This window comes from Raineyella antarctica, from assembly GCF_900092135.1.
GTDB classification, from domain to species: Bacteria; Actinomycetota; Actinomycetes; order Propionibacteriales; family Propionibacteriaceae; genus Raineyella; species Raineyella antarctica.
Window position 1 is genome coordinate 114,452 of the sequence record NZ_FMYF01000005.1, and the last position, 57,671, is coordinate 172,122.

The 57,671-nt window shown below is 71.6% G+C and carries 42 protein-coding genes, 2 tRNA genes and 1 pseudogene (2 of these 45 running past the window's edge); 20 read left to right on the plus strand and 25 right to left on the minus strand.

Annotated features, from left to right (window positions below):
* From GA0111570_RS09025 to GA0111570_RS09035, 3 genes are all read right to left on the minus strand, one after another.
* Positions 1 to 361, minus strand: partial view of an anti-sigma factor family protein gene (locus GA0111570_RS09025; RefSeq protein WP_425438621.1) — the 5' portion only. 35 nt of this gene lie to the left of the window's left edge; the window shows 361 of its 396 coding nt (coding positions 1–361); the start codon lies at positions 359 to 361; its stop codon lies beyond the left edge, outside the window.
* 5 nt (positions 362 to 366) lie between these two features.
* Positions 367 to 1,059 (minus strand): sigma-70 family RNA polymerase sigma factor, encoded by a 693-nt coding sequence (locus GA0111570_RS09030; protein ID WP_092609586.1) that lies wholly within the window; start codon positions 1,057 to 1,059, stop codon positions 367 to 369.
* Between the two features lie 109 nt (positions 1,060 to 1,168).
* Positions 1,169 to 1,888, minus strand: coding sequence for an SOS response-associated peptidase (locus tag GA0111570_RS09035; RefSeq protein WP_092609589.1), 720 nt, complete (start codon positions 1,886 to 1,888; stop codon positions 1,169 to 1,171).
* Positions 1,889 to 1,948: 60 nt separating this feature from the next.
* On the opposite strand from GA0111570_RS09035, the gene GA0111570_RS09040 reads away from it, so the two are divergent.
* From GA0111570_RS09040 to GA0111570_RS09055, 4 genes are read left to right on the plus strand one after another with little or no spacing between them, the layout of a single operon-like run.
* Positions 1,949 to 2,539 (plus strand): DoxX family membrane protein, encoded by a 591-nt coding sequence (locus GA0111570_RS09040; protein WP_139283193.1) that lies wholly within the window; start codon positions 1,949 to 1,951, stop codon positions 2,537 to 2,539.
* 4 nt (positions 2,540 to 2,543) lie between these two features.
* Positions 2,544 to 3,926 (plus strand): 3-phosphoshikimate 1-carboxyvinyltransferase, encoded by a 1,383-nt coding sequence (gene aroA, locus GA0111570_RS09045; RefSeq protein WP_092609595.1) that lies wholly within the window; start codon positions 2,544 to 2,546, stop codon positions 3,924 to 3,926.
* The gene (gene rsgA, locus GA0111570_RS09050) at positions 3,923 to 4,924 is read left to right on the plus strand and encodes a ribosome small subunit-dependent GTPase A (protein ID WP_092609597.1); all 1,002 of its coding nucleotides are present in this window, start codon (positions 3,923 to 3,925) and stop codon (positions 4,922 to 4,924) included. Before aroA ends, rsgA begins: the two co-directional genes overlap by 4 nt.
* Positions 4,925 to 4,944: 20 nt before the next feature.
* Positions 4,945 to 5,745, plus strand: a complete 801-nt coding sequence (locus GA0111570_RS09055; RefSeq protein WP_092609600.1) for an inositol monophosphatase family protein — start codon at positions 4,945 to 4,947, stop codon at positions 5,743 to 5,745.
* A 38-nt stretch (positions 5,746 to 5,783) separates the two neighbouring features.
* Here GA0111570_RS09055 and serA read toward each other — a convergent pair whose 3' ends face one another.
* The 7 genes and pseudogenes from serA to GA0111570_RS09090 all read right to left on the minus strand — a co-directional run bounded on the left by serA (position 5,784) and on the right by GA0111570_RS09090 (position 13,350).
* On the minus strand, positions 5,784 to 6,980 hold the full coding sequence (gene serA / locus GA0111570_RS09060; RefSeq protein ID WP_092609604.1) for a phosphoglycerate dehydrogenase: 1,197 nt from the start codon (positions 6,978 to 6,980) through the stop codon (positions 5,784 to 5,786).
* Positions 6,981 to 7,112: 132 nt separating this feature from the next.
* Positions 7,113 to 7,898 (minus strand): ABC transporter ATP-binding protein, encoded by a 786-nt coding sequence (locus GA0111570_RS09065; RefSeq protein ID WP_092609606.1) that lies wholly within the window; start codon positions 7,896 to 7,898, stop codon positions 7,113 to 7,115.
* Between the two features lie 119 nt (positions 7,899 to 8,017).
* Positions 8,018 to 8,836, minus strand: a pseudogene (locus tag GA0111570_RS09070) (ABC transporter ATP-binding protein); the annotation flags it as partial.
* The gene (locus GA0111570_RS09075) at positions 8,833 to 9,666 is read right to left on the minus strand and encodes an ABC transporter permease (RefSeq protein WP_092609612.1); all 834 of its coding nucleotides are present in this window, start codon (positions 9,664 to 9,666) and stop codon (positions 8,833 to 8,835) included. The pseudogene GA0111570_RS09070 and the gene GA0111570_RS09075, both read right to left, overlap by 4 nt.
* Positions 9,663 to 10,646, minus strand: coding sequence for an ABC transporter permease (locus GA0111570_RS09080; RefSeq protein WP_245703101.1), 984 nt, complete (start codon positions 10,644 to 10,646; stop codon positions 9,663 to 9,665). Before GA0111570_RS09080 ends, GA0111570_RS09075 begins: the two co-directional genes overlap by 4 nt.
* 4 nt (positions 10,647 to 10,650) lie before the next feature.
* Positions 10,651 to 12,165: an ABC transporter substrate-binding protein gene (locus tag GA0111570_RS09085; RefSeq protein WP_092610202.1), complete on the minus strand. Its 1,515-nt coding sequence runs from the start codon at positions 12,163 to 12,165 to the stop codon at positions 10,651 to 10,653.
* Positions 12,166 to 12,351: 186 nt separating this feature from the next.
* The gene (locus tag GA0111570_RS09090; protein WP_092609618.1) at positions 12,352 to 13,350 is read right to left on the minus strand and encodes a P1 family peptidase; all 999 of its coding nucleotides are present in this window, start codon (positions 13,348 to 13,350) and stop codon (positions 12,352 to 12,354) included.
* Positions 13,351 to 13,446: 96 nt separating this feature from the next.
* Here GA0111570_RS09090 and GA0111570_RS09095 point away from each other — a divergent pair.
* From GA0111570_RS09095 to GA0111570_RS09110, 4 genes are all read left to right on the plus strand, one after another.
* Positions 13,447 to 13,523 (plus strand) — tRNA-Met (locus GA0111570_RS09095).
* A gap of 158 nt (positions 13,524 to 13,681) precedes the next feature.
* Positions 13,682 to 13,758 (plus strand) — tRNA-Met (locus GA0111570_RS09100).
* Positions 13,759 to 13,910: 152 nt separating this feature from the next.
* A complete protein-coding gene (locus GA0111570_RS09105; protein ID WP_175557414.1) occupies positions 13,911 to 15,194 on the plus strand; it encodes a M16 family metallopeptidase in 1,284 nt (427 codons plus the stop codon).
* Between the two features lie 14 nt (positions 15,195 to 15,208).
* Positions 15,209 to 16,588 carry a M16 family metallopeptidase gene (locus GA0111570_RS09110; RefSeq protein WP_175557415.1) on the plus strand — a complete coding sequence of 460 codons (1,380 nt, stop codon included), beginning with the start codon at positions 15,209 to 15,211 and terminating at the stop codon, positions 16,586 to 16,588.
* A gap of 86 nt (positions 16,589 to 16,674) precedes the next feature.
* On the opposite strand, the gene GA0111570_RS09115 is transcribed toward GA0111570_RS09110, so the two are convergent.
* From GA0111570_RS09115 to GA0111570_RS09130, 4 genes are all read right to left on the minus strand, one after another.
* The gene (locus tag GA0111570_RS09115) at positions 16,675 to 19,551 is read right to left on the minus strand and encodes a UPF0182 family membrane protein (RefSeq protein WP_092609627.1); all 2,877 of its coding nucleotides are present in this window, start codon (positions 19,549 to 19,551) and stop codon (positions 16,675 to 16,677) included.
* 68 nt (positions 19,552 to 19,619) lie between these two features.
* Positions 19,620 to 20,156 (minus strand): PPA1309 family protein, encoded by a 537-nt coding sequence (locus GA0111570_RS09120; protein ID WP_092609630.1) that lies wholly within the window; start codon positions 20,154 to 20,156, stop codon positions 19,620 to 19,622.
* Positions 20,157 to 20,175: 19 nt separating this feature from the next.
* Positions 20,176 to 21,270 carry a YlbL family protein gene (locus GA0111570_RS09125; protein WP_092609633.1) on the minus strand — a complete coding sequence of 365 codons (1,095 nt, stop codon included), beginning with the start codon at positions 21,268 to 21,270 and terminating at the stop codon, positions 20,176 to 20,178.
* Positions 21,267 to 21,692, minus strand: coding sequence for a molybdenum cofactor biosynthesis protein MoaE (locus GA0111570_RS09130; protein WP_092609636.1), 426 nt, complete (start codon positions 21,690 to 21,692; stop codon positions 21,267 to 21,269). Before GA0111570_RS09130 ends, GA0111570_RS09125 begins: the two co-directional genes overlap by 4 nt.
* A 99-nt stretch (positions 21,693 to 21,791) precedes the next feature.
* Between GA0111570_RS09130 and GA0111570_RS09135 the strand changes: the two genes are divergently transcribed.
* Positions 21,792 to 23,261, plus strand: coding sequence for a zinc-dependent metalloprotease (locus GA0111570_RS09135; protein ID WP_092609638.1), 1,470 nt, complete (start codon positions 21,792 to 21,794; stop codon positions 23,259 to 23,261).
* 569 nt (positions 23,262 to 23,830) lie between these two features.
* A complete protein-coding gene (locus GA0111570_RS18270) occupies positions 23,831 to 24,826 on the plus strand; it encodes a TOMM precursor leader peptide-binding protein (protein WP_175557416.1) in 996 nt (331 codons plus the stop codon).
* Here the strand turns inward: GA0111570_RS18270 and GA0111570_RS09145 are convergent.
* Complete coding sequence (locus tag GA0111570_RS09145; protein ID WP_092609644.1) at positions 24,739 to 26,862, minus strand: ATP-dependent DNA helicase UvrD2; 2,124 nt, start codon at positions 26,860 to 26,862, stop codon at positions 24,739 to 24,741. The two genes, GA0111570_RS18270 and GA0111570_RS09145, sit on opposite strands and share 88 nt — an antisense overlap.
* Positions 26,863 to 26,918: 56 nt before the next feature.
* On the opposite strand from GA0111570_RS09145, the gene GA0111570_RS09150 reads away from it, so the two are divergent.
* Genes GA0111570_RS09150 through recD form a run of 3 tightly spaced genes read left to right on the plus strand, consistent with a single transcriptional unit; the run spans position 26,919 to position 35,340 of the window.
* Positions 26,919 to 30,188, plus strand: coding sequence for an exodeoxyribonuclease V subunit gamma (locus tag GA0111570_RS09150; RefSeq protein ID WP_139283195.1), 3,270 nt, complete (start codon positions 26,919 to 26,921; stop codon positions 30,186 to 30,188).
* On the plus strand, positions 30,185 to 33,466 hold the full coding sequence (locus GA0111570_RS09155; protein ID WP_092609650.1) for a UvrD-helicase domain-containing protein: 3,282 nt from the start codon (positions 30,185 to 30,187) through the stop codon (positions 33,464 to 33,466). Before GA0111570_RS09150 ends, GA0111570_RS09155 begins: the two co-directional genes overlap by 4 nt.
* Positions 33,463 to 35,340, plus strand: coding sequence for an exodeoxyribonuclease V subunit alpha (gene recD, locus GA0111570_RS09160; protein WP_092609651.1), 1,878 nt, complete (start codon positions 33,463 to 33,465; stop codon positions 35,338 to 35,340). The genes GA0111570_RS09155 and recD overlap by 4 nt, the downstream gene beginning before the upstream one ends.
* A gap of 45 nt (positions 35,341 to 35,385) precedes the next feature.
* Here recD and nudC read toward each other — a convergent pair whose 3' ends face one another.
* From nudC to GA0111570_RS09175, 3 genes are read right to left on the minus strand one after another with little or no spacing between them, the layout of a single operon-like run.
* Positions 35,386 to 36,258 (minus strand): NAD(+) diphosphatase, encoded by an 873-nt coding sequence (gene nudC / locus GA0111570_RS09165; protein WP_092609653.1) that lies wholly within the window; start codon positions 36,256 to 36,258, stop codon positions 35,386 to 35,388.
* Between the two features lie 12 nt (positions 36,259 to 36,270).
* Positions 36,271 to 39,408: an ATP-dependent helicase gene (locus tag GA0111570_RS09170; protein WP_175557417.1), complete on the minus strand. Its 3,138-nt coding sequence runs from the start codon at positions 39,406 to 39,408 to the stop codon at positions 36,271 to 36,273.
* Positions 39,405 to 42,497, minus strand: coding sequence for an ATP-dependent helicase (locus tag GA0111570_RS09175; RefSeq protein ID WP_175557418.1), 3,093 nt, complete (start codon positions 42,495 to 42,497; stop codon positions 39,405 to 39,407). Before GA0111570_RS09175 ends, GA0111570_RS09170 begins: the two co-directional genes overlap by 4 nt.
* Positions 42,498 to 42,642: 145 nt before the next feature.
* Here GA0111570_RS09175 and GA0111570_RS09180 point away from each other — a divergent pair, with 145 nt between their 5' ends.
* From GA0111570_RS09180 to GA0111570_RS09190, 3 genes are all read left to right on the plus strand, one after another.
* Entirely contained in the window at positions 42,643 to 42,867 is a 225-nt protein-coding gene (locus tag GA0111570_RS09180; protein WP_092609662.1) for a DUF3107 domain-containing protein, read from the plus strand.
* Positions 42,868 to 43,143: 276 nt separating this feature from the next.
* Positions 43,144 to 44,580 (plus strand): DEAD/DEAH box helicase, encoded by a 1,437-nt coding sequence (locus GA0111570_RS09185; RefSeq protein WP_425438620.1) that lies wholly within the window; start codon positions 43,144 to 43,146, stop codon positions 44,578 to 44,580.
* A 7-nt stretch (positions 44,581 to 44,587) separates the two neighbouring features.
* Positions 44,588 to 45,406 (plus strand): alpha/beta fold hydrolase, encoded by an 819-nt coding sequence (locus GA0111570_RS09190; protein WP_175557419.1) that lies wholly within the window; start codon positions 44,588 to 44,590, stop codon positions 45,404 to 45,406.
* A 12-nt stretch (positions 45,407 to 45,418) separates the two neighbouring features.
* On the opposite strand, the gene GA0111570_RS09195 is transcribed toward GA0111570_RS09190, so the two are convergent.
* Positions 45,419 to 46,261: a PHP domain-containing protein gene (locus tag GA0111570_RS09195; protein WP_092610205.1), complete on the minus strand. Its 843-nt coding sequence runs from the start codon at positions 46,259 to 46,261 to the stop codon at positions 45,419 to 45,421.
* Positions 46,262 to 46,295: 34 nt separating this feature from the next.
* Here GA0111570_RS09195 and GA0111570_RS09200 point away from each other — a divergent pair, with 34 nt between their 5' ends.
* Positions 46,296 to 46,763 carry a DUF2505 domain-containing protein gene (locus GA0111570_RS09200; RefSeq protein ID WP_175557420.1) on the plus strand — a complete coding sequence of 156 codons (468 nt, stop codon included), beginning with the start codon at positions 46,296 to 46,298 and terminating at the stop codon, positions 46,761 to 46,763.
* A 4-nt stretch (positions 46,764 to 46,767) separates the two neighbouring features.
* Here the strand turns inward: GA0111570_RS09200 and GA0111570_RS09205 are convergent, their stop codons facing one another.
* On the minus strand, positions 46,768 to 47,262 hold the full coding sequence (locus GA0111570_RS09205) for a DUF6912 family protein (protein WP_139283199.1): 495 nt from the start codon (positions 47,260 to 47,262) through the stop codon (positions 46,768 to 46,770).
* A gap of 133 nt (positions 47,263 to 47,395) precedes the next feature.
* On the opposite strand from GA0111570_RS09205, the gene GA0111570_RS09210 reads away from it, so the two are divergent.
* Positions 47,396 to 47,902 carry an Rv3235 family protein gene (locus tag GA0111570_RS09210; RefSeq protein ID WP_092609676.1) on the plus strand — a complete coding sequence of 169 codons (507 nt, stop codon included), beginning with the start codon at positions 47,396 to 47,398 and terminating at the stop codon, positions 47,900 to 47,902.
* Positions 47,903 to 47,908: 6 nt separating this feature from the next.
* On the opposite strand, the gene secA is transcribed toward GA0111570_RS09210, so the two are convergent.
* The 4 genes from secA to uxaC all read right to left on the minus strand — a co-directional run bounded on the left by secA (position 47,909) and on the right by uxaC (position 54,361).
* Positions 47,909 to 50,800, minus strand: coding sequence for a preprotein translocase subunit SecA (gene secA, locus GA0111570_RS09215; RefSeq protein WP_483880030.1), 2,892 nt, complete (start codon positions 50,798 to 50,800; stop codon positions 47,909 to 47,911).
* A 120-nt stretch (positions 50,801 to 50,920) separates the two neighbouring features.
* Positions 50,921 to 51,319 carry a pyridoxamine 5'-phosphate oxidase family protein gene (locus tag GA0111570_RS09220; protein WP_092609679.1) on the minus strand — a complete coding sequence of 133 codons (399 nt, stop codon included), beginning with the start codon at positions 51,317 to 51,319 and terminating at the stop codon, positions 50,921 to 50,923.
* Positions 51,320 to 51,563: 244 nt separating this feature from the next.
* On the minus strand, positions 51,564 to 52,949 hold the full coding sequence (locus GA0111570_RS09225; RefSeq protein WP_217634094.1) for a mannitol dehydrogenase family protein: 1,386 nt from the start codon (positions 52,947 to 52,949) through the stop codon (positions 51,564 to 51,566).
* The gene (gene uxaC / locus GA0111570_RS09230) at positions 52,946 to 54,361 is read right to left on the minus strand and encodes a glucuronate isomerase (RefSeq protein WP_092610214.1); all 1,416 of its coding nucleotides are present in this window, start codon (positions 54,359 to 54,361) and stop codon (positions 52,946 to 52,948) included. The genes GA0111570_RS09225 and uxaC overlap by 4 nt, the downstream gene beginning before the upstream one ends.
* A gap of 119 nt (positions 54,362 to 54,480) precedes the next feature.
* On the opposite strand from uxaC, the gene GA0111570_RS09235 reads away from it, so the two are divergent.
* Positions 54,481 to 55,815 (plus strand): lactate racemase domain-containing protein, encoded by a 1,335-nt coding sequence (locus tag GA0111570_RS09235; protein ID WP_092609703.1) that lies wholly within the window; start codon positions 54,481 to 54,483, stop codon positions 55,813 to 55,815.
* Positions 55,816 to 55,830: 15 nt separating this feature from the next.
* Here GA0111570_RS09235 and GA0111570_RS09240 read toward each other — a convergent pair whose 3' ends face one another.
* Positions 55,831 to 56,889: a LacI family DNA-binding transcriptional regulator gene (locus GA0111570_RS09240; protein WP_092609705.1), complete on the minus strand. Its 1,059-nt coding sequence runs from the start codon at positions 56,887 to 56,889 to the stop codon at positions 55,831 to 55,833.
* 277 nt (positions 56,890 to 57,166) lie between these two features.
* On the opposite strand from GA0111570_RS09240, the gene gndA reads away from it, so the two are divergent.
* Positions 57,167 to 57,671, plus strand: partial view of an NADP-dependent phosphogluconate dehydrogenase gene (gene gndA, locus GA0111570_RS09245; protein WP_092609708.1) — the 5' portion only. Its footprint extends 929 nt past the window's final position; the window shows 505 of its 1,434 coding nt (coding positions 1–505); the start codon lies at positions 57,167 to 57,169; its stop codon lies off the right edge, out of view.

A 57,671-nucleotide genomic window follows, 5' to 3' on the forward strand; every position in this document is an offset into this window, starting at 1 on the left:
CGGGCCCGCGGTAGGTGGCGCGGACCACCGTGCCGGTGAACAGGGTCCGGCGCACCAGCACGCCCGAGGCCGTGGTGGTCGAGATCGTCGTCTGCGTGGTGTTGACCGTCACGGAGGTCTCGCCGGGCCGGTGGCACTGCGCCAGCACCGAGGCCCAGACACGCTCGCGCAGCCCCGCCGGGGCGACGGTGTCCTCGCTGCAGCTGCGGTGCAGCAGCGCCTTGACGGTGCGCTGGACGCGGTACAGGTCGGCACAGCTCGGGCATTGCGCCAGATGGGTCCGGACCTCCTCGGACAGCTGCGGGTCGAGTTCCTCGTCCACGCAGGCGCAGACCAGCTCGCGCGTACGTCCACAGTCCATCTCGCTCACGCCTCCCCCTCCCGTTGGCGTCCGAGCCCACGCTCCTGGGCGACGTCGGCCAGCAGGTCCCGCAACTGCTTGCGGCCCCGGTTGAGCCTGCTCATCACGGTCCCGATCGGGGTGCCCATGATCTCGGCGATCTCCTTGTAGGAGAAGCCCTCCACGTCGGCCAGGTAGACCGCCATCCGGCGCTCGGGGCTCAGCTGGGCCAGTGCATCACTGACCTCCCCGTCGGGGATCTGCTCCAGCGCCTCGGTCTCGGCGGACTTCAGCCCGACCGGGTCGTGCCCGGCGGCCTGGGCGATCTGCCAGTCCTCGATATCCTCGCCGTCGCTGATCTGCGGGCGCCGCTGCTGCTTGCGGTAGCTGTTGATGTAGGTGTTGGTGAGGATCCGGTACAGCCACGCCTTGAGGTTCGTCCCCGGGGTGAACTGCCGGAACGACGCGAAGGCCTTGGCGTACGCCTCCTGGACCACGTCCTCGGCGTCGGCGCGGTTGCGGGTCATCCGCAGCGCAGCACCGTACAGCTGGTCCAGGTAGGGCATCGCGTCCTGCTCGAACCGGGCCGCACGCTCGTCGTCGGTCTCCGACTCCAGGTCCACCGCCACCGCATCGGAGGGGCGCACGTCGAGGGCGCCCTCGGCGGCATCCCCCCAGGACGCCGTGTCGGCGTTGTCGTCGCTGTGAGTCTCGGTCATCAGCAACGAGACTAGCCGCAATCCGTTCCCGGCGGTCGACGACGGAGGTGCTGTCGGGCGATCGAGGATGGCAGTACTCACGTCCGGTGGAACGGTTCGCATCCCCGGTCTATTCCCCGGGCAGGGCGACGGGGTCGACCAGTCCCGGGAAATTGTTGGAGACCTTGCCCACCGCGGCCGCCACCGGGTGGCTGGTGATGTCCTGGCCCGGGTCGGGGACCAGCAGGCCGGCGATCTCCTCCGGATCCTGCAGGTCCCGGTCCAGCCACGCCGCCCAGGCATCGGAGCGTACGGTCATCGGCATCCGGTCGTGGACGTGGCCCAGGGCATCGGTCGCCGCGGTGGTCAGGATGGTGCAGGTGACCACGAACCGGTCGGGGTGGTCCTCCGGCAGTTCGCGGTCCACCCAGGTCTCCCAGAGCCCGGCCATCGCCAGCTGCCGGTTGTCCTGGCGGTGGATGAACCAGGGTTGCTTGCGCTGTCCGAGCTTCTGCCACTCGTAGTAGCCATCAGCCGGCAGCAGGCAGCGGCGGCGCCGGTACGCGGCCCGGAAGGAGGGCTTGTCCGCGGCGGTCTCCCCGCGGGCGTTGATCAGCCGGGCGGCCCCGGCGGTCCCCTCCGCCCAGAAGGGGACCAGGCCCCAGCGCATCGGGACCAGCGACCGTACGCCGGAGGCGCCCTGGGCGGCCCGCCGCTCGACGACGGCGCGGACCACATCGGTCGGTGCCACGTTCCAGGACGGCCCCGGCACCCCGGGCAGCACCTGCTCGACGTCGAACTCCTCCACCAGCTCGTCGACGCTCGAGCCCGACGCATACCGACCGCACATGTCTCCAAGGTAATAGCCCCCGCTGTTGGCCGGTGGGCCGCGAGGCGGTAAGAATGGGGCATGGCACTTTCGCGCGCAGTGGCCCGTACGATGCTGGCGAGTGTTTTCGTCTCGCAGGGCATCAAGGCCGTCACCGATCCCTCCTCCACCCGGGCCCAGGCAGAGATGATGCGCGACCGCATCACTCCCCTGCTCTCGCGCGTGGCCCCCGCCTCCATGGTCGGCATGCTCCCCGAGGACACCCTCGCGTGGTCCCGGCTGCGTGGCATCGCCCAGGTCGTGGCCGCGGCCGGCCTGTCAACCGGTCTGGGTCGGCGCGGGTCGGCGCTGGTGCTGGCCGCCTGCAACGTCCAGGACCTGCTGGCGACCGGACGTCCGGTGCTGCGAAGCCTCACCAGTGCCGACGGCCTGGCGAAGGTCGCCCTGACCGGGGGGCTGCTGCTGGCAGCGCAGGACACCGAGGGCCGACCGGGCCTCGGCTACCGCGCCCACACCGCCTCCGCCCGGGTCCAGAAGAAGGGCAAGAAGGCCCTGAAGTCGCTCGAGCACGCCCAGACCGACGCCCAGAAGGCCTCGGCCAAGGTGCTCCGCACCACCCGCCGGCGCGCTCGCTCTGCCAGCCAGAAGGCGCAGAGTGCTCTTGCATCCTGACCCGATGGACCAGTCACTCACCACCGACGGGTTCTGGGCGGCGCCGAAGCTGAAGTATGCCCTCGACCGCGAGGTCGTCATCCCCGGCTCCAAGTCGGCGACGGCGCGGGCCCTCGTCGTGGCCGCCCTGGCCGACGGGCCCTCGTCCATCACCGGTGGGCTCGACGCCCGCGACACGCTGCTGATGCGCGATGCCCTGCGGGCCCTCGGCGTTCAGATCCACACCAGCTTCCACGCCGACCCCAAGGTGGACGCCACCTTCGGGGCCGGCGCGGACGACGCGCCGCTGACCTCGGCGGTCTGGCGGGTGCGGCCGCCGCTGGAGTTCACCAGCGCCGGTGACATCGACTGCGGACTGGCCGGCACGGTGCTGCGGTTCGTGACACCGATCGCCGCAATGGCCCACGGCCGGACGCGCATCCACGGCGACGAGGCGATGGCGGCCCGCCCGATCCGCCCGCTGCTGGACGCCCTGGTCGACATCGGCGCCGGGATCCCCGACGACGCGTACGGGGTCCCCTTCACCATCACCGGACGCCCCGACCTGCCGGGCGGCCCGGTGATCATCGACTCGAGTTCGTCCAGCCAGTTCGTCTCCGGGCTGCTGCTGAGCGCCGCCCGGTTCCATGACGGCCTGGACCTGCGCCATGTCGGACCGACACTGCCCTCCCTGCCACACATCCAGATGACCGTCGACATCCTGCGCGACCACGGGGTGGTCGTCGAGCAGCCCGACGAGTACCGCTGGGTGGTCGCTCCCGGCCCGATCCGGGCCGGCGACATCGCCATCGAGCCCGACCTCTCGACCGCCGCACCCTTCCTGTGCGCGGCCGTGATCAGCGACGGGACGATCCGGGTACCGCACTGGCCGCTGGAGACCAACCAGCCCGGAGCACTGCTGCTGCCGCTGCTGGAGCAACTGGGGTCCACGGTCGACCTGCGCCCCGACGGTGCCGGCCGCACGGGCACCCTGTCGGTCACCGGCCCGGGCCACTGGGACCTGCCCGGCTTCGACGTCGACCTGTCCGATGCCAGCGAGCTGACCCCGGTGGTCTCGGTGCTGGGCGCACTGGCGAGCGGCCCCAGCAGGATCCGGGGCGTCGGCCACATCCGCGGGCACGAGACCGACCGGCTCCAGGCCCTGGAGGACAACTTCCGCGGCCTCGGTGCCAAGGTCGACCAGACCGAGGACGGCCTGGTCTTCCGGCCCTCGATCATGCACGGCGGCCCCTGGGGCGCGTACGCCGACCATCGCCTGGCCCAGGCCGGGGCCCTGCTGGGGCTCGTGGTCTCGGGCGTGATGGTCGACGACATCGTCTGCACCTCCAAGACGATGCCCAGCTTCCCGGCCGCCTGGCAGTCCCTCGCGACCGGGACCGGCCGGTGACGCCACGCTACGGCGTCCGCGCCGACGAGCACGCCGGGTTCGAGCGGCCCGGACGCCGTAGCCGGCCACGGACCAAGGACCGGCCGAACTACGCCGACAAGCCCATCGGCCTGGTGATCGGGATGGATCGGGGCCGCTTCACCTGCCTGGTGGAGGACGCGGACTCCACCGCCGTGGTCGCGACCAAGGCACGAGTGCTGGGCCGCAAGGGCGTGATCATCGGTGACCGCGTCCACCTGGACGGCGACGTCTCCGGCGACGAGGGAACCCTGGCCCGGATCGTCGACGTGCAGGAGCGCACCAGCGTGCTGCGGCGCACCGCCGACGACGACGACCCGTACGAGCGGCCGATCGTGGCGAACGCCGACCAGTTGGTGATCGTCACCGCCCTGGCCGATCCGCCGCCCCGACCGGGCATGATCGACCGGATCCTGGTGGCCGGCTACGACGCCGGCCTGGAGCCCCTGCTCTGCCTCACCAAGGCCGACCTCGCCTCCCCCGACGAGCTCCGGGAGGCGTACGAGCCGCTCGGCGTCCGGGTGGTGGTGATCGACCCGGAGGCCGACCTGGCCCCGATCCGCGAGCTGCTGACGGGCCGGATGAGCGTTCTGGTCGGGCACTCCGGTGTGGGCAAGTCCACGCTGGTCAACCGGCTGATCCCCGAGGCGCTCCGCTCCACCGGGGTGGTCAACGCGGTCACCGGCCGTGGTCGGCACACCTCCACCTCCGCGGTGGCCCTGGAGCTGCCCGAGCACGCCGGCTGGGTGATCGACACCCCGGGCGTACGATCCTTCGGGTTGTCGCACGTCAAGCCGGCCGAGATCATCCACGCCTTCCCCGACCTCGCTGCGCAGACCGATTCCTGCCCCCGGGGCTGCACGCACGAGACCGGAGCGGTCGGCTGCGGGCTGGACGCCGCCGTGGCCGCGGGCGAGGTGTCCGCGGACCGGGTCACCTCCTACCGACGCATGGTGGCCAACCGGCACGACTGGGAGTGAGGGCCCACTAGGCTGCTGACATGAGCGAGTCGGCCGAGCAGACCTTCCCCGTCGATGACGACCTCGGAGTCGCGTTGCTCCTGGCGGATGCCGCCGACAAGATCTCGCTGGCGCGGTTCCGCGCCCTCGACCTGGAGATCTCCACCAAGCCCGACCTGACCCCGGTCAGTGATGCCGACCTGGCCGTCGAGGACGAGTTGCGCGCGCTGCTGTCCGGACTGCGTCCCGACGATGCCGTGCACGGTGAGGAGCGCGCCGACTCGGGCGACTCCTCCCGGCGCTGGGTCATCGACCCGATCGACGGCACCAAGAACTACGTCCGGGGTGTCCCGGTCTGGGCCACGCTGATCGCCCTGATGGACGGCCCCGACGTCGTGGCTGCGGTGGTGAGCGCCCCCGCGCTGGGCCGTCGCTGGTGGGCGGGGCTCGGCCGGGGTGCCTGGCTGCGCGTGGTCGGTGGCCACGCCGCCCCGCTGCACGTCTCCGCGGTGGCGGACCTGGCCGACGCCTCGCTGTCCTGCTCGTCGTTGGGCGGCTGGTACGACCTCGGCCTGGGCGAGCGGTTCGTCGCCCTGAGCCGGCAGATCTGGCGGACCCGCGGGTTCGGCGACTTCTGGTCGTACATGCTGGTCGCCGAGGGTGCGGTGGACCTGGCCGCGGAGCCGGACCTGGAGTTGCACGACATGGCGGCGTGCAGCCTGGTGGTCACCGAGGCGGGCGGCCGGTTCAGCAACCTGAACGGCGAGGACGGCCCCGTGGGCCGCAGCGCCGTCGCCTCCAACGGGCTGCTCCACGAGGCCGTCCTCGCCCACTTCAGCTGACCACTCCCTGGTGCCTCAGCCGCGAGTTCCCTGACGCCTCATCCGATCGTGGCGAGCCGGAGCGTCTCCGGCATGGCGAGCAGCTCGTCGATCAGCGGACGGTCCAGCGGGGCGAGGGTGTCGGTCACCACGTAGCCCAGCTCGCCGCGGGTGGACAGCTGCTGGCGCTCGATGTTGACGTTGTGGCGGCCCAGCACGCCGTTCACGGTGGCCAGCACGCCCGGGACGTTGCGGTGCAGGTGCAGCAGGCGGGCCTGGCCGACGTGGCTGTCGACGTGCAGTTCGGGCATGTTGACCGACATGTTGGTCGAGCCCGAGCGGACGTAGTCCAGGATCTTGCCCGAGACGAAGTGCCCGATGTCCTCCTGGGCCTCCTGGGTCGAACCCCCCACGTGCGGGGTCAGGATGACGTTCGGCAGCCCCTGCAGCACGGAGTGGAACGGCTCGGCGTTGGTCTTCGGCTCCTCGGGGAACACGTCGACCGCAGCACCGGCAATGTGGCCCGAGACCAGGTTGTCGCGCAGGGCGTCCAGGTCGACGACGAACCCCCGGCACAGGTTCAGGAACAGCGCACGGTCGCGCATCATCGCGAACTCGTCGGCACCGAACAGGTTCGCGTTGTCCTCACGGCCGTCGACGTGCAGGCTGATCACCTCGGCGGTCTCCAGCAGCTGCTGCAGCGAGGTGCACTTGTGCGCATTGCCCAGGGCCAGACGGTCCACGATGTCGTAGAAGTAGACCTGCATGCCCATCGCCTCGGCGATCACCGACAGCTGCGAGCCGATGTTGCCGTACCCGACGATGCCGAGCTTGCGGCCACGGATCTCGTGGGAGCCCTTGGCCGACTTCAACCATTCACCGCGGTGCAGCTCGCTGCTGCGATCGGTCAGGTGCCTGGCCATCGCGATGATCTCGGCGATCGCCAGCTCGACCACCGAGCGGGTGTTCGAGTAGGGCGCGTTGAAGACGGCGGTGGCCGTCTCGGCTGCGGCCTTCAGGTCGATCTGGTTCGTGCCGATGCAGAACGCGCCGATGACCATCAGGTCGGGGCGGGCCTCCAGCACCCGGCGGGTGACCTGGGTCTTGGACCGGATCCCGAGGACGTCGACGCCGTCGAGGGCCTCGATCAGCTCGTCCTCGTCCATGGCGCCCTTTTCGAGGCGTACGTCCATGCCGAAGGCCTCGAGGGCCTGGAGTGCTGACGGGTGGATGTTCTCAAGGAGTAGTGCCTTCACCCCAAGGAGTCTAGGCAGCGGCCGCCGAATCCTCGACCGATTGGCCATATCAGGATCGCATGGCCTCCTGTGCCCGGCCCCGGCTCCGCACAGGCCCATCGACTCCTCAGGCGACGGCCGCACGGAAGACGCTCACGGCAGCGGGAGCCGCGGTACCGCCGCGAGCAGGGTCCGGGTGTACGCGTCCCGGGGGGCGGACCAGACCTGCTCGACGGTCCCCGTCTCGACCACCCGGCCCGAACTCATCACGGCCACCCGATCGCACAGGTGCCGGACGACGGCGAGGTCGTGGCTGACCAGGACCAGCGTCAGGCCCTCGGAGGCCACCAGGTCGGCGAGCAGGTTGAGCACCTGTGCCCGGACCGAGACGTCGAGCGCCGAGACCGGTTCGTCGGCGACCAGGACCTGGGGGCGCGGGGCCAGGGCCCGGGCGATCGCGATCCGCTGCCGCTGGCCACCGGAGAACTCGTGGGGGAACCTGCGCGCATCGGCCGGGTCCAGCCCGACCTGCGCCATCACCTCCTCCAGCCGCGCCCGGGTGTCGGCGGGTACGCCCGCACGGCGGCGGAGCAAAGGGGAGCGCAGCGGTTCGGTGATGCTGGCGCCGACGGTCATTCGCGGATCGAGGGAGGAGCGGGGGTCCTGGAAGACCATCTGGACGGAGGCGCGCAGGAAGCCGAGGCGGCGCTCGGGCAGCCCGGAGATCTCGGTGTCCCGGAAGCGGATGCTGCCGGCGGTGGGGCGATCGAGCGCTGCCATCATCCGGACCAGCGTGGACTTGCCGGAGCCGGACTCCCCCACGATCCCGAGGCGTTCGCCGGCGGCCAGGTCGAGCGAGACGTGGTCGACGGCCGGCCGGGCCGCGTGCCCGTACCGTCGCACGACGTCCCGGACCTGGTACAGCGGCTGCTCGCTCATGCCCCTCCTCCCGGACGTCCCGGCACCCGGGCACGGTGCTCCCAGCTGACGGGGACCTCGCGGAGTCCCTGCACCGGGATGCTGCGGTCGAAGTGGTCGGCGACCGTGGGCAGGCGCTCCCCCGGCCGGGCCAGCTCCAGCCGGGACGTGGCGACCAGTCCCTTGGTGTACGGGTGCCACGGATCCGCGAGGACCTCCCGGATCGGGCCCGCCTCCACGACGTGGCCCTCGAGCATCACCATTGCCACGTCCACCACGCCGGCCAGAACGGCCAGGTCGTGGGTGATGAACAGGGTGGCCGCGGACCGCTGGGTGAAGTGGCGGTCCAGCACCTGAAGGACCTTGGCCTGGGCGGTGACGTCCAGCGCGGTGGTCGGTTCGTCACAGATCGTCAGGACCGGGTCGTTCACCAGGGCCATCGCGATCAGGACGCGTTGGCGCTGTCCACCGGAGAGCTGGTGGGGGTAGCTGTCGGCGATCCGTCCGACCTCCGGCAGGTCCACCTCGCGCAGCATCTCCAGCACACGGGACCGGGAGCCGCCGGGGATCCGGTGGCCGTGCAGCCCGAGCAGCTCGCCTACCTGGCGACCCACCTTCATGGTCGGGTCCAGGGCGGTCATCGGCTCCTGGAAAATCATCGAGTACGCATCCCCGCGCAGGGCGGCCAACTGCTTCTCGGTGGCGGTGGTGACCTCCAGTTGCCGCCCGGTAGGGCCGTCACCGTCCGGTACGGCCAGCCGGATGCTCCCCGTCACGGCGGCCGTCTCGGACAGCAGACCGAGGACGGCCAGGGCCGTCACCGACTTCCCGGAGCCGGACTCGCCGATCAGGCCGACGCGCTGGCCGGGGGCGATGCTGAACGAGATCCCGTGCAACACCTCCCGGCGCGGTCGGCCGAAGGAGACCCGCAGGTCGCTGACCTGCAGCAGCGGGGTCATTGGACGCTCTCCCGCAGCCGCGGATCGAGCAGGTCCCGCAGTCCGTCACCCAGCAGGTTGAAGCCCAGGACGGCCAGCCCGATGGCCAGGCCGGGCCAGACCGCCAGCAGCGGGTCGGACCAGGCGTACGGCTGGGCCTCGTTCAGCATCCGGCCCCAGGTCGGGGTAGGCAGCGGGGTGGACAGTCCCAGGTAGCTGAGCGCCGCCTCGGACAGGATCGACATGCCGAACGCCAGTGACGCCTGAACGGCGACCACGGGTGCGATGTTGGGCAGGACGTGCCGCACGGCGATGCCGAATCGGCCGATGCCCGCCCCCCGGGCCGCGGTGACGAAGTCGGAGACGCTGACCTGCAGGGTGGCCGCCCGGGCCACGCGCAGGAACGGGGGGATGTTGGCCACCCCGATCGCGATCATGGCGGTCGCCGTCGAGCCACCCAGGACCGCTGCCAGCAGGATGGCCAGCAGCATCGCCGGGAAGGCGTACAGGATGTCGTTGCCGCGCATCACGACGTCTGCGACCAGCCGGGGCCACCGCTCCGCCTTCGCCGCCGTGCCGGCGAGGATCCCGAGCGGTACGCCGACCAGGGCGGCGATCGCCACCGCGACCACCCCGACGAGCACCGCGATCCGGGCGCCCACCATGATCCGGGAGAGCAGGTCGATGCCATAGCCGTCGGTGCCCAGCCAGTGGCCCGGTCCCGGTCCCATCAGCCGGTTGGCCGGTACCACGGCGAGCGGGTCGTACGGGGTCCAGGCCAGGGAGAGCAGGGCGGTCAGCACGGTGCCGGCGACCAGGACCAGGCCGATGACCAGGGCGGCACGCTTCACCGGACCTGCCCCCGCTCGATCCGCAGCCGGGGATCCAGCAGCGCGTACGACATGTCCACCAGGGCGTTGATCGCCAGGACCGCGACGACCAGCAGGAGCACGACACCCTGGACCACCATCAGGTCCCGCTGGGCCACGGCGTCCAGCAGGAGCCGGCCCAGGCCCGGTAGGGCGAAGACGGACTCGATGATGATCGCCCCGGCCAGCAGGGTGGCCAGCTGGAGGCCCACCACCGTGACCACCGAGAGCGACATGTTCCGCAGTCCGTGGCGCAGCAGGGCCTGGACTGTCCGCCAGCCGCCGGCGCGGGCGGTCCGGTAGTAGTCCTCGTGCAGCACCTCGACGGTCGCGGATCGTACGTAGCGGGCCAGCACCGCCGACTGCACCGCGGACAGGGCGACGACGGGCAGTACCAGGTGGCGGGCCCAGGGACCGAACCCGGCCGAGAGGGGGACGTAGCCGTTGGCCGGGAACCACCCCAACTGGACGGCGAAGACCAGCGAGGCCAGGATCCCGAGCCAGAAGCTGGGGACGGCCAGGCCGACCTGGCTCAGGGCCGACGCGAGGAAGCCGTCTGCGTGGCGCCGCCGGACGGCGGCCCACATTCCCAGCGGGACCGCCACCAGCAGGGCGAGCACCATGGCCAGGCCGACCAGCCAGGAGGTAACGCCGAGGCGGGGCAGTACTTGGTCGAGCACCGGCTGGCCGGTCAGGTAGGACCGGCCCAGGTCGAACCGCAGCAGTCCCGCGAACCAGGCGCCGTAGCGGACAGGCCACGGTCGGTCCAGACCGAACTCCTGCTCCAGGCGGGCCACCGCCTCGGGGGTGGCCTGGACGCCGAGGACGACCTGTGCGACGTTGCCGGGCAGGGCCGAGGCGACCAGGAAGACCAGTAGGGAGGCCACCACGACACTGGCCACGAACACTCCGAGCCGCTGCAGCAGGCGCAGCGGCACGGAGAGGGGAACGCGAGGGGGCACCCCGTTAGCTTCCCACCGATGCCTTGGTCACGTCGAAACTGAGCGACGTGGCGTTGGCGTTGATGCCGCTCACATTGGGGGTCGTGACGACCAGGTTGGGGAGCAGGAACAGCCAGTCGGCGGCCGCGTCCCGGGACAGCACCCGGGCGGCCACGCGCTGGTCGTCGATGTACTCCTGCGGGGTGCCGGCGTCCGCGGCGGCCATCAGCCGGCGGAACTCGGCGGAGTCGTAGTGCCAGTAGTACTCGGGATCGGCGAAGTTGACCATGTCGCGGGGCTCGACGTGCGCGACGATGGTCAGGTCGTAGTCGCTCTGGCGCATCACGACGTCGATCCAGCGGGCCGGGAACTCCAGCTCGTCGATCACCACGGTGACCCCGACGGCCGCGAGCTGGCTCTGGATGAACTGGCCGGCGCCCTTGGCGTACGCCAGGGTGGGCAGCCGCATCCGCAGGGTCAGGCCACTCTCGTAGCCGGCTTCCTTGAGCAGCTGCTTGGCCTTGGCCGGATCGTACGGATACGCGCCACTGAGGTCCTCGTACCACGGGTCGGTCGGCGGGACCATCGAACCGATCAGCGTGCCCTTGCCGGCCCAGACCGAGTCGAGGAGGGCCTTGCGGTCGATCGCGTACGTGAGCGCCTGGCGCACCCGCGGGTCGGAGAGCGCCTTGTTGCGGTTGTTCATCCCGAGCACGACCTCGCCGTTGGTGGTGCCCTGGAGCACTGTGTACTTCTCGGGGTCGGAGAACCGGTCGAGGGCCTGCGGCGCCTGGACGTTGGAGATCACGTTGAGGTCGCCGGAGAGCATGGCGGAGTTCATCGCGGTGGCGTCGGAGAAGTAGCGGAAGGTGACGTTCTCCACCCGCGGCGGCGTGGCCCAGTACTTCGGGTTGCGGGCCAGGACCACCTGCGACCCCTTGGTCCACTCATTCACCAGGTACGGACCCGAACCGGCCGGCGTGGCCGCCAGGTCACCGGCAGCCTGGGAATCGATCACGATCCCGGCGGTGGAACTCATGTTCCACAGCCAGCTGTTGGACGGACGCTTCAGGCTGACGACCAGGGTAGAGGGGTCCTTCGCCTGCACGTCCTGCACCACCGCCATCTGGGTCCGCAGGACCGAGCTGGTGTCCGGTGACTTGATCCGGTCGAAGCTCCACTTCACGTCCGTGGCGGTCAGGCGACGCCCGGAGGCGAAGGTTGCCGCCGGGTCGAGTCGGAAGGTGTACGTACGACGGTCGGGGCTGACCTGCCACTCCTGGGCGAGGAGCCCGTGCAGGTTGCCGCTGCTGTCGACGCGCACCAGGGTCTCGTACACGTTGTACAGGAGCACCTGCGGGATCGCGGCCGCATTGTTCTTCGTAGGATCCAGGGTCGGCGGCTCGGCCGTCGCCCCGATCACCAGACTGTTGGCCGGGACGTGGCCCCCCGAGGTGTCCTTCGCCTGTCCGGAACACCCGGCCAGCACGAGCGCCAGTCCGGTCACCCATGCCACGACAAACCCCAGCCGACGACGCATGCCCACCTCTACCTCCGGTCCCGGGACCTCCGAGTACCGGGGACATCTTCCCACGCGCAGACGTCCGTCCGCGTGACGAACCAGACGGGTGACTCCCGTGGCGCGACGTTGCCACGCCGGCCGGGATCCCGCGGACGATGCGCGACGGGCCCAGCCGCGAACCGCTCCTGTCGCTCCGGGACTGTGTCAGCGGACTCCGTGGACGAGGTCGGCGTACGCCCGCCAGTCCCCGACCGACTCGGCCGACAGCACCGCGGCCAGGCAGGCCTCGGCCACCATGTCCGCGGCGGCGGCAAGCAACTCGTACAGCTGCATCCGGCGGGACAGGTCGTCGACGCCGAGCGGCTCCCGACCGGAGGCCAGGCAGAAGATCGTGTCGCCGTCGAACATCGAGTGCACCGGCCGGATGGCCCGGGCCAGCCCGTCGTGGCCGACCTGGGCCAGCTTCGTGGCCTGGGGCTTCGTCAGCACCGCATCGGTCAGCACGACGCCGATGGTGGTGTTCAGGGGCGGGATGTGTCGCCGCCGCTCCTCGACCAGGACCGCGACCTCGGCAGCCGTGGGCGTCGGCAGCCGACGGGCCGTGTCGGCCCACAGCCGGCCGGATGGGTCCGCAGCGGAACCGACCGAGTTGACCACCATCGCCGCCGCGACCCGGTGCGGACCCACGACAGTCTCGGCATAGCCGAAGCCGCCCTTCAGCCCTCCGGAGGCCGCTCCGGTGCCGCCACCGACGTTCCCCATCGCCGGGATCGGCTCCCCTGTGGCCGCCGCCCGCTCGGCGGCCGCCACGGCGGCCCGCCCGAATCCGTCGTCCGGGCGGTGCGAGATGTCCCCACCCCGGCCCAGGTCGAAGACCACCGCGGCGGGGACGATCGGCACGACAGCAGTTCGCTGGGGCCCCCCGATGATCCGGACGGGGTAGCCGATCCCCCGCTCCTCCAGGGCCTGCATCACCCCGTCGGCGGCGGCCAGGCCGTAGGCGCTTCCACCGGTGAGGACCACGGCGTGGACCTGCTCCATCGAGGCCACCGGCGAGAGCAGGTCGGTCTCACGGGTGCCCGGGCCGCCGCCGCGCACGTCCACGCCACCGACCGCTCCCGCACCGGCGAGGACGACAGTGGTCCCGGTCAGCCATCCCTCGCCTGCTGCCGTGTGGTGCCCGATGGAGAAGCCTGGGATCATGAGTCCACGCTAGGGCCGGCGACCCCGCCATGGGGCCCGCGGGGCTCGATTTGCATTCCCTCCGAGCGCCGGACTATAGTTTCATCTTGTCGCCGACGCGGGGTGGAGCAGCTCGGTAGCTCGCTGGGCTCATAACCCAGAGGTCGCAGGTTCAAATCCTGCCCCCGCCACCAAGGCGGTTGCGACACCGCACAGTCAGGGCCGGTTCCTTCGGGAGCCGGCCCTGACTGCTTTGTTCCGGGCCCAGCCCCTCCCGCCGCCTGACCGTCCACCGCCGCCCGAGCGGTAAGGGGGCCGCCCGATCTGGGCTATAGTCTCCTCTTGTCGCCGACGCGGGGTGGAGCAGCTCGGTAGCTCGCTGGGCTCATAACCCAGAGGTCGCAGGTTCAAATCCTGCCCCCGCCACCAAGGCGGTTGCGACACCGCACAGTCAGGGCCGGTTCCTTCGGAGCCGGCCCTGACGCATGAAAAGGGCAGCGGGCATGGCTCGAGGGCCGCCACGGGAAGAACATTCGCCAACCTCTGCCACGGAATGGCGCGGATGTGGTGGGATGCAGGGTATGGCCAGACCCTCCGTGCACCTCGACTACCCGGTCCACGAGCGCACGCTGGACAACGGTCTAAGGGTCGTCGTCAGCCCCGACCCGGCCACTCCCTCGGTCGCCGTCAACATCTGGTACGACGTCGGCTCGCGCCACGAGGTCAGCCGACGCACCGGTTTCGCGCACCTGTTCGAGCACCTGATGTTCCAGGGCTCGGCGCACGTGGAACCGGCCCAGCACATCGCGATCCTGGAGGCGGCCGGCGCGCGGGCCAACGCCACCACGTCCTTCGACCGGACGAACTACTACGAGAGCGGGCCCGCCGGGCTGCTCGACCTGGCCCTCTGGCTCGAGGCCGACCGCCTCGGGACGCTGCCCACCGCGCTCGACCAGGCGAACCTGGACAACCAGCGCGAGGTGGTCAAGGAGGAGAAGCGCCAGCGGTACGACAACGTGCCGTACGGGGACACCCTCCAGCACCTGCTCGCCTTGGCGTTCCCGGCCGGGCACCCGTACTCGCACCCGACCATCGGCTCGATGGAGGACCTCGACGCGGCATCCCTGGACGATGTCCGTACCTTCTTCGAGACCCACTACATGCCGAACAACGCGGTGCTCACGATCGTCGGCGACGTCACCCCCGACCAGGCCTGGGCCCGTGCCGAGCGGTACTTCTCCCCCATCGCGGCCCGCACCCAGCCGCCGCGGCGTACGACCCCGCCCCTGCCGGCACTGACCGGCAGTCCGCGGACCGAGCTGGAGCAGCCGGTCCCCTCCGATGCGGTGTACCTGTGCTGGCGGCTGCCGGCCATGGACAGCCGGGCGTACGATGCGCTGCGGTTGGCCTTCGACGTGCTCGGCGACGGGCAGACCTCCCGGCTCTACCGGGCCCTGGTCCGAGACAGCGACCTGGCCGAGTCTGCCGACAGCGGCACCCTCGGCCTGATCGACGGAACGTCGTTGGGCTTCGTCGTAGCCCGCGCGCGCGACGAGACCACCGCCGAGCAGCTGGAAGCTGCCCTGCGCGAGCATGTCGCCCTCTTCCTGGCCGAGGGCCCGACCGCCGATGAGCTCACCCGGGCCCGGGCCCAGCACGAGCGCGTGACACTGCAGAACCTGGCTGCCCTCGCCAACCGGGCCGACCTGCTGTCGGGCTACACCGTGCTCTGCGACAACCCGGAGCTGGTCAACCAGCGCCTGGCACAGGTGCTGGGCCTGACGGACACCGACGTGGTCCTCACCTCGCAGTACCTGCTCCGACTGGAGAACTGCGCCACCCTCGTCTACCACTCGACCCTCTGAACGGGATGCTGCCGATGAGTTCCGACTTCCTGCTGCGACCGCTGCCGGAGCGACCCGCGCTGTCCGAAGCGGCACCGTGGCAGTACCCGCTGCCCACCGACCGCTACCTGGACAACGGGATGCGGGTGGTGGTCCACCACCTACCCGGCCAGCACATCGTCTCGGGTTGCGTGGTGGTCGAGCTGCCCCTCAGCAGCGAGCCGCGACACCTGGAGGGCATCGCCACCATCACCGCCCGCTGCATGGACGAGGGGACGGCCACCCACCCCGGCACCGGCTATGCCGAGGAGCTGGCCAGCGAGGGGGCCGCGCTCTCCCTGGCCGTGGGGCAGGCGGGCCTGCAGGTGTTCCTGGACGCCCCGGTCTCCCGGATGGACCGGGCGCTCGCGCTGTTCGCAGAGGCCCTGGTCCGCCCCACGCTCGCGGCCGAGGACATCGAGCGCCATGTGGACCTCAGGCTCGCCGAGATCGAGCAACTGCTCTCCCGGCCGACCTCCTTCACGCCGATCCTGCTGCGCGCCGTGGTCTTCGAGCCGACCAACCGGGCCCAGCGCCTCATCGGTGGCAACCGGGCGTGCCTGGCGAACATCCGCCCCGACGACGTCTGGGCCTTCCACGGCACCCACCTCGACCCCACCCGGGCCACCCTCGTACTCGGCGGTGACTTCAGCCGCAACGACCCGATGCCGCTGATCGAGTCGGTCTTCGGTCCGTGGCGCGGGATCGGCCTGCCGCCCGCCGCCCACCCCATGCCCACCCCCGGACCGCCGCGCATCGTGCTCGCCGACCGGCCCGGCGCCGTGCAGGCGAACATCGCCCTCGGCGGCATCGGCCCGGACCGCCTCGACCCGGACTGGGCCGACCTCAAGGTGGCCACCCACGCCGTCGGCGGCGCCTTCTGGAGCCGGCTGAACCGGGTGCTGCGCGAGGAGCGAGGCTTCACGTACGGCATCTCGATGGGGATGCTGCCCTTCCGCCGCGGCGGTGCGTTCAACGTCGCCTCCAGCTTCCGGACCGACGTCGCAGCGGCAGCGCTGGACGAGGCACGGGGCCTGATGTCGCTGGAGGACGCCCCACTGACGGCGGACGAGGTGACCGACGCCGTGTCCTACGCCACCGGTCTGGCTCCGCTGGGCTTCGCCACCGCACGGGGGGTGGTCGACCAGACCGCTTCCAACGTCCTCAACGGGCTCCCGCTGGGCCACGTCAACGACCACCTGGCCCGGTTGCGGGCGGTCACCCCGGAATCGGCCACCCGGGCCTACACCGTGATGGCCGACCCCGCCCGGATAAGCATCGTCGTCGCCGGCGACGCGGAGTTGCTGTTGGACCCGCTGTCCGACATCGGGCTGGTCCCCGACGAGGTGGTGCACCCAGAGGACATCGTCGGCTAGTCGCCGGACCGTACGACGAGAGGGCCGGTCGGGGTCTTCCCCGACCGGCCCTCTCGCCGTTGCCCGGTGGCCCGGGCGTGGACGGTTCAGCCGCCCATCGCCGCCTTGGCGCGCTCGACCGCGGCCTGGGCGTCCTGCGTCTTCTTCTGGTACTCGGCGAGGTTGCCCGCCTTCAGCGCCGCATCGGCATCCGCGAACGCCTTCTCGGCATCCGCGACGGCCTGCTGCAGTGCCGCCTGGTCGGGTGCCCCCGGCGTCGTCGGAGTGGACGTCTTGCTGCCCGAGGTGCTGCCGCCGGTCGTCGCCCCCGCCGGGGCGCCGTTCTCCCCCGTGGTGGCGCCGGCATCACCGGCGAAGACCTGGTCGAGGGCCTCCTGCAGCGTCGAGCCGATCCCCACCGACTGGCCGAACCGGGCGAGTACGAACGTCAGGGCCGGGTAGGCGCCGGTCGATCCCTGCCGCTCGGTATAGACCGGCTGGACGTACAGCAGGCCACCACCGACCGGGAGGGTCAGCAGGTTGCCATAGGCCGCCTTCGCGGCCCCCTCGTTCAGGTACGGCCGCAGGCGGGTGGCGACCTGTTCATTGGTGGTCATGGCGTTGAACGTCTGGCCCGGACCATCGATCTGGGTCTGGTCGGACATCCGCAGCACCCGGATCTTGCCGTAGTCCGGGCTGGCCGCGTCGGCGTTGACCGCCATGTACGAGGCCAGGTTGGACCGCCCGTTCGGCACGTACACCGATGTGAGGCTGAAGGTCGGCTTGGCGTCACCGGGCCACTTCACCGACAGGTAGTACGGCTGCTCCTTGTTGCCCTGGCCCGCGACCGGGTCGTCGGGCACCTGCCACAGGTCGGTGCGCTGGTACCACTGGTGCGCATCGGTCATGTGGTAGCGCGACAGCACCTCGCGCTGAACCTGGAACAGGTCCTCGGGGTAGCGCAGGTGGTCGAGCAGCTCCCGGGAGATCTGGTCGCGCCCCTTGATCATGCCGGGGAACGCCTTGCTCCAGGTCTCCATGATCGGGTCCGAGGTGTCCCAGGCGTACAGGTTGACGGTGCCGTCGTACGCGTCGACAACTGCCTTGACCGAGTTGCGCATGTAGTTGACCGAGGTGCCGGTCACCCCGAGTCCGGTGTCCGTCGCCCGGCGGGCGTCGATCGCGGAGTTGAGGTTGACCCGCTGGGCGTTCGGGTAGGTGTTCGACGTGGTGTACCCGTCCACGATCCAGACCAGCCGGCCGCTGACGATCGCCGGGTAGATGTTCGAATCGACGGTCAGCCAGGGGGCAGCTGCCTTGACCCGCTGGGTCGGGGTGCGGTCATAGATGATTCGCGAGTCCTGGTTCACCCGGTCGGACAGCAGGATGTTGGGGTCGGCGAAGCGGATCGCGTACAGCGCCTTGTCCAGGAAGTTGCCGAGCGGCACGCCGCCCTTGCCGTTGTACGTGAACATCTTCGACCCGCCGCTCTGGTCGCCACCGCCGGGGGTGTCGAGCTCGACCGGGGGGCTGCCCGCAGGGGCACCCACGATGGAGTAGTCCGTGTGCAGCTGGCCGAAGTAGATCCGCGGCTCGTGCTCGGACAGCAGTCCGGTCGGCGGGATGTCCTTGGCGATCCAGTCCGGCTCCCCCTCGGCCTGGCGGCGGTTGCCGTACGCGGCGACCATGCCGTAGCCGTGGGTGTAGACAGTGTGGATGTTGTTCCAGCTCTGCGAGTCCAGGCCGGCGAGGTCGATCTCACGGGCGGCGACGACCACGTCGCTCTCCTGGCCGTTCAGGGTGTAGCGGTCGACGTCCAGCTTGGACGGGAACTGGTAGAAGCCGCGCACCTGCTGGAACTGCTCGTAGGCGGGGGCGACCACGTTCGGGTCGATCAGTCGGATACCGGGCAGCGCCTCCGCATCGGCGCGCAGCTGGCCGGGGCTGGTCTGGGTGACCGCCTTGTAGTCCTCGATCGCGACGTCGGAGACCCCGAAGGCCTCACGGGTCGCGGCGATGTGCCGCTCGATGTATGGCTTCTCCTTGTCCGGCTCGTCCGGGTTGACCGAGAAGGCCTGCACCGAGGCCGGGTAGATCAGGCCGAGGATCAGGCTGGAAAGAATCAGCAGGACGACCGAGGCGACCGGGATGGTCCAGCGGCGCATCACCGCATTCGCGAAGAACAGCAGCGCGCACAGGACGGTGATCGCGGCCAGGATCAACTGGGCGGTGACCCGGACGTGGTCATCGGTGTAGCCGATACCGGTGAGGAGCTGGTCGGAGGAGACCTGCAGCCCGTACCGGTCGAAGATCCGCAGGGCGGCGTAGACCAGCAACACCACGCCGATCAGGACCGACAGGTGCACCTGCGCGCCGATCGAGGACCGGGCACCGCGCTCCAAGCGCAGCGCGCCGGACAGGTAGTGGATCACCACGGCCACCAGTGAGCTCAGCACCAGGCAGGTGATCAGGAAGTTGAGCACCATCTTCCAGAACGGGAAGTCGAAGACGAAGAACGCCGGGTTGAGCCCGAAGCCCGCCTCGGGGGCCGCGAACGGGGTGCGGTTCACGAAGGCCAGCACGGTGTCCACGTTGGCGGACATCCCCACGCCGGCGAACAGGCCCAGCACCAGCCCGACCACGATCAGGACCGTACGGAACCGGCCGCTGAACAGCACCTGGCGGTAGTTCTCCAGCAGGCTGCTCTGGGCCGATGGCCGGATGGCCGGCCGTAGCTTCATGGCCACGAGCCCGTTGCCGATCACCAGCCCGGCCATCACCACCAGGCCGGCGACGAAGAGCCCCGACCTGGTGCCCAAGCGGGTGGTGAAGACGCGTTCGTAGCCGAGGTTGCGGTACCAGAGGAAGTCGGTCCACACGGTCGCGGCGAGCGACACCAGCACCATCAGTACCGCCACCACCACCAGTGTGATGAACAGGGGGTGGGGCCTTCGACGATGCGTGGCCGGAGGGGCGGTACTCACGTGACACTTCCTTGCTCGGGTGCGGCGATGGTGGGACGGCTGCCCGCCACCATCCTAGGGCGCAGGTCTCAGCGCAGCGTCTGGCTGAGCAGGGCGGACAGGCCCGGGGCGAGTTCGGGGCCGCCGAGCAGGTCGTCGGGCTCGGTCGCGATCCGGGCCAGGCTCTGCTGCTGGCCGGTGCGCAGCACGCCCGCCACGACCCGGATGTCCTGGCGACGGGGATGCTCGGCGACGTAGCGGGCCGCATCGTCAGGGTCCTGGGGGATGTCCGCCTCCGCGTCGGCCGGGAGGAAAGCCCGCTCGATCACCAGCGCACAGCCCTGGACCGACTCCGGCCACATGATGCCCTGGAGCGCCTCGACGACGTCCTCTCCGGCATGCCAGGTGTCCTGCTCGATGGAGCTGAAGGCGTCCGCCGGCCGGTGCGCGGCGTCGAGGGTCTCGGCCAGGTGCGGTTCGGCGGCGACCAGGTCGGCGGTCCGGACCAGGGCGAACAGCCGTGCCGGCTGGTTCCATCCCAGACCCGCCACGTGGCGCTCGATCTCCATCAGGGCGGCAACCAGCGCATCCGAGGCGTGGTCGGGAGTCGGCTGGGGTTCTGTCATCGGTCCTCCTCAGGACGTTTCACGAGCAGTGCGGCAGGTCGGCGATGGGGGTGGCCGGGTCGGCCAGCAATTTGACCGCCTGGTCGAGGGTGTCCACGGGCACCAGCGGGATGTCGGAGCGCACCTGGTCGGCCTCCGCGCAGTTGCCCCGCGGGATCAGGAACAGGACGGCCCCGGTCTGCTCGGCGCCACGGATCTTCGACTCCAGCCCGCCGATCGACCCGACGGTGCCGTCGGCAGCGATGGTGCCGGTCGCAGCGATCACCCGTCCCCCGGTCAGCGCCCCCGGGGTGAGCTTGTCGTTGACGGCCAGGGCGAACACGAGACCGGCGCTCGGTCCGCCGATGTCCGGGGAGATCCCGAAGCGCACGGTACCGGGGTGGTCGTAGCCGAGGCCGACCGTTGCGCCGATCACCGGGCGGGCGGGATCATCCGGCGCCGCCCGCGTGGGCACCTTGACCTCGATCCGCCGGTCAGCGCGGGCCACGGTGAGGGCGACCGGGTCCCCGACCCGCCGCGCCCGGATCAGCTCGACGGCACGACTCGGCGCATCGACCGGCTTGCCATCGACCGCGACGATGGTGTCCCCCGGCTCCAGCAACCCGTCGGCCGGCGCACCGGTGGTCACCCCAACGACCATCGGCACCTCGGTCACCGTGACCCCGGCGCTGCGCAGGCCGGCCGCGATGGCGGACTGCTGGGCGGTGTCCATCATCCGGGTGCTCTCGGCGGTGCTCTGCTCCTCGGTGGTGCCGGGCGCGTACACGGCAGCGCGCGGCAGGACCTCGCGCCACGGCAACCAGTGGGCCATCAGAGCCGCGGGCAGGGTGAGATGGGCGTCCGCCCGGGTTACGCCGACCGTGGTGAGCCGCAACTGGCCCTCCGTCGGGTAGGTGCGCAGTCCGGAGACCTCCACCGCCTGGCCGGCGCCGGAGGCGCCGGGGCCGAGGACGTCGGCGGTGACCCCCGGGCTCCAGGTGACGTACGGCACCGGGGCCAGCGCGAGGACCAGTGCCAGCGCCACGAAGGTGATCGCCGAGGCGCCTGTCGTGACCGGCGTACCACCGAAGACGTGACGGAACAGTCGGACAGGGTTCAGGGAACGAGCCCTCACAGGCCGACCCAGGAGGTCACGCCATCGTCGAAGGCCTGCCGCTTCCAGATCGGCACCTCGGTCTTGATCCGGTCGATCAGCGTCCGGCAGGCCTCGAGTGCGGAATCCCGGTGCGCGGCCCCCACGGCCACCACGACGGCCGTCTCCCCGACCCCCAGTCGACCCACCCGATGCTCGGCCGCGGCGACCACGGCGTCGTACGACTCCGCGACCTCGGCGATGATCCGCTCCATGGCTTCCTCGGCGCTGGGGTGCGCGGAGTACTCCAGCCAGCGGACAGTGGCTCCCGGACCGGCCTGGTCATGGTCGCGGACCAGTCCGACGAAGAGGCCCACGCCCCCGACGGAGGGATCCGCGACCGCGCGCAGGAGGTCGTCGACGGCGATGGCCTCCGACGTGACGCGAGATCGGGTCCGCAGCATGCGCACGACTGTACCCAATAGCGCCATACCGCCCCGCCGGCCCCTTGCCCGATGCGGTTCAATGGAGGGAGTCAGCACGCCCACGAGCAGGAGTGACACATGGCCGACGATCCTCGCCCCGACGACAAGGACCCGGACGAGGGCAAGCCGGAGGAGAACCCCCTCGAGGAGTTGTTCCGCCAGCTCGGCCTCCCCGGTGCCCCAGGATCCGGCGACACCCCCGATCTCGCTGCCCTGATGCAGCAGCTGCAGCAGGCCTTCGGCCAGATGTTCAGTGCCGGCTCCCCCGGTCCGACCGCCGGTTATGCCGGGTTCGCGCACCCTGGCGGCCCCGTCGGAGCCGCCCCCGGCCAGCCCGGCCAGGTGGACTGGCGCCAGGTCAGCACCGTGGCCCGCAAGGTCTGCGCCGAGCGGGGGGACGACCCGGCTCCCTCGCGCGAACAGCGTGAGAACGTCACCGAGACGGCCCGGATCGCCGATGCCTGGCTGGACCGGTCAACCTCTTTCCCCGCCACCGAGCAGCCCCCGAAGGTATGGAGCCGCTCGGAGTGGATCACCTCGACCCTGCCGGTCTGGGAGCGGATCATCTCCCCCGTCGCGACGAGCTTCGCCGACGCGCTGGCCGACGCCCTGCTGCAGACCGGCGACGAGGGCGGCCCCGCCCCGGAGCTCGCACAGATGGCGGGCATGCTGAAGCCGATGCTGCGCACCAGCGGGGCGATGATGTACGGGCAGAAGGTAGCCGAGGCCCTGGGCCGGCTGGCCTGCGAGGTCCTCGGGCTGACCGACATCGGCCTACCCCTGGGTGACGACGGCGCGGTCGTCCTGGTCCCGGCCAACGTGGACGCCTTCTCCGAGGGACTCGACCAGTCGGCGACCGACATCCGGGTCTACCTGGCCCTGCGGGAGGCCGCCCGGCAGCGCCTGTTCGCAGCCACCCCCTGGCTGCGTCCCCAGCTCCTCTCCCTGTTCGAGCAGTACGCGGCCGGCATCCGGATCGACATGTCGGCGATGGAGGACATCTATCGCGACCTCGATCCGTCCACGATGAACCTGGAGGGCATGCAGGAGGCCTTCGAGAAGATGCAGGGCAGCCTGTTCGAGCCCGTCCGGACGCCAGAGCAGCAGGCTGTGCTGGAACGCCTGGAGACCCTGCTGGCCCTGATCGAAGGATGGGTCGACGACACCGTCACCCAGGCGACCGCTGCCTGGATGCCCGCCGCCCCGGCCCTGGCCGAGACGATCCGGCGCCGGCGCGCGATCGGTGGCCCTGCCGAGGAGGCGCTCAGCACCCTGGTCGGGCTCGAACTGCGCCCCCGCCGGATGCGGGACGCAGCGAACCTGTGGGCGGCGCTCCGCGAGGCGCGCGGCTCCGAGGCCCGCGACTCCCTGTGGTCGCACCCGGACAACCTGCCGACCGCCGCCGGTCTGAACGACCCCCTGGGCTTCGTCGCCGGCGAGGTCGACACCCGGCCGCACCAGGACGTCCCCCCGGCGGAGGCGTACGACATGGACGCGGAGCTGGAGCGGCTCCTCGACCAGGCCGAGGAGGAGCGGGGCAAGGAGTAAGGGCCATCGCCCGGCCCGTGCCGAGCAACGACACGCCGGATGTACACAGGGTTAACCGCACAGGACCGGGTGGTTACAGGTTTCTGTCCACACGTTGACCACAAGATTTCCACAAAGTTGTCCACAGGCCGTGGATAAGGTGTCGCTGTCCGGCGGTCAATAGCAGATTTTGGCTCGCTCATCTTGACGAGGCTCGCGCGACCGCCTAGATTACTCGAAGGAGGCCCTTCGTGGTCGGTATGTTCGCAGGGGAAGGCGAGCAGAATCGATAGCGTGAGGGCCTCCTGCCTGTCCTGCCCCTGACCGTCGGGATCCGGTGACGGCCGCGGGGCTGCCCGAGGGCCGTGCCGGTGTGCCGGTGTTGTCCTCCGGAGGGCAGGTGTTGTCCTACCGAGGGGACGTGTTGTCCGTCGCAACGACGGTGGTGTCCGTTCTCGTGTCCGGCCGCTCCGGCTCTGGTGTCGCCTCGTGCGGCGGCCCACAGTGGTCCCGTGAGCATCCTCGTACCTCCAGCCCCCGTCGCTCCTGCCGCCCCCGTAGTTCCTCCGGTGGCCCTCACCCCTGCGCCCTTGGTCGCTCGTCCCCAACTCCTCGCCGGAGTTCCGGTGATCGACCTGCGCGACGGCAGTGTCCAGGTCGGTTGTGACACCGATCGAGGCCTGCGCATCCCTGCCGCCGCTGACCCCGGCATCCGACGCCTCCTCACCGAGTTGACCGGGCAGCGCACCGTCGCCGGACTCGCCGAGTGGTGTGGACTGGCGCCGCAGGCTGTTGAAGACGTGGTGCGGGAGCTGGAGCGACATCGACTCCTCGCTGTGAACCGTCCACAGGTCGATCCGCTGGCCGGAACACCCCTGGTGCGGGTGGTCGGTGCTGTGCCCGCGGTGGGGGACCTGGTCGTCGGCCTGCTCGGCGCGGGGGTAGGCACGGTGCAGGTGGTCGACCGGCACGGGAGGGCTGCGGCGCTGCTCCCCGAGTTCGTACGGCGCCGAGCGGCGGACGCCACCGCCCTCCGGTCCCGGGTCGAGGTGGTGGACCACCTGGGCCGGAGAGCGTCGCCGCCCGGGACCCCGACCGTACTGGCTCCCGGCAGGCTCGAGCCCGACCCGGCCGACGTTGCGGCCCTGCTGCGCAACGACGACCCGCACGTCGTGGCGCGGCCCCGGCCCGGCGGTGCGCTCCTGGGGCCCTTCGTCGTGCCGGGACACACGTCGTGCCTGGCATGCGCCGACCTGGCCCGGGCCTCGCGCGACCCCTCCTGGGCGGAACAGCGGGCTGGCCTCGCGGCCACCCGGGCGGACATCCCTGATGCCCTGGTCCCGTGGACGGTCAGCACCGTGCTGGCGCAGCTGGCCTGCTGGTCGGCCGGCGGCTCTCCCGACCTGGTGGACCGGACGGTGGAGATGGGCATCCAGGACTGGCGGCAACGGTGGCGGCCCTGGCGACCCCATCCCCGGTGCGGGTGTTGCCGGAGTGCTCAGAGCATCCCGTCAGGGGCCTCGATCGCCCCGTCCTCGTCCACGATGGTCGGGTCGGCGACGATCCGTAGCACGGACGCGCCGTAGCGCTCGGCCTTTGTCGCACCGATCCCGCTGACCGAGCGCAGGGCCTGCTCGTCACCCGGCCGGACCTCGGCGATCGCGAGCAGGGTGGCGTCCGTGAGGATCACGTACGCCGGCATGCTCTGGCCCTTGGCCTCCATCCGGCGCCAGCGGCGCAGCGCCTCGAAGGTCGCCTCGTCGTACTCGACCTGGCAGTCGTGGTGGTGGCCGAGCTTGCGCTCCGCGGCGTCCTGGAGCGGCTTGCCGCAGGCCCGGCAGGTGGCGCTGAGGGCGCTGCGTCGTCGACGGCTACTCCCGGCGCTCCGGGTGGGCGTCGTCCGGTCGGCCGCCGGCATCACGCCCTCGAGGAACCGCGAGGGGCGGCGCCGGCCGTTGCTGCCGGAGCGGGCCCGGGACCAGGAGACCCGCAGGTGCTGGCGGGCGCGGGTGACGCCGACGTACAACAGGCGCCGCTCCTCCTCCAGTGCCTGCGCGCCGGTGGCCAGGACGAAGGGCACCGAACCGTCGTGGACGCCGCTGAGCGCGACGGCGTCCCACTCCAGGCCCTTGGCGGCGTGGAAGGTGGACAGGGTCACCCCGTGGGCGATGGGGGCGTGGTCGGCGGCGGCCCGGGCCTGCAGCACCTCGGCGACGTCGGCCAGGCTGGCCTGCGGGTCCTCGGCCAGCAGATCCCGCACCAGGTCGACCAGGGCCGCGAGGGACTCCCACTTCTCGCGGCGGGAGCCGGTGCCGGTCGGGGCGGTCTCGCGCCAGCCGATCGGCTCCAGCAGCGCCTTGACCTGGTCCAGCACCGGCACCTCGTCGTCCGAGGTCCGCGACTGGGCGCGCAGCAGGCCTATGCCCCGCTTCACCTCGGCCCGGTCGTAGAACCGCTCGGCGCCACGCACCAGGTAGGGGATCCCGGCGGCGTCCAGGGCCTTCTCGATCTGGGGCGACTGGGCGTTGATCCGGAACAGCACAGCCATCTCCCGATGGTCGACCCCTGCCTCGGCCAGACCGGCCAGCCAGGCCGCGATCCCGGCGGCCTCCTCCTCCTCGTCGGCTGCCTCGGCCCAGACCGGCTCCGGCCCGGACGGGCGCTGCGCGACCAGGGCGTGCGGCCCGGACGCACCGATCACCAGGTTGGCGACCTTCACCACCTCGGGGGTCGACCGGTAGTCGCGGACCAGCCGGACGACCGTGGCATCGGGATGCCGGCGGGTGAAGCCGGTCAGGTAGTCCGCACGGGCACCGGCGAACGAGTGGATCGTCTGGGCCGGGTCCCCGACGACGCAGATCTCCTCGGACGGACCACGCCACAGGTTCAGCAGGGCCTGCTGCAGCGGCGAGACGTCCTGGTACTCGTCGACGACCAGGTGCCGGTAGGTGCGCCGGACCTCGTCGGCGATCACGGCGTTCTCCTCCAGCAGGGCGGCACAACACAGCAGGATGTCCTCGAAGTCGATCACCCCGCTGTCCGCCTTCAGCCGCTCGTACCCGGCGAACACCCGGGCGATCGTCTCCGGTTCCAGCCCGGACACCTCGCGGCCGGTCCGGCGGGCGACCGCCGGATAGTTGTCCGCGTCGGCGTTCGACACCTTCGACCAGCCGATCTCGCCGAGCAGGTCACGGACCATCCCCTGGTCGGTCTCGATCCGCAGCCGCCGGGCCGCCTCCACCACCAGGGCGTACCGATTGTCCGCCAGCGGAGGGAGGGGACGGCCGTACGCCTTGGGCCAGAAGTACTGGGCCTGGCGAAGCGCAGCGGAGTGGAACGTCCGGGCCTGTACTCCGTGCGCCCCCAACTCCTGCAGCCGTCCGCGCATCTCCCCCGCGGCCCGGTTGGTGAACGTGACAGCGAGCACCTGGGTCGGCGCGTACGCCCCCTGGGCCACCCCGTACGCGATCCGGTGGGTGATCGCACGGGTCTTGCCGGTGCCCGCCCCTGCGATGACGACGACCGGTCCGGTGATGCTGGTGGCGACGGCACGCTGCTCCGGATCGAGGTTCTCCAGGAGCGATTCGGCCGAGGGCACGTCGGAGGTGGGAGGGACAGGCATGGCTCTCACTCTAGGTGGCCGTCGTGACAGTGCCCTCCCCTAAAGTGGTGGCCATCATGACGAACACCCCCACGACCACCCGTCCGACCGTCCACACGGCGGCCGATGCGGAGGTCGTCGCCGATGCCCTGGCCACCCACCTCGCCGCCTCCCCGGTGGGCGTCTTCGACCAGCTGCTGGTCACCTGCGAGGGCCCCGGGACCCAGCGTTGGCTGGCCCACTGGCTGACCCGCCGGCTCGGTATCGCCGCAGGGATCTCGATGCCGCCGTTCCGGTCCTGGGCGTACGCGCTCGTCGGCCGGATGGCCGGGATCGATCCCGACACCGATCCCTGGGCCCCGCACCGCCTGGCCTGGCACGTGCTGGCCCAGCTCGAGCGGGCCGACCGCTGGGCCGGTACCCCGCTGGAGGCCGACCGGACCCCCGGCGGGACCATGGCACTGGCCGGGCACCTGGCGGACGTCCTGCTGGACTACTCCCGCCGCCGACCCGCCCTGCTGGCGCGCTGGTCGGCCGGGGCCGACGACGGTGTCCCGGTCGAGCTGGCCTGGCAGCCGCAGTTGTGGCGCGACCTGCTGGCGGATCCCGCCACGGGTGCGGTGCCTGACCCGGTGGCACGGATCGCGTCGGCCCTTGACGCGCTGCGGTCCGGGCCCGCGCCGGACCTTCCCGACGACCTCCACCTCTGGGCACCGGGGGCCCTCAACGCCGGCGACATCGCCCTGCTCGGCGCGCTCGCCGACCACCACGGGGTCCACCTGTGGTGGCCGGGGCTCCCGGAGACCACCGACCACCCGCTGCTCACCGCGCTGCACCGCGAGACCTCCGCGGGCCTCGAGGCGCTCGCCGCCGCCGGGGCCCGGACCCGCAGACTGCCGTCCCCGGGAAGGACGAACCGCTCCGGAGCGACGTCCTTCCCCACCCGGCCCCGACTGCTCGACCGGCTGCGCCAGGACCTGGCCCGGGGTGTCGGCGGCCCGGCCGAGCCCCTCGATCCGGGGGACACCAGCATCACGCTGCACTCCTGCCACGGCCCGGACCGGCAGGCGGAGGTGCTGCGTGACGTCCTGTGTGGCCTGCTCGTCGACGACCCGACCCTGGAACCCCGCGACGTGCTCGTCGCGGTCGCCGACCCGGCCCTGTTCCCCGTGCTCGAGGCCGCCTTCGCCCAGGTCGACCTGCCCGGGACCCCCGGCCACCCGGCCCGTACGCTGCCGGTCCGGTTCGCCGACCCCGAGCTGCGCGACCACAACCAGCTGGTCGCCTGCCTGGTCCAGGCCCTGCGGCTGGGCCGCGGCCGGGCCACGGCGACCGAACTGGCGTCCTTCCTCGCCGCCGAACCGGTGGCCCGGCGGTTCGGCCTGGACGAGGACGACGTCCGCCGGGCCCACGACCTGGTCGCCGCCGCCGGCGTGCGCTGGGGGATGAACACGACCCACCGCAGCGGGTTCGGCCTGGAGGGGCTGGGCGCGAACACCTGGCTGACCGGCCTGAACCGGATGCTGGTCGGGATCGCGATGTCGGAGGACGGCTCGCACGCCGTGCGGAGCGCACTGCCGCTGGACGACGTCGGGTCCTCCGACATCGACGTGGTCGGTGCGGTCGCCGAACTGATGGTCCGGCTGATCCGGCTCGCGCGCGACGCGGCCGGGACGCACACCCCGGCGGAGTGGCTCGCCATCTGCCGCGAGGCGATCCAGCAGCTGATGGCACCCGCCCCGGACGACGGCTGGCAGCTGGACCACGCCTGGCAGGTGCTGGCCGACATCGCGGAGGCGGCGCCCGCGGACGCGCCGCGGATCGACCTGGACGACCTGCTGGACCTGCTGGCGGACGCCGCCCGGGGACGCGTGCCCCGCTCGGCCTTCCGGTCCGGTGCCGTGACGGTTTGCTCGCTGTGGCCGGCGCGCCACGTCCCGCACCGGGTGGTCTGCATCGTCGGGCTCGACGACGGGATGCTGCCGCGCCCCGAGCGGATCGACGGCGACAACGTCGTCGACCTGGCGCCCTTCCCCGGCGACCCCGGGCCCCGCCACCGGGACCGCCAGGTCTTCCTCGACCTGCTCCGCTCGGCCCGCGACCACCTGGTGCTGACCTGGACCGGCGCCGACCCCCGCTCGGGCGAACATCGCCCGCCGGCCGTCGCCGTCGCGGAACTGCTCGAGACCCTCGAGACGATGGTCACGCTGCCGGACGGCCTCCGGGTGCAGGATGCCCTTGTCGCCCGCCACCCGCTGCAGCCGTACGCCCCCGCCTCGTTCGGCGACCCGGCGACCGCCCGCTACCGCGCCGCGGCCCTGTCGGGGTTCGACCCGTCGGCCGCGGCGGCGGCCCGCACGCTGCTGCGGACCATGCCCGCGACCCGGCCTGCCGCTCCCGAGGGTCCGTTGGCGACCCGGCTCGAGGTGCCGGCCTGGCAGTGGGAGGGCGGCGTCGTGCCGCTGGCGGACGTCGTGGACATGCTGGCCCACCCGGCCCGTACGTTCCTGAAGCGCCGCGCCGGCTTCACCCACTGGCGCACCGAGGACGACGAACGGGACGCGATCCCGCTCGAGCTGGACGGCCTGGGGATCTGGGCGGTGGGCAGCCGGGTGCTGGCCGCCACCCTGCGTGGTGACCTGCTGGACGACGCCCTGCGGGCCGAGCACCTGCGAGGCACCCTGCCGCCGGGAGCTGCCGGGGCCGGGATCCTGGACCGGGTGCGCACCGATGTGGAGCGGATCCTTCGCGAGTCCGGCCCGCTCCGGGCCGAGGCCCCGGTGACCAGGCATGTCCGGGTACCACTGCCGGCCACCGGCCTGGTGCTCAGCGCCGACGTCACCCTCCGGGGCGGGTCCGTCGTCTCCGTGGCGTACGGGCGGGTGAGTGCCCGGCATCGGTTGACCGGATGGTTCGACCTGCTGGCGCTGGCCGCCGCCGGTGCCCTGGACGGTTCCCGGGCCCACCTGTTCGGTCGCAAGGACCACCTGTGCCTGACCGCCCCGGACCGGGGGGCGGCGCTGGCCCTCCTCGACCGGTGGGTGGGCGTGGCCACCGTCGGCCTGGACACCCCGCTGCCACTGCCACTGAAGACCGGTGCGCTGCTCGCGACGACCGTACGATCCGGCACCAGCGCAACGGACCTCGCCGGCCAGCGCGGCCTGCGCCAGTCCTGGAAGGACGAGCAGGACGCCAACTGGCAGCTGCTGTGGGGACCCGACCTGGCCGACCTCGTCCGGGCCCCGCGACCCCAGGGCCTGGACCCGATCGGCGACGAGCCGGTCTGGATGGCCGACCTGGCCCGAGGCCTGTGGTCCCCCATCGATCGTGCGGAGGAACGCCGATGACCGTGCACGCGGGGCCGCACCCCTCCGCCCTCGACCTGACCGCCGACCTGCCCTCGGGCACCACCCTGCTGGAGGCGAGCGCGGGCACCGGCAAGACGCACACCATCGCCTCGCTGGTCGTCCTCACCGTCGCCCGGGGCACCCCCCTGCGTTCGGTCCTGTTGATCACCTTCACCCGCAAGGCCGCGCGCGAGCTGCGTGACCGGGTCCGGCAGCGGATGGGCGACGCGCTGGCGACGTTGGCGGGGCGCCGGCCGGAGGGTGCCGATCCTCTGTGGGAGGCGCTGCTCGCCGGTGACCGCGAGCTCTCCGCGGCCCGGCTCCGCGCCGGCCTGGCCGACTTCGACGGAGCCACCATCTCCACGATCCACGAGTTCGCCGGCTCGATGCTGGGCCGGCTCGGGCTGCTTGCCCACCGCCGCCCCGACAGCGAACTGCTCGCCGACGAGTCGGCCCTCGTCGCAGCGGTCACCGACGACCTGTACCTGGCCCGCTACGGCGCGTCGGCAAAGCCGTCGTTCAGTCGGCAGGAGGCGGGCGAGATCGTTGCCAGGGCCGTCGCGAACCCGTTCGCCGCCATCGTCCCGGATCCGGCCCAGCACCCGGTGGCGGCCGAGCGGGTCGACTTCGCCGCACGGGCACGCCAGGAGTTCGGGCGCCGACTGGAGGCTGCCGGCCGCTACACGTACGACGACCTGATCGGCGGACTGGCGGCGGCCCTACGGCACCCGAGCACCGGGGAGGCGACCGCCGCCCGGCTGCGCGCGGCCTACCGGGTGGTGATGGTCGACGAGTTCCAGGACACCGATCCACGACAGTGGGAGGTACTGCGCTCGGCGTTCCACGGGCACAGCGACCTGTATCTGATCGGGGACCCCAAGCAGGCCATCTACGGGTTCCGTGGCGGTGACGTCCAGACCTACCTGGCCGCGGCCCGGGAGGCCGACCAGCGACACACGCTGGACACCAACTGGCGCTCCGACGAGTCGGTCGTCCGTGGGATCACCTCTCTGCTCGCGGGGACGGCCCTCGGCGATCCGGACATCACCGTCGTCCCGGTGACCGCCCGGCACCGCGGCACCCGGCTGCACGACCCGGTCGGCACGCCCGCACCGGGGGTCTCGTTGCGGGTGGTCACCAAGCCCTATCGCTACATCACCGCCCAGCGCGAACGGATCCGCCACGACGTGGTCGCCGTCGCCGCACGGTTGCTCACCGACGGGACCGCCATCGACACGGCGGACGGTCCCCGCCCGGTCCACCCGGGTGACATCGCCGTGCTGGTCCGTTACAACACGGCCGCCGAGCAGGTCGCCGAGCGACTCGTCCGGCACGGCATCCCGGCGGTGGTGAACGGGGCCGACAGCGTGCTGCGCTCCCCCGCCGCCGGACACTGGCGCGACCTGCTCGCCACCCTGGTCGACCCCCAACCGGCCGCCGTGCACCGGCTCGCGCTGGGCCCGTTCGTCGGCTGGCCGCTCGAGGACCTGGTCCGGGCGGACGAGGACGCCGTTGCCGGGCTGTTCATCCGGGCGCGCAGCTGGGGCCAGCTGTGGGAGACCCACGGGGTGGCGGCGGTACTGGAGGCGGCCCTCAGCGAGGGTGACCTGGCCGCCTCCTCGATCGGTCGCACCGGTTCGGAGCGCGAGATCACCGACCTGCGACACGTCGGGCAACTGCTGCACCAGGCCGAGACCGGCAGCCACCTCGCCCCCCGCGGACTGCTCGCCTGGCTGGAGCGACAGATCTGCGCGCGCCGGTCGGCGGGTGACGACGAGCAGACGCTGCGGCTGGAGACGGAGGCCGAGGCGGTCCAGGTGATCACGGTCCATTCGGCCAAGGGCCTGGAGTTCCCGATCGTGCTGCTCCCCGACATGGCCGACAAGTCCGACCGGCACGGGACCGACGTCCCCGAGGCATTCACGGTCCACGACCCGGCCGGCGATCGCCTGGTCGACGTCGGTGGCCGGCGCGAGACGTCGTCCCGGGCCCGCCACCAGAGGGCCCGGGAGGAGGAGGCCGGGGAGGAGCTGCGGCTGCTGTACGTCGCGATGACCCGGGCCAGCTCCCAGGTGGTGCTCTGGTGGGCCCCGCACGAGACCCATGCGGCGGCTTCCCCCTTGCACCGCGTGTTGTTCGGGGAGCGCGACGCCGACGGAATGGTCCCCCTGCTGGTGCCGGTCGCTGCCGACCAGCGTCCGCCGGAGTTCGCCGGCGTGGTCACCTCGTACGTCGATGCCGACCCCACCCCGATCGCGTCCGCCGCCCGGCCACTGCCGGATGTGCCGGTGGTGCTGCGGCGGTTCGGACGGCCGGTCGACACCGCCTGGCGCCGGACGTCGTACTCCGGACTCACCGCGGCCCAGCACGCCGAGCCGCACGAGGTCCCGGGGGCCGGCGACGAGCCCGGTGTCGAGGACATCGGGGCGCTCGCCGACACGACGGTGCCGGGCACCTCGCCGTGGACCGACCTGCCCAGCGGCGCGCGGTTCGGCACCCTGGTGCACGAGGTCCTCGAGGCCTGGGACCCGGCGGCCGCGGACCTGGGGGGCATCGTCCCTTCGCTGGCGGCCCGGGCACCGGTGGAGGGTCTTGACCCCGGCCTGCTGGTCACGGCCCTGGACCGGGCGACCCGTACGCCGCTGGGCGGCGACCTGTCCGGACTGTCGCTGGCCGACGTGCCGCTGCGCGACCGGCTCAGCGAGCTGGACTTCGAGCTGCCGCTGACGGGCGGCGACCGGCCCGGACCCGCGACGGTGGTCGCCGACATCGCCGACTGCCTGGACCGGCACCTGGCACCGGACGATCCCCTGGCCACGTACGCCGACCGGCTCCGCGAGCCGGGCCTGGGCGACCAGGTGCTGCGCGGGTTCCTCACCGGCAGCATCGACGCCGTGCTGCGGGTGCCCGGGACCGATCCGCGGTTCGTGGTCGTCGACTACAAGACCAACCGGCTCGGACCACCGGCCGGGGAGGCACCCCTGCCGCTGGCCGCGTACACCCCCGATCGGCTCGCCGAGGCGATGATGGCCGCGCACTACCCGCTGCAGGCGCTGCTCTACTGCGTCGCCCTGCACCGCTACCTCGGCTGGCGGCTGCCCGGCTACCGACCCGAGCTGCACCTGGGCGGGATCCGGTACCTGTTCGTCCGCGGCATGGCGGGCCCCGACACCCCGATGGTGGCCGGCGTCCCGTGCGGCGTCTTCGCCTGGCGTCCCACGCCGGCGCTGGTCACCGAACTGTCCGACCTGGTGACCGAAGGAGGTCCTGCGAGATGACCAGCGTGATCGCGACCGGGCTGGTGCAGCAGTTCGACGAGGCCGGGGTGTTCGGCCCGGCGGACGTGCACACCGCCCAGCAACTGGCCTTTCTCGGGGGCGCAACGGATCCGCGCGTCGCCCTGGCGATCGCCCTGGCGGTCCGTGCCGTCCGCGGCGGCTCGGTGTGCATCGACCTGGCCACTGTCCGGGACGCCGTCTTCGAGAGCGACGAGACCCAGGTCGACGTGGCCTCCCTGCCCTGGCCGGACACCGCCGAGTGGCTGGAGTGCCTGCGGTCCACCCCGCTGGTGAGCATCGGGCACGACGGCCCGGCCGGCAGGCCGTTGCGCCTGGACGGCACCCTGCTCTACCTGGAGCGGTACTGGCGTGACGAGCAGTTGGTCCGGACCGATGTCGCGATCCGACGCAGCACCCCCCGGGCCGGGCTCGACCTGGCCGGGGTCACGGCGACCCTGCGACAGGTGTTCCCCCGCGTCGAGGGGCCGGACGGGCTGGCCGCCGGTGAGCCGGACCACCAGCTCGCCGCGGCCGCCACCGCCGTGGCGACACGGCTGTGCGTCCTGCAGGGCGGCCCCGGCACCGGCAAGACGTCCACGATCGCCAAGATCCTGGTCGTCCTGGCCACGCACGAGCCGGACCTGCACATCGGCCTCGCCGCTCCCACCGGCAAGGCGGCGGCCCGGATGGGCGAGGCGGTGAAGGAGGCGCTGGCCCACGTCGGCACGGCCGACCCCGCGGTGGTCGAGCGGCTCGGCCGGCTCCATGCCACGACCCTGCACTCGCTCCTCGGCTGGCGCCGGGACAGCACCACCCGGTTCGCGCACGACCGCACCCTCCCGCTGCCGTACGACGTGGTCGTGGTCGACGAGATGTCGATGGTCTCGCTGTCCCTGATGGCGCGGCTGCTGGAGGCCACCCGACCCGACGCCCGGTTGGTGCTGGTCGGTGATCCCGACCAGCTGGCATCGGTGGAGGCCGGCGCCGTCTTCTCCGACATCGGGGCGCTGGCCCGCGCGCAGGAACCGACCGGCCTGGGCATGGCCGCCACCAGGGACCTGCTGGTCCGGCTGGTCGATCCGGTCGACCTGCCCGCCGTCGCCCGGCCCGGCGTGGTCGAGCTGGCGCACAACTGGCGCTTCGCCGACCAGGGCCGGATCGCGCAGCTTGCCCGCGCCGTCCGCGACGGCGACCCGGCCGCCGTCGGCGCGCTGCTGGACTCCCTGGGACCGGACGACAACGTGACCTTCACCCCGATCACCCGGGGCCTCCAGGATCCGGCGTACGGATCACTGCGCGAGCGGCTGGAGACCTGGGGCGGTGAACTGGAGCACCGGGCCCGGCTGGGCGATGCCGAAGGAGCGCTCGCCGTCCTCGACCGGCATCGCCTGCTGTGCGCGCACCGACGCGGCCCGGCGGGGGTGGCGACCTGGAACAGGCTGGCCCGCACCTGGCTGCGCCGCGGCGCGGACGAGTTGACCTCCATCGGCGAGCCACTGATGGCCACCCGTCGCGACCGGGCCCTGCAGGTCTTCAACGGGGACGTCGGCGCGATCGTGGCCACTCCGACCGGCCCGCGGCTGGCACTGGCGGACCCGCACGGCACCTCCGTACGCCACCTGTCGCCGATGCAGCTGTCCGGACTGGTGCCGATGTACGCCAGCACGGTACACAAGGCGCAGGGCAGCCAGTTCGAGGCTGTCTCGGTGGTGCTCCCGGAGGCGGATTCGCCCCTGCTCACCCGCGAGCTGCTCTACACGGCGATTACCCGGGCCTCCCGGTCGGTGCACCTGTACGGCTCCCGCGAGGCGCTGATGACGGCGGTGACCCGACGGGCGAACCGGGCCTCGGGCCTGGCCATCGTCCGGGACTGAGCAAGGCGTCGCGGCTGGGTCGACTCCGCCCGGAGCCCGCGATCCTCAGACTGGTGGGGCGTCCTCGCCCCACCAGTCCCTGACCAGCAGGTTGGCCAGGGATGAGGCCATCGGAAGGAACAGGCGTCCCGCCCCGACCTCCTCGCGGACCCGGTCCCGACTGTACCAGTCGCCCCAGGCGAGCTCCTCCTGGTCGAACACGAGGTCGGTGGTCGTCGCCCGCGCCCGGAACCCCAGCATCAACGAGCGGGGGAACGGCCACGGCTGGCTGGCCACGTACTGCAGGTCCGCGAGCCGGATCCCGGCCTCCTCGAAGATCTCCCGGTGCAGCGCCTGCTCCAGGGACTCCCCGGTCTCGACGAACCCGGCCAGCACCGAGACTCGGCCGGGCGCCCAGGTGTGCTGGTGGGCGAGGAGGATCTCGTCGTCCGCATTCGTGACCGCGACGATGACCGCCGGGTCGGTCCGTGGCCAGCTGCTCCGCCCGCACTCCGGACAGTGCCGCATCAGGCCGGCTCGGCGCGGCTCGGTGGCCGCACCACAGGCACTGCAGTGCGGCTCGTGGCGGTGCCAGTTGGTGAGGGCGGTGGCGGCGAAGGCAATGTCGCACTCGTCCGCCGGCAAGAGATGGCCGGCCTCGCGGACGTTGGCGGTCACGCCGGAGGGTTCCTCCTCCGCTGCTGTGCAGAACACGGCCCGACCGGCCGAGAGGCCCAGCAGGTGGACCGTCGCCGGGTCCAGTTCGCCGGTCGCGGCCCGGAAGTCGAGCCGCTTGCCACCGCTGGTGACGGGGAACCGTCCGCCGGGGCCGACCGGCAGCACCACGCTGCCGCCGGCGGCCCATTGGCGGGCGATCCAGGCGAAGTCGTCGCGGTGTTCCTCGACCCGGTCCAGGCTGCTCACTCCGTCCCACTCCATCACCGGGCCAGCCTAGCCATCGGGGCCAGGCCCGGTGAGGTCAGCGATGTGCGCGACCAGGTCGTCGATCCCGGGCAGGTCCTCGATCACGTCGAGCCGGTCGGCGCGGACGTAGTAGAAGGCGGCCGCCACCCGGTCGAGCCCGACCCCGTAGGCCTGGGCCGCGGCCACCCGGTAGAGCGCGAGCTGGAAGGGATCGGCCTTGCCGCCCCGGTGGGTCTTCCAGTCGACGACGAGGTAGTCGGTGTCCGACCCCGACGGCTGTCGGTAGACCGCGTCGATCCGTCCGCGGACCAGCCGACCCCCCAGGGACAGCGCGAAGGGCTGCTCGAGGGCGTGCGGCTGCCGTTCGGCGAACGCACCGGCCTCGAAGGAGCGGCAGAGGTGGTCCAGCTCGGCGAGCATCTCCTCGTCGGCCCCGGACCGGTGCGCGGGCCCGACCGCGATGCCGGCCTCGTCCTCGAAGACCAGTTCCAGACTGCCCTGGTGCGCGAACCGTTCCTCGACCCAGGCGTGGAACCGGGTACCCAGGGTGGCCCGGCGCGACGGACGGACCGGCATCGGGCGACGGATATCGGCCCGGAGGGCGGCCGGGTCGCGCACGCCACGGACGATCTCGGTGACCGACAGCCGCCCGGGCACGGGGACGTCCACCGCCATCGACCGTGCCCGCTGGCGGGCGATGACCCGGGCCACGTCCTGGTCCCACCGATCGGCGCGGGCCGCGATGTCCGCGTCGCCGGGACGGGCCGGCTCGGTGCCCTGGGTCAGGGCCGTACGCCAGACGGTGACCTGCGCCGCGAGGTCTCGCGTAGCCTCGGCCACGGCGGGCTCCGGCGGCGGCCACGGGGTCCCCGGACCGGTCACGTCGTACGGGTTGGTCTCCTCCGCCGGGTCGGCCGGGGGGTCCTGCCCGAGAGCCGCATAGCCGGACGCCAGGAACGGCGACACCTTCCGGGCGCCCTTGGTGTCGGGGTGCCAGCGATGCCCCGACAGGTGCAGGCGTTGCTTGGCACGCGAGACCGCCACGTAGCCCAGCCGCTTCTCCGCATCCCGGGCCATCGCCTTCAGCCGCTCGCGCAGCTCCGTCATCCCGTCCCTGGTCGCCTCGGCCAGCTCGGGCAGGCCGCCCGCGTCCCCGCGCAGCTCGAACGGCAGGACATGGGCGGTCCGCGTCCAGTCATCGGGGGTGGGCTTGCTGGGGAACACGTCATCGACCAGGGAGGGCAGCAGGACGACGTCCCACTCCAATCCCTTGGCCCGGTGCACGGTCATCAGCTGGACGGCGTCCTCCCCCCGCGGAGCTGCCTGCTCCAGGCCGGTGCCGACCTCGATCTCGGCGTCGAACCAGGCCAGCAGGCCGCCGAGCCCGGCGCCGCCCCGGCGTGCGCCGTAGTCCTCCACCGCCTCGACGAGCGCCTCGAGCTGGTCGGCCCCCTCGGTGCCGCGGACGGCGAGCAGCTCGGGCAGGATCCCCGCGGTGCGGACGATCCGCGCCACCAGGTCCCCCACCGGCTCGGTGACGTGTTCGCGCAGGCGTGCGAGCTCGGCGGACAGCGCCGCCACGCGTTCGCGGGCCGACGGAGAGAGCCCGTCTGGGCCCGGGTCGTCGATGGCGTCGAGCAGCACCGGGTCCTCGTCCTCGGCCGCGAGCCGTCGGGCCCGTCGGGAGAGGACCGCCAGGTCCCGGGGGCCGAGCTGCCAGCGCGGGCCGGCCAGCAGGACGAGGGCGGCCCGGTTGTCGGTGACGTCGTGCAGCAGCCGCAGCACCGCGACCACCTGCTGGCACTCGGGAAGCTCCAGCAGGCCGCCGAGGCCGACCAGTACGGCGGGGATGCCGGCGTCCTCGAGAGTCCGGTGCAACACGGCGAGGTCGTTGTTGCGTCGCGCCAGCACGGCCATCCGCGACCAGGGCACCGCCGCGCGCTCGTGCTCGTCGAGCAGCGTGTGGACCACGTGGGCGAGCTCGTCGTCCCAGGTCCGGGCCCAGTGCACCGTGACGGTGCCGGTCGGGGCGCCCTCGGGACCGACCAGGGCTGCCGGGCACGCGGGTCCGCCGACGGCACGCAGCGGCGCGGACACCCCGTTGGCGACGTCGAGCACGGTGGTCCCCGATCGCCTGTTGGTGCGCAGCGTGTAGCGCTCGGACGGGACGCCGTCCGCCGCCGGGAAGGTGGTCGGGAAGTCGGCGATCGTGCCGACCGCCGCTCCTCGCCACTCGTAGATCGCCTGCAGCGGATCACCCACCGCTGTCACTGGGAAGCCTCGACCGGACCGGGTGTCGGGTCCGGAGAAGAGCGAGGCCAGCATCCGGGTCTGCGCCGCCGAGGTGTCCTGGTACTCGTCGAGCAGCACCACCCGGAACTCCTCGCGGACCTGGTCACCGACCGCGGGGACCGAGGCCGCCAGGCGCGCCGCCAGAGCCGTACGGTCGGCGAACTCCACCACGCCCTCCCGGGCCTTGGCCCGCCACAGGTCGGCCACGAACCCGAGCAGTTCGCGCCGCATGGCGACGACCTCCAGCGCCTGGGTGACGTCCTTGTACGGCTTGCCCCGGGTCAGTGGAGCCTGGAGCAGCTCGGCCTCGAACGCGTCGCACTGCTCCACCACCTGTTCGGGGGTCGCCCCGTTGGCGAGCATCTGGCCGCTGAGTGCGATCACGCGTTCGACGACGGTGCTCACCGCGACCCCGGCGAGGGTGGCGCTCTTCTCCTGCCGTGCGGCGACGACGCGATCGGCCAGCGCGAAGAGCTCGGCGTCGCCGACCAGGCGCAGGTCTCCCTCCACACCGAGCCGGGGACCGTGCTCGGCGGCGAGGGTGCCGGCGAACGCGTCGTACGTGGAGACGGTGGGGCTGCCGCCCGCGTCGTCGTCGCCGAGCAGGCCGGCGGCCACCAGGGCCTGGCGAATCCTGATCCCGAGCTCGTGGGCCGCCTTGCGGGTGAACGTGAGCCCGAGCACCTGGCTGGGCTCGACCAGGCCGGAGGCGACCAGCCAGACGACCCGGGCAGCCATCACCGTGGTCTTGCCGGTGCCCGCCCCGGCGATGATCACCCCGGGTGCCAGGGGCGCTGTGATGGCGTCGAGCTGCTCGGCCGAGAAGGGGATGCCGACCAGGGCGGCCAGCGCGCGGGGATCCAGGACGTTCACAGCTGACCCCCTCGGACGGTGCAGTCCGCGGCGAAGAGGCAGCCCCGGCAGTGCGTTCCCCGACGGGCGGAGAACTCCTCGTTCCGGACGATCTGTGCCGCCTCCCCCAGGGCTGCGGTGACCCAGTCGGCGGCCGGCCCGACGTCGATGCCCTCCGGCACGGGCACGTCGATCACGGACGGCTGGATGAGGTCCTTCGCCTTCGGGGTGCCCTCGCCGGCATCCAGGTAGACGGCGAGGGCCTTGCCCGGGCGTCGGATCGCCTGGCCGGTGACGTCGTCGAAGGAGCCGGCCAGGACGGCGGCCTGGTAGGCGCCGAGCTGTCCCATCGTCTCCACCTCCCGGGCGGTCGCCCGGCGGCCCGTCTTGTAGTCGACCACGACCAGGCTGTCGTCGACCAGTTCCAGCCGGTCCACGACCCCGGTCAGCAGTACCCGATCGGGCAGCCCGTCGGGGCGTACGACCTCCAGCTCGCAGCTGAACGGCACCTCCACCCCGACCAGCTGGTCGGCGGGACGGTCGGCCTGCCAGGTCCACCACGCCTCGACCATGCTCCAGACCCGCTCCTTGCGGGCCGCATCGCGCCACGCCGGTCCGGCCGGGACCTCCCCCCACGCGGCGTCGAACCGCGCCCGGAGGCCTGGCAGGTCGGTCTCGCCCCGGCTGGACTCCTGGGCCAGCCGGTGCACCAGGTTGCCGACCGCGCTGTGCTCCGAGACGGTTCGGGCTCCTCCGGCACGCCGTTCCAGGAACCAGCGGCGGGGGCACGTCCGCAACATGTCCACGCTGCTTCCGCTCAGCCGGATCGGTTCGTCGGCACCCGTGAGGGGCTCAGGGCACTCGGTCCGGGTCCGGGCGGCCCACCAGTGCCGCGGGCGCGCGGCGGCGACATCCTCGGACAGGCGGGCCAGGGCGACCGCGGCGCGCTCACGCAGCAGCGGGCCGGCAGCAGCATCGGCCCCGACCCCCCGCAGCTCTCCGACCAGTGCCGCGGCCGAGGGGATGGGGTGCTCGGCCGGATCGAACCGCGTCGTGGCCAGTCCGAGCTCGGCGACGAAGCGGGACGGCGGCCCGACCTCAGCGGCCGGGTCCGAGACGGCGGTGACGACCAGGACGTCGCGGGCCCGGGCCAACGCCTGGTGGAACAGCCGGCGCTCCTCGGCCAGCGCCTCACCGGCCGTCGGTGGCGGCGTGGCGCCGTCCGGGCCCAGCCGGTCGGCCGCCAGCAGTGAATGCCGTCGCCGGACCGCGGGCCAGGTCCCCTCCTGGACGCCGGCGACCACCACCAGGTCCCACTCCCGGCCGCCGCACCGGTGCGCCGTGGCCACCTCCACCGCATCACGCCGCAGCCTGCGGGTGGTGCGGGAGTCCGCGGCGATCTCCTGGTGGCCGACCTCGTCGAGCAGTTCCTCGGCCGCCGCCCGGCCGCGCCGTGCGCCGCTGCGTCCGGCGAAGTCGAACAGTGCGACCACGGCATCAAGGTCCCGGTCGGCCCGATCCGCCTCCTGGCCGCTGCCGAGCGCTGTCTCCCGCAGGCGTGTCGGCCAGTCGGTCGCCGCCCAGGCGGCCCACAGCACCTCCTCGGCGCTGCCGCCGTCCTCGATGGACGTCCGCGTCTCGGCGATGGCCTTGTCGACGGCGGCGAGGCGGGCCCGAACCACGGACAGGCCCTCCGAACCGGCGGCGAGGAGCCGGCGGTGCCGGCGCAGGTCCATCGGATCGATCGCCCCCAGGGGACCGAGCGCCAGGCGTTCATGGGTCTCCGGCTCCGCCTCCGACAGCCCGAGCGCCACTGTCACGACGTCCAGCAGCACCTGTACGGACGTCTCCTCGACCAGGGCGGTGTCGTCCGGGACCGCCACCGGCACGCCCGCGCGCTGCAGGCGACGGCGCAGGACCGCCTCGGCCGGCCCCCGGGAACGTACGACGACGGCCATCCGGTGCCAGGGGTACCCGTGCTCCTCGTGCCCGGCGACCAGTGCCCGGGCCACGGCGGCGGCCTCCTGCCGGGCATCGGCGCACTCCAGGTAGGTCGCCGTCCCAGGGTGGCCCGGGCTCTCCTCGTCCCTTGCCGACTGCGGGGCCCGCCAGGTGGGCAGCGTCACCGGCTGGGCCATCCGGGCCGTCGGGGCGTGGACGACCCTGGCCAGGGCGGGCCCGTGGCGGTGGTCGGAGCCGAGCAGGCGGACCGGGGCGCCGCGACCCTGCGCGTCGGCGAAGCGTGCCGGGAACTCCGCGACCGCGCCGGCGTCGGCACCACGGAAGGCGTACACGGCCTGGTCCGGGTTGGCCGTGGCGACCAGCTCCACGGGGCCACCGGGCGGGGCCAGGGAGCGCAGCAGCTCGGCGTGGGCGGGCACGGCGTCCTGCAGGTCGTCGACCAGGACGGTGCTCCACCGCGAGCGCAGAGGATCGCCGGTCGCGGGGTCGGCCAGCAGGATCCGGACCCGGTGCACGAGCTCGTCGTAGTCGACGACGCGCTCGGCGTCCAGGACGTCGAGGTACTCCTCGAACAGGGCGGCGGCCCGGACCCATTCGGGGCGTCCGTCGGACCGGCCGAACCGACCGATGTCGTCCGGGTCGAGGCCGAGCTGCCGGGCCCTGGCGACCAGGTCACGCAACTCGCGGGTGAACGCGCGGGTACCGATCGCCTCGTCCAGTGCCTGCCAGGTCCCGGCCGAGGCGGCCAGGATCTCGCGCAGCCGCAGCTCCTGCTCGGGGGCGGTGAGCACCCGCCAGGGGTCGGTACGGTCGGCCTCGGCGTGCACCGCGTGGCAGAAACCGTGGATGCTCAGCACCGGCACGGCGGCACCGGTGTGCCCGAGGCGGTCCGCGATCCGTTCGGCCAGTACGCGGGTGGCTCCGCGGGAGAAGGTGAGGACCAGCACCCGCCCGGCGTCGATGCCCCGGTCACGTACCCGCGAGACGGCCGTCTCGACCAGCGCCGTCGTCTTGCCCGTCCCGGCGGCACCCAGGACCAGCAAAGGTCCACCACGGTGCTCGACCACTGCCTGCTGGCCTGGGTCGAGCCGGATCGACCCCCCGGTCGCCCGCTCGGGGGTCCGCTGTAACGCCGTCGTCCTGTCCACATGCTCATCCCACCAGACCCGACTGACAATTCCCGGGGCCGCCACCCAGCGGCGGCCGGGTCCGCCGACAGCGAACGGGAGTAGGCCCTGTTTGCCGGGTGTGGCACGGTGGTGGCAAGCAGATCCGAGAAGAGAGGCAACACCCGTGGAGATCAAGATCGGTGTGAAGAACCTGCCCCGTGAGGTCGTGGTCGAGCTCGACCAGACGTCCGAACAGGTCACGGACACCTTCCGGACGGCGCTGGCCGACGGGACCGTCCTCACCTTCACCGACACCCATGGGCGGCAGTACATCTTCCCCGCCGATGGTGTCGCGTACATCGAGATCGGCCAGCAGAACGCCCGTCCGGTGGGCTTCGGCAGCCTCTGACGACAGCACGACCAGACTGGGCCTCTCGGCTCTGGGCTACACTGGCTGGGCGGCGCGTCCTCTGTCGAGGGCGCGGCCGCCGTACATCCCGGGCGTGCCGAGCCGAAGAGCGCGTCCAAGCAGGGTGCCGCACCCTCGTGCGCTGCGCCCGCGACTGCAAAGGCCAGAGCCCTGACGGAAACCAGCAAGCCCACATTCGCTGATCTCGGAATCGATGCGCCCTTCTGCGAAGCGCTCGCCGAGAAGGGCATCGTCCACCCCTTCCCGATCCAGGAGATGGCGATCCCGATCGCCCTGCTCGGGACCGACCTGATCGGACAGGCCCGTACAGGCACCGGGAAGACCCTCGCCTTCGGCCTGCCGCTGCTCCAGCGGATCGACCTGCCGACCGATGCCGAGGACGGCCACGGCACCAGTCCGCAGGCCCTGGTCATCGCCCCGACGCGCGAGCTGGCCAACCAGGTCGGCAAGGACCTGACGACGGCCTCCGCCAAGTCGACCGCGCGCATCCTCACGCTCTACGGTGGCACGCCGTACGAGCCGCAGCTCGAGGCCCTGGCGGCCGGCGTTGACGTAGTCGTCGGCACCCCCGGGCGCCTGCTCGACCTGGCCAACCGCCGCGCCCTGGACCTGTCCCGGGTCCGCGTCGCCGTCCTCGACGAGGCCGACGAGATGCTCGACCTGGGCTTCCTGCCCGACGTCGAGCGACTGCTGTCCCGGACCGCCAAGGACCGCCAGACGCTGATGTTCTCCGCGACCATGCCCGCGCCGATCGTGGCGCTCGCCCGTGGTCACCTGTCCTCCCCGGTCAACATCCGGGCCGAGCACCAGGAGGACGTCCAGACGGTCCCGGCCACCACGCAGTACATCTACCAGGCCCACCAGATGGACAAGCCCGAGCTCGTCGCCCGCATCCTGCAGGCCGACGGTCGGGACCGGGTGATGATCTTCTGCCGCACCAAGCGCGAGGCACAGCGCGTCGCCGACGACCTGTGCGAGCGTGGCTTCTCGGCCGCCGCCATCCACGGCGACCGGACCCAGGCCGCCCGCGAGCAGGCACTGAAGAAGTTCCGCGAGGGGCGCATCGACGTCCTCGTCGCCACCGACGTGGCGGCCCGAGGCATCGACGTCACCGGTGTGACCCACGTGATCAACTACGAGTGCCCCGAGGACTCCAACACGTACGTGCACCGGATCGGCCGTACCGGCCGCGCCGGCGCGGACGGCGTCGCTGTGACCCTGGTCGACTGGGCCGACATGACCCGCTGGAAGGTCATCAACAAGACCCTCGGACTCGGCCTGGCCGACCCGCTGGAGACCTACTCGACCTCCGAGCACCTGTTCACCGACCTGGGCATCGACCCGGCAGCGGCGAGCCGGATCGGACCGGCCCGCCCGACCAGCGGAACGGCCGGCCACAAGGGCGGCAAGGTCGTCGGCGGGGCCCAGTCCTCCGGTTCCCGGCGCAGCCCGCGCCTCGACTCGACCCGCGCGGAGGGCACCCGCCCGGGGACGCATCGTACGCACGACGGCCACCACTCCACGGCCCAGCCCGTCAGCGAACGCGTCGCCAAGGTCGCCGAGCACGTCGTCAAGGTGACCGAGCACATCGTCGCGGGTGAGGGCGATGTCGTCGCCCGCCGTCGCCGTCGTCGTCGCCGCCCCCGCACCGAGGGCGGCGAGAGCCAGCCTGCCCAGGCGCACGAGGAGTGACCACGGCATGAACCGCACCGCGTTGGAGCCCATCAGCAAGACCTTCGTCGACCTCGACGACGGGACGTCGCTGGCCCTGCACACGTGTACCCCCGACGACGACCGTGGTGTCGTCGTCCTGGTGCACGGGATCTTCGGATCCAAGGAGGACTTCGACGCGGTGCTGCCGCGCCTGGCCGCGGAGGGGTTCACCGTCTGCGCCCTCGACCAGCGCGGCTGCTACGAGTCCAGCTCCGAGGGTCCGTTCTCCCTGGAGACCTTCGCCGAGGACGTCATCGCCCTGGTCGAGGAGATCGGCTCCGACATCCCTGTCCACCTCGTCGGCCAGGGATTCGGGGGCCTGGTGGTCGAGGAGGCGGCGCTGCTCGAGCCCGATTTCTGGGACTCGGTGACCCTGGTCAGCTCCGGCCCCGGCGGGCTCGGCCGGACCGAGCCGCTCGCCTTCGTCGAGGAGCAGCTGGCCGGCGACCGCCCCCTGGCGGAGATCAACCAGGAGTTCCTGGACATGTTGCACATGTCACAGGACCAGCCGGCCGAACTGGTCGCCGAGCGACTGGCCCACACCGACCGCCGGGCGGTCGCCGCCATGATCGACGCGGCGGAGCACACCCCGGACCGGACCCAGGCGCTGCACGAGACGGGTATCGACTTCCACATCGTGTTCGGGGAGTACGCGGACTCCTGGCCGATCGCCGGCCAGATCGCGATGGCCCGCGGGCTGGACGCCGAACCCGTGGTGCTGAAGGGCTGCAAGGACCACCCGGTGGAGGACAGCCCGCAGGCGGCTGCCCGCGCCCTGGTGCACAACTTCCTGCAGCTGGACTGACCTCCGCCGCCCCTACCCGAGCAGGGCCCGCAGCCGCGCGTACTGCTCCGGGTCGGTCAGGTGGGCACCCAGAGGATTGTGGCTCTTGCCCGTCCCGTGGTAGTCGCTGGAGCCGGTCGCCAGCACCCCGAGCCGGCGGGCGTACGCGTCCAGCTCGGCGCGCTCCTGCGGTGTGTGCTCGACGTGGTCGACCTCCCAGCCCGCCAGGCCCTCCTCCACCAGCGCGCCCAGCACCTCCAGCGGCAGGACCTCGCGCGACCCGCGGCCCCACGGATGCGCCACCACGGGCACCGCCCCCGCGGCGCGGATCAGCCGGACGATCGCGAACACGTCCGGCGAGTAGCGCTCGACGTACGCCGGGCCCCCCTCGGCCAGGAAACTCGCGAACGCCTCGTCCCGATCCGCCACGTACCCGGCCGCGACCATCGCATCGGCGACGTGCGGACGCCCCAGCGAGGGCGTGTCGTGGGCGTGCACCGCCACCTGGGCCTCGGTCAGTGGCATGCCGAGCTCGCCGAGCCGGGCCAGCATCCGCGGCAGTCGCTCCGTACGCCCCTCCCGGATCCGCGCCAGCTCGGCGACCAGACCCGGATGCGTACGATCCCCGCCGTAGGCCAGCACGTGGACCGAGCGGCCGGCCCGTTCGCCCGACACCTCGACGCCCGGCACGAGCTCGATCCCGACGACCCGCGCCTCGTCGGCCGCCTCCGCGAGGCCGTCCCAGGTGTCGTGGTCGGTCAGCGCCACCACGTCGAGACCGGCGTCGAGCGCGGCCCGGACCAGTTCCCGCGGCGTGTCCGTACCGTCGGACACGGTCGAGTGGGTGTGCAGGTCGATGCGCGCCGGGACGGTCATGGCCCCATCGTAGGGGGATGCGAGGATGGGTCCCATGCAGATCTCCGCCACCGCGAACTTCGCCGCCGATCCCGCCCGTGTCTATGCCCTCCAGACCGATCGGGCGTTCCTCGAGGACGTCTGCCGCGCCGGCGGCGCGGTGTCGTACGACGTCGAGATCGACGGGAACCGTACGAAGCTGTCCCGCAGCATGCCCTCCCCCGAGATCGCCAGGAAGATCGTCGGCGACACCATCACGGTCGTCGAGACCTACGTGTGGGGGGCCGCCTCGTCCGACGGCAGCCGGACGGCCGACCTGCAGGTCGACGTGCCGGGCACCCCGGGGCACCTGAACGGCACCGCCGAGATCTCGCCCACCGCCTCCGGCAGCCAGATCCACGTCTCGGGCGACCTGGTGGTGAAGATCCCGCTGCTGGGCAAGAAGCTGGAGCAGGCGGCGGCCCCGGCGCTCACCGCCGGGGTCGAGGTCCAGGAGAAGGTCGCCCGCAACCACCTGTCCTGAGCACTCAGCCGAGCAGGCCGTCGAGCTCGTCGGGGGCGTACCAGAGCAGGTCGTGCTCGGCGACCAGCAGGGCGATCCGATCCTCCACCAGGGTCGGGTCGTCCAGTGCTGCCCGGGCCGACTCCACGGCCGGCAGGGCATCGGCCTCGTCGACGAAGATCGCGCTGACCTGGACCCACTCGAGCGAGGAGACCGTCACCCGCCCCGATCCCTCGGGCCCGGCCTGCGCCAGCTGGTCCGGCCGGACCCGGGCGGCGACCACGAAGCGCGGCCCCAGCGCCGAGCGGCGCAGGCTCATCAGCGCTGCATCGGTCAGCGCCCAGAACTCGGCCTCCTCCTCGTCGTCGCTGACGGCGAGGTCCAGGTCACGGGCAGCGGCGTAGGCGGCGTCCACGGTGACCCCTTCGGCCTCCTGCAGGCCTCCGGTCCGGCGGAGGGCCTCGGCCGTCTGGGGGTCGCTGGCGAGGAAGACGGTACGAAGGGCGGGTGCGCTGGCCATGCCCACAGGCTAGTCGAGACCCGACCCGTCCGGTGTTGTCCGCAGGGCCGCCGGTGTTGTCCGTTTCCGGCACCGTCCACAGATGTGTTGTCCGGGCCTTCCGGAGGAGGCGCGGTCCGGGAAGGGTGGTGGCGTGCTCACCCTCCTGGTGCCCGAGTCCCGCCCACCGCTGATCGACCTCACCGGCCCGTACGACGGGCCGCCCGAGCCGGTCTGGTCCGCCGACCAGCCCGAGCTGTTCGATGCCGGCCCTGACCTGGCGCCCACCCGTCAGGAGACACCCCGGCGGGTGGAGGCGCTCGGGGCGGCCGGGCAGGCCTGCGCGGCCGGCCTGGTCGACGTCCTCACCGGCCGGCGCGGTCCCCACCAGCTGGCCCGCTGGACCACCGAGCAGGTGCTGGCCGACCTGGTGATGCTGTCCCGCGCGGTCCACCGCCACCCGGTCCGACCGGTCCACCCCTATGTCCAGGTGGTCGGCGACAGCGCCGCCGAGATCGTCGTGCCGTGCGTGCCGGCCCGCGGCGGCTGGGCGCCGCTGCGGGTCCTCACCGCCAGGGTCGAGCCGTACGCCGGTCGGTGGCGGTGCAGCCACCTCGGCTGGATCGCCTCACCGCACCGACCCGACGTACGTCCGCGCTGAGTGCCCTCAGGCCTTCCTGCCGTGGCAGTACTTGAACTTCTTGCCCGAACCGCAGGGGCACTGCTCGTTGCGCCCCACCCCGGCGTACGGGTCGGTCGCCCGCACCTGCGCGCGCACGTCGGCGCTCTGCTGGGCGGCGCCACCCTCGTCCGGGGCGGTGTACGTCAGCGGGATCCGGCCGGCGCTCTCCAGGCCGGGGGCCCGGAACTCGGGGGCGGGGGCGTGCGCCTCCGCCACCTGCGGCTCCGCTTCGCGGGACTCCGCTTCGCTGGACCCCACTTCCGGGGACTCCACCGTCGAGTCCGTCACCGGCTCCGCCTCGTCCTGCGCCAGGCCGGACTCGTTCGCTGCCTGACCGGACCCGTCCTGGTCCTGGCCGGTCGCCGCGCCGATCACGATGGGCTGTCCCTGGGCGTTGCGGACGATGCCGACGCGCGGCTGCTCGGTGACGGTGACCTCGAGGTTGAACAGGTAGCCGACGACCTCCTCCATGAAGGCGGACATCATCTGCTTGAACATCTCCGCACCCTCGCGCTGGTACTCGATCAGCGGGTCGCGCTGGGCCATCGCGCGCAGGCCGATGCCCTCGCGCAGGTAGTCCATCTCGTAGAGGTGCTCGCGCCACTTGCGGTCCAGCACCGTCAGCAGCACCCGCCGCTCCAGCTCGCGCATGTTCTCTTCGCCGAGGGACTCCTCACGGGCGTCGTAGGCCTTCTGGGCGTCGGCCTGGAAGTCCTGGACCAGCTCGTCGGTCGTCAGGTTCAGCCCGCGGTACTCCTCGATGTCGAGGCTGACCGGGTACAGGGTGCCGACCTGTGCCCAGAGCGCATCCAGGTCCCAGTCCTCCGAGAAGCCGGTGGCGGTGGTCTCGCGCACGTAGCCCTCGACGACCTGGTCGGTCGCGTCGCGCAACTGCTGGGAGACGTCGACGCCCTCGAGGACCTTGCGGCGGTCGCCGTAGATGGCGTGGCGCTGCCGGTTCATCACGTCGTCGTAGCGCAGGACGTTCTTGCGCATCTCGAAGTTCTGCGACTCGACCTGCTCCTGGGCCTGCTGGATCGACTTCGAGACGCGCTTGTTCTCGATCGGCTGGTCGTCGGGGATCTTCAGTGCCTGCATCACCCAGTCGACGATGTCGGACTTGAACAGCCGCATCAGGTCGTCCTCGAGCGACAGGTAGAAGCGGGACTCGCCCGGGTCGCCCTGGCGACCGGAGCGGCCGCGCAGCTGGTTGTCGATGCGCCGGGACTCGTGGCGCTCGGAGCCGAGGACGTACAGGCCACCGAGGGCCACGACCTCCTCGTGCTCGGTCCTGCCGAGCTCCTCGTAGTGCGCCAGCACCTCCGGGTAGGCCGCCTCGTACTCCTCGGAGTTCTCCAGCGGATCGATCCCCCGGTCCTGCAGGGACTTGTCGGCGAGGAACTCGGGGTTGCCGCCGAGGATGATGTCGGTACCGCGGCCGGCCATGTTGGTGGCCACGGTGACGGCCCCCTTGCGGCCGGCCTCGGCGACGATCGCGGCCTCCCGCTCGTGGTTCTTGGCGTTCAGTACCTCGTGGCGCACCCCGACCTGGTGCAGCAGGGTGGAGAGCACCTCGGACTTGGCCACCGAGGCGGTGCCGATCAGCACCGGCTGGCCCTTCTCGTGGCGCTCCACGACCTCCTTGACGATGGCGAGGAACTTCGCCTTCTCGGTCCGGTAGATCAGGTCCTTCTCGTCCATCCGGACCAGGGGCCGGTTGGTCGCGATCGGGATGACCGACAGTCCGTAGATCTTCTGGAACTCGGACTCCTCGGTCTTCGCCGTGCCCGTCATGCCGGCGAGCTTGTCGTACATCCGGAAGTAATTCTGCAGCGTGATGGTGGCCAGGGTCTGGTACTCGTCGCGGACCTCGACCCCCTCCTTGGCCTCGATCGCCTGGTGCAGGCCCTCGTTGTAGCGCCGGCCTGCGAGGGTACGGCCGGTGTGCTCGTCGACGATCAGGACGTCGCCGTTGATCACGACGTAGTCGCGGTCCTTCTTGAACAGCTCCTTGGCCCGGATCGCGTTGTTCAGGTACGAGATGAGCGGGGTGTTCGCCGACTCGTAGAGGTTGGTGATCCCGAGCTCGTCCTCGACCCTGTCGATACCGGGCTCGAGGATGGAGACGGTCCGCTTCTTCTCGTCGACCTCGTAGTCACGATCCAGGACCAGCTTGCGGCCGACCAGGGTCGCGAAGACCGGGTACCACTGCCGGTTCTCCTCCGCCGGGCCGGAGATGATCAGCGGCGTACGGGCCTCGTCGACCAGGATCGAGTCGACCTCGTCGACGATCGCGAAGTGGTGGCCGCGCTGGACGCAGGCATCCAGCGTGAGCGCCATGTTGTCGCGCAGGTAGTCGAAGCCGAACTCGTTGTTCGTCCCGTACGTGATGTCGTTGCGGTAGGCCTTGCGCCGCTCTGCCGGGTCCATGTTGGCCAGGATGGTGCCGACCGACAGGCCCAGCCACTGGTGCACCCGGCCCATCCACTCGGCGTCACGGCGGGCCAGGTAGTCGTTCACCGTGACCACGTGCACGCCCTTGCCGGAGAGCGCGTTCAGGTAGACCGGCAGCGTGGAGACCAGGGTCTTGCCCTCACCGGTCTTCATCTCGGCGATGTTGCCCCAGTGCAGGGCGGCCCCGCCCTCGATCTGGACGTCGTAGTGGCGCTTGTCCATCACCCGCTTGGCGGCCTCACGCACGGTGGCGAATGCCTCGGGCATGATCGAGTCGAGGGTCTCGCCGTTGTCGATCCGTCGGCGCAGCTCGCCCGTCTGTCCGCGCAGCTCCTCGTCGGTCATCGCGACGAAGTCCGGCTCGATCAGGTTCACTTGTTCCGAGACGGTCTTGAGCCGGCGAAGGATGCGACCTTCGCCCATGTGCAGGAGCTTGTCCAGGACTGCCACGGAATCAGCACTTTCTCATGGGACGACGAGGGACGCCCGCCAAGGGCGGACGTCCCCCATCGTAGGGCTTCCGGGAAGCCCGTCCCACCCGACTCAGTCGCGCGGGAAGGTGTAACGGCGTCCCGTCACCGTCGAGGGCACGATCGCCATGGTCTCGATCTTGGCGGTGCCGATCCACGGGTGGACGTCCTGCTCGGCCGCCTTGGCCTCGTCACCCTCCAACGAGACGACGAAACCACGGACCACGACGCTGGTCCCCTGCTCCGCGGTGATGTCGTCCACCTCGTACGCCACGGTGACCTGCTCGTCGATGCCCAGCAGCTTGGAGCCCTGACCGGTCTCGAAGGCGATCTGGCCGTCGACCACGGCATGGTTGATCGGAACGATGTTCACCTCACCGTCCAGTACGTAGGCCAACCGGCCGTACTCGTGCTGGGCGAGCAGCTGCCAGCACGCGTCGGGGGTCAGTTCCTCCATGTGCTCGGTGCCCATGTGTTCTCCTTCGTCGGATGGTGGTGGGCCTGGTGGCCGTCGCAGGTGCTCCGGCGGCCCGGTGGGTTCGATTCCGCTCCGAGCGTACGGGATGGGGTGGCCGCACCGGCGGTACCCCGGAGGACTGTTGTGCTGATCACCGCAACAAATGGCACCGGTCCCGGGGACGACGAACAGGCAGGTCCCGTGACGGGTCGGAACCCGCCCCGAGGACCTGCCTGCCGTGCTCGCGCCCCTGCGCCGATCAGTCGGCCTGGATGGCCGCCGCCTGCTCGAGGACCAGGGCGACGAGCTCGGCATCCTGGCCGAGGCCGGGCGAGAGGGTGTCGAGGACCTTGGGGACCGCGACCTCCAGCCCACCGGAGTTCGCCGCCTCCAGCGCCGGACCCGCCAGCTTGTCGGCGACCGGGGCACCGAGTCCGCGCAGGTGCAGCACCCAGGCGGCGACCGTGGTCGCGCAGCCGCGAGGCAGGTTGCCCGCCGCACGCTCGTTCAGGATCGTGGGGATCGTACGGACGACCAGCTTGGTGGAGCCGTCGTGCGCGATCTGGGCGAGGTTGTGCCGGATGTTCGGGTTCTCGAACCGTTCCACCAGCGCCTGGCGGTAGTCGGCGTTCTCGTCGGCCGGCAGCGTCAGGTAGCGCGACGCCTCCGCCCAGAACGTGTCGACCCAGGCGCGGACCTTCGGGTCCTTGATCGCCTGCTCGACTGTCTCGTGTCCCCGGATCGGGCCGGCGTACGCCATGAGGGTGTGCGACCCGTTGAGCAGCCACAGCTTGCGCTGCTCGTACGGTTCGACGTCGTCCACCAGCTTTGCTCCGGCGGTCTCCCACTTCGGGCGGCCGGCGGGGAAGGACCCCTGGACGACCCACTCGTGGAAGGGCTCGGTCGGGACCGGCGAGGCGTCGGTCCAGCCGCACAGCTCCTCGACGCGGGCCTGCAGCCCCTCGGTGGTGGCCGGGGTGATCCGGTCGACCATGGAGGTGGCGAAGTCGACGTTGCCGGCGATCCACTCGGCCAGGGCCGGGTCGACGGCCGCCGCGAAGTCGGAGACCACGCGCTGGGCGACCTCGCCGTTGGCCGGCAGGTTGTCGCAGGACAGGATCGTGATCGCACCGGCGCCGGCCTTGCGGCGGGCGGCCAGCCCTGCGGCGATGCGGGCCGGGGCGGACCTCACCACGGCACGCGGGTCGGCCTTGGCTGCGGCGATGTCGTCCTGGACGACCTGCTGGGACAGGTCGAGGCCTCCGTCGGGGCCGCGCAGGTAGCCCTGCTCGGTGACGGTGATGGTGACCACCACGACCTGCGGGTCGGCGAACTTCGCCAGCAGAGCCGCGTGGTCGGAGGCCGGGTGGACCTCGGAGATGACCCCGATGACCTCCGGGTGGTCGCCGTCGGAGCCCTGGGTGACCAGCGTGTAGAGCCCGTCCTGCGGGGCCAGCGCGTCGGAGATCTTCGGGCTGTTCCCGGTGAAGCCGGCGTAGCCCCAGTCTGCGGAGTCCTCGGCGTGGGCGGTGTACCAGGCCTGGTGGGCCCGGTGGAAGTTGCCGATGCCCATGTGGATCATCCGGACCGGCGGTGCCGGCGGCATGCCCGGGAGGGAACGGTTCAGGCGGGGTGCGGTGCTCACAGCTTGAAGGCCTTTCGGGGGCAGGTCACTACGAGGTCATGGATGCCTTCGACCGCTTCGTCCTCGGTCAGGCGGTGGACGGCCACCAGGTTGGCGAGGAACCCGGCGTCAAGGCGCCGGCTCATGTCGTGGCGGGCCGGGATCGAGCAGAATGCCCGGGTGTCGTCGATGAAGCCGGAGGTCTTGAGCAGGCCGGCGGAGGTCGTCACGTTGTCGCGGAAGCGGCTGATGCTCTCCGGGGCGTCGATGAACCACCAGGGCGCGCCGACGTACACGGACCGGTAGTAGCCCGCCAGCGGGCCGAGCTCCCGGTTGTACACGGTCTCGTCCATGGTGAACGCGACGAAGGTGAAGTTCGGGTGGTTGCCGTAGCGCGACAGCATCGGCTGCAGGGCGCGGGAGAACTCCACGGCGTGGGGGATGTCGGCGCCGACGTCGGCACCGTACGACTCGAAAGCCTCCGGGTCGTGGTTGCGCACCACAGCCGGGTGGATGGTCATGGTCAGGCCGTCATCGCACGCCATCCGGGCCTGCTCGGTGACCATGTGGCGACGCAGCGCGGTGCACTCCTCGACCGAGGCAGTGCCGGCCCGGGCGGCCAGGTAGATCCGCTCGGCCTCCGTGACCGGCAGCACCTCGGTGCCGGCGTCGGAGTGGCTGTGGTCGGTCGAGGTGGCGCCGTGGGCCTTGAAGTAGGCGCGACGGTTCTCCATCGCGGCCACCCAGCCCTGCCAGGTGGAGGTGTCCTCGCCGGAGACCTCGGCCAGCCGGTCCGTGCTCTCGTTCCAGTCGGGGCGGGCCGGCTCGAGGTACTTGTCCGGGCGGAAGGCCGGCAGCACGCGACCGTCCCAGGTCGGGTCGTCGATCAACTGCTGGTGCCAGTGCAGGTCGTCGCAGGGGTCATCGGTCGTCGCCATGACCTCGATGTTGAACTTGCGGTACAGCGAGCGGACGGAGAACTCGGGAGTCTTGATCGCGGCGTCGATCTGGTCATAGATGGCATCGGCCGTCGCGGCGCTGGGCACCTGCGTGATGCCGAACACCTCGGAGAAGGTGTGCTCGAACCAGTACTTGACAGGGGTACCGCGGTAGATGGGCCACATGCTGCACAGGGTCCGGAAGGCCTCGCGCTTCTGGTCGGCGGTGAAGTCCTTCTGGTTGACACCCAGCGTCGACAGTTCCACTCCGTGGGCGTGCATCAGCCGGTTCACGTAGTGGTCAGGAGTGATCAGCAGCGAGGTGGGATCCTCGAAGTTGATGTCGTCCGCCATCCACTGGGGCGGGACGTGTCCGTGGGGGGAGATGATCGGCAGGTCCTGGACCGACTGATAGAGGCGCCTGGCGATGTCACGGACACCTGGGTCCGGCGGCAGGAGGCGATCAGGGTGCAGTTCCATCATTGGCTCAGGCATGACACCCATGTTTCCGATCGGCCGAAGATTGCGGCAACGGGTTGCCGCTAGTTGCCCGTTCGGCGCCATTTTGCGCGGATCTGCTTGTCTGTCGGGTGGTTTGGTGGAACGTTGGTGCCATGATCGCCACCAATCCCCCCGTCGACCACGCGTACGGCACGTACGCCGGCGACGCCAGCAAGGCCTCCTTCGTCGGCGGCCCCGACCAGATCCTCTCCACCGAGCAGGTCGAGGCCTTCGTGACCGAGGCGATCAACGGGCTCGACGTCGACGGCAAGAACGTGTGCCTGATCGTTCCCGACGCCACCCGTACGTGTCCCCTCCCCCTGCTGCTCGGGCCGGTGCACAAGGCCCTGCAGGGCCGCGTCGCCTCGATGAAGGCCGTGATCGCGCTCGGCACGCACCAAGCGATGTCCGAGGAGTCGATCGCAGCCTTCTTCGGCTACGAGGCAGGCCACTCCGAGGACGTCTACCCCGGGCTGGAGATCCTCAACCACGAGTTCTGGAAGGCCGACCAGATCACCGACCTGGGCACGGTCCCGGCCGAGCGGGTCACCGAGTTGTCCGGTGACCGGCTGCACGGCGTGCCGATGAAGGTGGAGCTGAACCGCCATGCGGCCGAGGCCGACATCGACATCGTGATCGGACCGATCTTCCCGCACGAGGTGGTCGGCATCTCCGGCGGCAACAAGTACTTCTTCCCGGGGCTGTCGGTCCACTCGGTGATCGACGTGTCGCACTGGGTCGGTGCCCTGATCGGCACCCACGCGATGATCGGCACCCGCCCGGTCAGCCCCGTGCGCGCCCTGATCAACGAGGCCTGCCGGCTCATCCCGGCCGACCGGTACGCGCTGTGCTTCGTGGTGAAGTCCAACTCCGAGGTCCTCCAGGCGGTCTCCTTCGGCGTCTCCGAGGACGCCTGGGCCGCCTGCGCCGACGTGGCCGTGCAGACCCACGTGGTCTACAAGGAGCAGGCCTACGACAAGGTCATCTCCGTGATGCCGAAGAAGTACGAGGACATCTGGACCGCCGCCAAGGGCTTCTACAAGCTCGAGCCGATCGTCGCCGACGGTGGGCTGCTGGTGATCTACGCCCCGCACATCACCGAGATCTCGGTGATGCACAAGGGTCTGCTCGACATCGGTTACCACACGATCGACTACTTCGTGAAGCAGTGGGACAAGTTCAAGGACCACCCGTGGGGCGAGCTCGCCCACTCCACCCACCTGCGCGGTCCCGGTTCGTACGACGCCGAGACGGGCGTCGAGACCGACCGGGTACGGGTCGCCCTGGCGACCGGCATCCCGCGCGAGGTCGTCGAGTCGGTGGCGCTGGAGTACATCGACCCCGCGACCATGGACCTGGACGAACTGGCCAAGGAACCCGGCACCTTCGTCGAACCCCACGCCGGTGAGGTGCTCTACCGGCTGGAGTCCGAGCGGCCGAAGGGCTGAACGGATCGCAGTGGGTCAGCGGCGCACGGCGGAGCCGGTGGAACCGTCGGGCGCCGCCGGCCCGGTCGACTCGCGCACCATCAGCCTGACCGGCAGCAGGACCGGATCCCCCTGCTCGACCGGCTGGCGCCGCTGGCGCAGCAGGTGGTTCACCGCGGTCGCGCCGAGCGTGACCTGCGGGGCGGCCATCGTGGTCAGCCGCGGCCGGATAAGCGACGCCTCGGAGATGTTGTCGAAGCCGATCACGCTGACGTCCCGTGGCACGTCGACCCCGTTCAGCGCCAACTGGCGCATGAAGCCGATCGCCATCAGGTCGTTGTACGCCAGTACCGCGCTGGTCCGGTGCTCCATCCACTCCTGCGCGGCCTGGGCCCCGCCCTTGATCGAGGGGATGTACGGCCCGACCCGGCGCACCCGCAGGTCGAGTTCCAGTCCCGCCTCGCGCAGCCCCCGCCAGCGCACGCCGTCGGACCAGGAGTTCTCCGGGCCGGCCAGGTAGGTCACCGTCGTGTGACCCAGCTCGCCCAGGTGCTCGACGGCACGCTTGACGGCCCGCAGGTTGTCGCTGCTCACCGAGGTGACCTGCCCCACCTGCCGGTTCAGCACCACCAGCGGGATCTGCTTGGCCAGCCGTCGGATGTCGACGTCCGCGAGCCGCGAGGCGCCCAGGATGATGCCGTCCACGACCGGGATCATCCGGTCCAGCAGGGCGGACTCGAACCGCTCGTTCTCCTGGGTCTCGACCAGCAGCATGGTGTAGTCGAGTTCCTTGGCCGTACGCTCCGCACCGCGGATCATGCCCAGGTACACCGGGTTCGCGATGTCGGCCACGACCAGGGCCAGGAGCTTGGTGGTCTGCTCGGGCATCGTGCGGGTGATGGCCTTGGTGTGGTAGCCGAGCTCGGCCGCCACGTGCCTGATCCGCTCGGCCGTCTCGAAGCTGACCCGCCCGGGCCGGGACAGCGCCCGGGACACGGTCGAAGGCGATACCCCGGCCTCGCGGGCGACGTCATAGATCGTGGGAGCCGCGGTCGGCCTCCCGCCGGTCGTCCCGTCGTCTGCTTCAGCCCCCACGTTGCATTGCCTCCATAGCCAAAGGAAGTCGTCGGTTCGTCAGCCCCCAGACTAGTGGTACGGACCGATTCTGCGGCGCCATCCCGCCGAACGACTTCCAAGTCGTCGGAACCGGTGGGACCGGATCTGGGAAAACACCTGGCAACAAGCCCCCGCAGGTGCCTGATGCTCGGCATGATCGGGTGCAGGACTCCCAGCCGGCGGCTGTGGACGCCCCTCCCTACCTCGCGCGCAGGTCGCGCCTCGCCCCATAGGAACGCAACGAAAGGCATCACCCATGAGTGAACTCGCAAGCATCGGCGTCGTCGGTATGGCGGTGATGGGCTCCAACCTCGCTCGCAACTTCGCCAACCACGGGCACAAGGTCGCGATCTTCAACCGTAGCTACGAGAAGACCGAGCACGTGATGTCCAAGTACGGCGAGGAGACCGGCTTCATCGCGGCGAAGACGCCCGAGGAGCTCGTCGCCAGCCTGGAGAAGCCCCGCCGGATCATGATGATGGTCAAGGCCGGTGCGGCCACCGATGCCACCATCGACACCTTCGCCCCGCTGCTCGAGGACGGCGACATCCTGATCGACGGCGGCAACGCCTTCTACAAGGACACCCAGCGCCGCGAGATCGCCCTGCGCGACCAGGGCATCCACTTCGTGGGCGTCGGCGTCTCCGGCGGCGAGGAGGGTGCCCTCAACGGCCCGTCCATCATGCCCGGCGGCTCCGCCCACTCGTACGAGTTCCTCGGCCCGCTGCTGGAGGACATCTCCGCCAAGTACAACGGCGAGC

Excerpts from the sequence above, each read along its gene's own strand:
- GA0111570_RS09190 (WP_175557419.1), top strand. The coding sequence starts at position 44,588 with ATGAACCGCACCGCGTTGGAGCCCATCAGCAAGACCTTCGTCGACCTC.
- nudC (WP_092609653.1), bottom strand. The coding sequence starts at position 36,258 with ATGGAGTGGGACGGAGTGAGCAGCCTGGACCGGGTCGAGGAACACCGC.
- aroA (WP_092609595.1), top strand. The coding sequence starts at position 2,544 with ATGGACCAGTCACTCACCACCGACGGGTTCTGGGCGGCGCCGAAGCTG.
- GA0111570_RS09195 (WP_092610205.1), bottom strand. The coding sequence starts at position 46,261 with ATGACCGTCCCGGCGCGCATCGACCTGCACACCCACTCGACCGTGTCC.
- GA0111570_RS09155 (WP_092609650.1), top strand. The coding sequence starts at position 30,185 with ATGACCGTGCACGCGGGGCCGCACCCCTCCGCCCTCGACCTGACCGCC.
- GA0111570_RS09205 (WP_139283199.1), bottom strand. The coding sequence starts at position 47,262 with ATGGCCAGCGCACCCGCCCTTCGTACCGTCTTCCTCGCCAGCGACCCC.
- GA0111570_RS09150 (WP_139283195.1), top strand. The coding sequence starts at position 26,919 with ATGACGAACACCCCCACGACCACCCGTCCGACCGTCCACACGGCGGCC.
- GA0111570_RS09120 (WP_092609630.1), bottom strand. The coding sequence starts at position 20,156 with ATGACAGAACCCCAGCCGACTCCCGACCACGCCTCGGATGCGCTGGTT.
- secA (WP_483880030.1), bottom strand. The coding sequence starts at position 50,800 with ATGGGCGAAGGTCGCATCCTTCGCCGGCTCAAGACCGTCTCGGAACAA.
- GA0111570_RS09235 (WP_092609703.1), top strand. The coding sequence starts at position 54,481 with ATGATCGCCACCAATCCCCCCGTCGACCACGCGTACGGCACGTACGCC.
- GA0111570_RS09185 (WP_425438620.1), top strand. The coding sequence starts at position 43,144 with ATGGCGATCCCGATCGCCCTGCTCGGGACCGACCTGATCGGACAGGCC.
- GA0111570_RS09040 (WP_139283193.1), top strand. The coding sequence starts at position 1,949 with ATGGCACTTTCGCGCGCAGTGGCCCGTACGATGCTGGCGAGTGTTTTC.
- GA0111570_RS09065 (WP_092609606.1), bottom strand. The coding sequence starts at position 7,898 with ATGAGCGAGCAGCCGCTGTACCAGGTCCGGGACGTCGTGCGACGGTAC.
- GA0111570_RS09110 (WP_175557415.1), top strand. The coding sequence starts at position 15,209 with ATGAGTTCCGACTTCCTGCTGCGACCGCTGCCGGAGCGACCCGCGCTG.
- uxaC (WP_092610214.1), bottom strand. The coding sequence starts at position 54,361 with ATGCCTGAGCCAATGATGGAACTGCACCCTGATCGCCTCCTGCCGCCG.
- GA0111570_RS09035 (WP_092609589.1), bottom strand. The coding sequence starts at position 1,888 with ATGTGCGGTCGGTATGCGTCGGGCTCGAGCGTCGACGAGCTGGTGGAG.
- GA0111570_RS09135 (WP_092609638.1), top strand. The coding sequence starts at position 21,792 with ATGGCCGACGATCCTCGCCCCGACGACAAGGACCCGGACGAGGGCAAG.
- GA0111570_RS09200 (WP_175557420.1), top strand. The coding sequence starts at position 46,296 with ATGCAGATCTCCGCCACCGCGAACTTCGCCGCCGATCCCGCCCGTGTC.
- GA0111570_RS09030 (WP_092609586.1), bottom strand. The coding sequence starts at position 1,059 with ATGACCGAGACTCACAGCGACGACAACGCCGACACGGCGTCCTGGGGG.
- GA0111570_RS09085 (WP_092610202.1), bottom strand. The coding sequence starts at position 12,165 with ATGCGTCGTCGGCTGGGGTTTGTCGTGGCATGGGTGACCGGACTGGCG.
- GA0111570_RS09220 (WP_092609679.1), bottom strand. The coding sequence starts at position 51,319 with ATGGGCACCGAGCACATGGAGGAACTGACCCCCGACGCGTGCTGGCAG.
- GA0111570_RS09145 (WP_092609644.1), bottom strand. The coding sequence starts at position 26,862 with ATGCCTGTCCCTCCCACCTCCGACGTGCCCTCGGCCGAATCGCTCCTG.
- GA0111570_RS09105 (WP_175557414.1), top strand. The coding sequence starts at position 13,911 with ATGGCCAGACCCTCCGTGCACCTCGACTACCCGGTCCACGAGCGCACG.
- GA0111570_RS09130 (WP_092609636.1), bottom strand. The coding sequence starts at position 21,692 with ATGCTGCGGACCCGATCTCGCGTCACGTCGGAGGCCATCGCCGTCGAC.
- GA0111570_RS09090 (WP_092609618.1), bottom strand. The coding sequence starts at position 13,350 with ATGATCCCAGGCTTCTCCATCGGGCACCACACGGCAGCAGGCGAGGGA.
- recD (WP_092609651.1), top strand. The coding sequence starts at position 33,463 with ATGACCAGCGTGATCGCGACCGGGCTGGTGCAGCAGTTCGACGAGGCC.
- GA0111570_RS09055 (WP_092609600.1), top strand. The coding sequence starts at position 4,945 with ATGAGCGAGTCGGCCGAGCAGACCTTCCCCGTCGATGACGACCTCGGA.